The organism is Levilactobacillus suantsaiihabitans, from assembly GCF_004745505.1.
Taxonomy (GTDB): domain Bacteria; phylum Bacillota; class Bacilli; order Lactobacillales; family Lactobacillaceae; genus Levilactobacillus; species Levilactobacillus suantsaiihabitans.
Genome location: NZ_RKLX01000011.1, coordinates 57,672 through 111,039 on the forward strand (window position 1 = coordinate 57,672; position 53,368 = coordinate 111,039).

Genomic DNA, 53,368 nt, shown 5'->3' on the forward strand with positions numbered 1-53,368 from the left:
CGAGCAATGATCCGCCCGACTAAGTATTCTGGGCCGTTGACCAGAGAACGGGCGTACTCACAGATCTTGTAGAGCTCGTCCAACGGAATCACGTCTTCATGAGCTGCGATTTGTAAGACGGAGTCCCCAGAGGTGTAGACGATCAAGTCGCCCTTGGCCATCTGTTGTTCCCCTAATTCGGCAATGATCTTGGTCCCGGATTCTGGCCGGTTCCCAATCACTTTACGACCAGAGAACTTTTCCAGCTTGTCGATGATGTCGGCTGGGAAGCCATTCGGGAAGGTGCTCAAGGCCTTGCGTACTGGCAGGCCCATCATTTCCCAGTGACCGTCCATGGAATCTTTACCGGCGGAGATTTCACGCATCTTACCGTAGTAAGCGTGCGGGTCGTCAGCGACTGGCACACCTTCGATTGGCGTGTCGCGCAGGTTGGACAACCCAATTTTCGCCAAGTTCGGCAAAGCCAGTTTGCCAGCAAAGTGTTGGCCGACGTGGCCCAAGGTATCTGAGCCTTCATCGTCGTACTTCGCAGCATCGGGAGCGGCACCCGTTCCGACTGAATCCATGACTAATCCAAAAATACGTTTGAACTTCATACCTATATACCCGCTTTCACAAAAGATTTAATTCTAGTAACCGGCCTTGGCACCCGCATCGGCCCCGGTCAAGATGGCAACCGTGGCACTGACACCCAAGCGGCTGGCACCGGCATCGATCATTTCTAAGGCTTCGTCCCAGCTGTGAACCCCACCGGAAGCCTTGACGCCTAAGCGGTCGCCAACGGTCTCACGCATCAACTTCACGTCTTCGACCTTGGCACCGGCAGTGGAGAACCCAGTGGAAGTCTTGACGAAGTCGGCGCCGGCCTTTTCACTCAACTGGCAACCCAAGACGATTTCATCCTTGGTCAACAGGCAGGTTTCCAAGATAACCTTCAAGAGCTTGCCCTTGGCGTGAACGGCATCTGCCAAAGCCTTGATGTCGGCTTCAACGACATCGTTGTTACCAGACTTCAATTCACCGATGTTGATGACCATGTCGATTTCTTCGGCACCGTCGTCGATGGCCTTGTTGGCTTCGAAGACTTCGCTATCCGTGGCCATTGCCCCTAGTGGGAAGCCGACAACGGCGATTGGGTTGACGTCGCTATCCTTTAATTGTTCCGCAACGAAGGGAATCCAGTAAGAGTTTACGCAGACGGAAGCCGTGTCAAATTGCTTGGCTTCGTCGCAGGTTTGTTTAATGCTGGCCTCAGTGGCATCAGCTTTTAAGTTCGTGTGATCAATGTATTTTGCTACTTGTGCTTTGGTTAATGTCATAATATGAAACCCCTTTCATTTATCACCAATAGCATACCGGATAGCTGCACATTTGTAAACCCCTCGATTGAACCGCTGTTCAAAACCATGCACGTTCGTTCAATTGGTGGACGAAAAAATTTCACTTGTCGGGTTAATCGTTTTACTTAATCGAAGCCCGTCGTGATAGCGTTTTCAAAAATACTTGTGAAATTACCTAGTTCACGGGGACGACGTTAAAGGGCCTCATTTTCCTGGCAAAAAAAATTTTAAAAAAAATCGACCGGACGTGCTGATCCGGTCGATTGCGGTTTAAATTTCAGTTAATCGGGCATCTGGTCACGAATGGACTGGCCGTCTTCAGTATTGGTCGGGCAGAACAGCGCGTGCTTGTCACTGACATAATACGTATCCCACTTATCCGCAATGGCTTGATAAGTGGCCGAGGTAAACTCATCTTTCATCATCCGCACTTGTAACGGCGCAGCAAACATATTCTGAGTCACGTAGGGAAAACCGTCCTCGTCATAAGGCACGTTGTCCACGTGATAAAACGTCAGCCCCCGCACCTCACCTTTGAGGTCCGGCAAACTGAGCCATTCTTGCCATGAGATGTGCTTGTTGGTCTTGATGTAGAATTTCGTACTGGTTGACGTCGTCGATGAGGCTGTGTTCGATTGGTTAGACTGGTTCTTCTTGCCCGTTGTTGCGGGTGACGTGGTCTTGGTACTGATTGTCTTGGTACCAGTGGTCGTTGACTTTTGCGTCGATTGCGTCGACTTAGCCGTACCTGTGACCCGCGTTGGTGACTTCCGTGCTGTCCGAGTTGACTTGGCAGTACCAGTAGTGAGCTTGGGCCGACTAAAGGTGATATACTTCTCATTCACCCAGGCACCCTTCCCCTTATAAGTCACGTAAACGTACTCGTAATTGCCCAACGACATGGCCTTAATCTGGTGAACGACTTTATGTTTCTTGGTCCCCAAGCGATACGCCCGCTTCAAGCGATAACGGTGGTGCTTCACCTTATGCAGTGTATAGGCATAGTGCTTGTAGCCAGACTTACGAAACTTACAGGTCACCCGCGCCCAGGCGTGCATCCAGTTCAGTCGGTAACTCTTAGCGGCCTGTGCCGGCTGCGTCATCAAGCCCCCACTCATTAAGCCACCTAAAACTAACAACCCAACAATTCTTTTCTTCATCCAATCCATCCCCTAGCGGCTTCTAACGCAGCCAATTTGTGTGTCGGACGCATTCATCTTCAAGCAATGCCTCACCGACACAACTTCTTCAGTCTACTCACAGTAGAATTCGTTGTCAACAATCGCTCGCCTAAAAAGTTCAGGGGCCAATCCTATACCCAACTGTCGTGCGAACCGCCCATTGCATTTACCTTGACCCTGCCCAATGAAGCTGGTAAGCTACCAGGCAATAATAGATTTGCCATCAATCTACTAACGACTCATACCTTTTCAACTTATGACATTTTTACATCGACACCACTATTTTGCAAGGCGGTTAGTTAAGTTAGTAACCTTACTGCTGAACCATCACCCACCGAGAAAGTTCATGGGCGCAAAAAAATCGCCAGGGAAATTCCCTCGCGACGTTAGCAGCCCAATTCCACTAAGGAATTAGCTATGACTCCTCCCAATGGTTCAAGCGATCTACAGCTTACCCTTAGCCGCACGCTGCCGTAAAGCGTGGATAAAATCACTCTTTTTACCAAAAAAGAGACAGTTCTGTGGCACCTGATAGAGCGCCGATAAACGCTCAATCGTTTGAATTCCAAGGTTCGAACTGTCCCGTTCCCAAGCAGCCAGCGTTTGGTAATGGATACCTAAGCAAGCCGCGGCTTCCTTTTGCGAGTACCCGGCATTGTGCCGAGCGGCTTCCAGTGTCATTTGCACCTTATCCATCACGGACTCCTCCTTACAAACACTTTCACATCTTAAACGAGTTTATTCGTTTTGTCAATTGCTGATTAATAATTAGGGGTGTTTTTTAAGTTTTTTTCTCATAAGTTTGCTTGTATTCTTGCAATTCGTTATAATGACGATATCAAAGGTTATTTTACTAAAACTATCTAAAGGAGTGAACGTCGTGCCCCGCCATGAATTATCGCCTTTTGAAAAGAACATCCGTCGAGTCATCGCGCAGAACTTAAAGGCAGCCAGTCGCGACATCACACAAGCTGAGCTAGCGGGGAAAACCGGCATTCCCACGTCGACTTTATCCGGCTACTTCGCCCAACGTTCCACCCCCAGCCCCGCGAACGTCGAAAAACTCGCGACTGCCCTTGGCATACATAAATCCGCTATCGACCCCCGGTTTGACGAAGACCTGCTCGATAACAATATTCATTTCGAAGCCATCTATGCCCAGCTTTCGCCCGACCGTCAGCGTGCCGTTCTGACCTATGCGCAACAACAGTTACAGGCACAATTATCTGGTCTGAAATGATGCATCTGCAAAAAAAAACAGCCCTGCCACCGATTTTGGTTCGCAGAGCTGTTTTTTATTTTTTTATTTTGGAATTTCACCTAAAGCTTTACTTCTTTACCAACACCGTCACGGATTCTACATGCGGCGTCTGGGGGAACTGGTCAACGGGTTGGATTGGGCCATCGATGGCGTAGCCGAGTTCTTGGAACCGGGCCACATCACGCACCAGCGTTGCTGGGTTACAGCTGACGTAGACGACCTTCTTCGGCCCCATCTTGGCGGTGGAGTCAATCAGGCTTTCGGCCAGGCCCTTGCGTGGTGGGTCCACCACCACAACGTCGGGCTTGATGCCGGCTTCTTGCCACTTGGCCATTTGGTCTTCGGCCTTGTCCACGGCAAATTCAACGTTGGCTAAATGGTTCTTTTGCGCGTTGACCTTGGCGTCTTCGATGGCTTCGGGCACGATATCGACCCCGTAGACGCGCTTGGCGTGCTTGGCTAAGGCCAGCGAGATCGTCCCGATCCCACAGTAGGCATCGATCACGGTCTCTTGACCGGTCAGGCCGGCCTTGTCGATGGCCATTTGGTACAGCTTTTCGGTCTGTTGCGGGTTGACCTGGTAGAAGGACCGCGCCGAAATGGCAAAGGTCAGCCCCATCAGGGTGTCTTCAATCGTGGGCTTGCCGTACAACGTCCGGGTCACGTTACCCATGATGACGTTGGTCTTCTTCGCATTGACGTTTAAGACGATGCTCGTGACCTCTGGCAGGGCTTTGTGGATCTGGTCGACCAATTGGTCCTGACTTGGCAACTTCTGCTGACGGCTGATTAAAACGACCATCATTTCGTGGCTATAGTACCCGCGTCGAACCATGATGTTGCGGATAACACCCTTGTCACTAATTTCGTTGTAAGCCGGAATTTCAAATTGGCGCAGTAAGTCGCGAACCTTCACGATGGCGTCATCGATGGCGGGATCTTGAATGTAGAAGTCCGTCAAAGGAATCAATTCGTGACTGTGTTGGCGGTAAAAACCGGTCTCCAACTTGCCCTTGATCATCCGCACAGGCACCTGAGCCTTGTTACGGTATTGCGTCGGGTTGGCCATCCCCAGGGTTGGGGCGACGTCAACGTCTTGGTGCGCCTTACTGAACAGCTCTTCAATCTGGTGTTGCTTAAATTTCAATTGGGCCGGGTACGCCAGGTGTTGTAAGGGCGCAATTCCCGTTTGCCGATAGGTCTTGTCCACGTCCTTGACCCGGTCGGGCGATTCGCTTTGCCAAGCAATGGCGCGGGCAAAGCCGTAGTGGCTCTGAACCTTGGTCACTTGGATGGTGATGTCTTCACCTGGCAAGGCATTTTCGATGAACAACGGGAAGTCATCCACCTTGGCCACGCCCATCCCCTGATACGTCAGGTCGGTGATGGTCACGTCTAGCCGTTCGTTTTTACTGACTGGTGCTTTTGTTTTCATAATAACCTCAATTTCCTTAATCAGAAAGGGACTTTGCTGCTCATTCGTCGCGCAAAATCCCTTTCAGTAACTATCTATAAGCCGTTTAGTCTTCGGACGGTTCGTCCGCGTCCTCCGGTAAACTTTCCACTTGCTTCACGAAGTTTTGCTCCGCGGCCAGCAGTTCTGGCGATTCGCTGGTGACGGCCGCATCCGGAATATCATCCAGATTGGCGTACATCTCAATGTGTTGCCGCAGGTTGCGGAACTTCATTGGTGCATCCCCACCGTACTCGCCGTCCAGGTTGATCATCATGCGATCTTCCACCGGCCGGGCGACCACCTTGCTGGTCTTTTCGTAAATGATGTGGGGGTCGTTGATGTGCTTGCCCCCGTTCAAGACCAGGCCCATCAGCCGCAAGATTTCCGGCATGCTGGCGGTCTTGACGATGATCATGGTGAACTTGCCGTCGTCTAGCGCCGCATCGGGAACGATCTGTTCAAAGCCCCCGATGGAGTTGGTCAGCGCCAACAAGAACATCGACGCCTTCCCCCGGAAATGCCCACCGTCGTAGGTCAGGTCCATGTCGATTGGCTTGATGCGGGGCAACAGTTCAGCGCCCTTCATCAGGTAAGCCAAGTAACCAAAAATGGATTTCAAGTTAGACGGCACGTCATAAGTCAGTTCCGTCAACAGGCCTCCACCCGCGATATTGATAAAGTAGGTATCGCCAGCTTGGCCAATATCCATCTTAATCGTCTGGTCCTTTAACACGACCTTGGCCGCCGCCAACGGGTCTTCACGCGGAATGTGCAAGGCCCGGGCATAGTCATTCGTGGTACCGGCAGGAATAATGGCCATCTTGGGACGGTGAGGCAAGCCAGCGATTCCGTTGACGACTTGGTTAATGGTCCCGTCGCCTCCGGCCGCCACGACCAACTCAAAGCCGGCCTTGGCCGCCCGAGTCGCTTCGTCGCGCGCTGAATTTGGTGCCGCAGTGGTCGCAAAGGCACTGGTCTCGTACCCCGCTTGCTCGAACACTGCTAAAATATCGATTAGGTCTTTCTTCAACGCCTCGCGTCCTGAAGTCGGATTGTAAATGACCCGTGCCCGTTTACGCATGCTGTGCCTCCAATAGTGCCTGGAAATTACCAGACACCCTTTTCTCTTTAAATCGCCGTTAACACGTGTCCCTCAGCGGCCACGTCTCACGCCTTATTTCTGTAATGCCTTCATTAACAACTGGTTCACCACTTGTGGGTTGGCTTGACCGTGCGTTTGCTTCATGATCTGGCCCACTAAGAAGCCCACAGCCCGTTTCTTCCCGTTGTTAAAGTCTTCGATGGATTGCGGGTTAGCCGACAAGACATCGTCGATGATCGGTTGTAACTTCGCTGGATCTGACAGTTGAACCAGACCATGTGCTTCCACGTAGGCCTTTGGTTCTTCACCATTGGTGATGGCCTTGAAGACCTTCTTGGCCATCTTGCTAGAAATGGTGCCGTCAGAAATCAAGTTGATCATCCCGGCCAAGTTGGCTGGCGTCAGCTTGGTGGCCTGTAAGTCCACTTGCTTTTCGTTCAGGTAGGCGTTCACGTCCCCTTGCAGGTAGTTGGCCGCCATCTTCGGATCTGCCTTCAAGGCCACCGTGGCGTCAAAGAAGTCAGACATTTCCTTGGTCTGGGTGATGACCATGGCGTCGTAATCTGTTAAGCCCAGATCGTTGACGTAACGTTCACGCCGCTTCCCAGGCATTTCTGGCATGGCGTCGCCCAATTCCTTGATCCAGTCATCGCTGATGTTCAAGGCAGGTAAATCTGGTTCTGGGAAGTACCGGTAGTCGTCTGAGCCGGCCTTGACCCGCATCAGAATCGTTTCGCCAGTCTTTTCGTCAAAACGGCGGGTTTCTTGTTGTACGGAACCGCCAGACATCAAGACTTGTTGTTGACGCTTTTCTTCGTATTCCAACCCGCGTTGCACGTAGTTGAACGAGTTCAAGTTCTTCAACTCAGTCTTGGTCCCAAACTTCTTTTGCCCGACCGGCCGCACGGAAATGTTGACGTCGACCCGCATCGACCCTTCTTCCATCTTCACGTCAGAGATCCCGGTAAATTGGATCCGTTGACGCAAGGCTTCCAAATAGGCGTAGGCTTCGGCTGGTGAAGCGATATCTGGCTTCGACACGATTTCGATCAATGGCGTGCCTTGCCGGTTCAAATCGACGTAGGAATAGTCCCGTTCGTGGGTGTTCTTCCCGGCATCTTCTTCGATGTGCATTTCGGCGATCCCGATTTTCTTCTTCACGCCGTCAACGTCGACTTCGACCCAACCATCATGACCGATTGGCTTGTCAGATTGCGTGATCTGGTAGGCCTTCGGGTTATCTGGGTAGAAGTAGTTCTTCCGGTCAAAGTGGGTGTGTTGTTCCACCGTGGCGTGCAGTGCCAAAGCGGCGATGATCCCATCGGCAACTACGCCCTTGTTGGTGGTTGGCAGTACCCCAGGATACCCCCAGTCAATGACGTTGGTATTGGCGTTAGGGTCGGCACCATAGGCAACTGGTGACGGGCTAAAGATCTTTGAATTTGTCTTTAACTCAATGTGGACTTCTAGTCCAATCGTGGTTTCAAAGTTCATTAGTTTTGACCTCCTAACGTGGGTACTTGTAAATGAAAGTCGGTGTTTTGTTCAAAGGCGTAACCCGCTTTGTACAGCGTGCTTTCGTCAAATGGCCGACCGATTAATTGCATTCCGACTGGCAAGTTGTTGCTGAAGCCAGCTGGTAAGGACAGCCCTGGCAATCCCGCTAAGTTGACCGGAATTGTCAAGACATCGTTCATGTACATGGTGATAGGATCCTTGATCTCGTCGCCAATGCCAAATGCTGGCGTTGGTGCCACGGGACCCATGATGAAATCGTGGTCCTTCAAGACCGCTTTAAAGTCGTTGATAATGACCGTCCGGACCTTGGCTGCCTTCAAGAAGTAGGCATCGTAGAACCCAGCGGACAAGGAGAACGTCCCCAACATGATCCGGCGTTTTACTTCTTCGCCAAATCCTTCGGAACGCGACTTCACGTAGACGTCTTCCAGGTTCTTCACGTCTTTAGCCCGGTAACCATAACGGATCCCGTCAAAGCGTTGTAAGTTGGAAGAGGCTTCGGATGAGGCAATGATGTAGTAAGCGGCCACGCCATACTTGTTGTGTGGCAGGGAAACTTCGTCCACCGTGGCCCCTAACTTGCGGTACGTGTCGGCAGCGGCCAAAATGGCAGCCTTCACGTCTTCGTTGACCCCTTCGGCCAAGAATTCCTTAGGCAAACCAATGCGCATGCCCTTGACACTCGTGGCGTCGTTCAAGTCCGCCGCAAAGTCAGGAACAGCCTGCGTCGAGCTGGTCAAATCGTGATCATCATGACCGGCGATAGCACTCAAGACCGTCGCGTTATCCTTCACGCTGCGCGTCATTGGGCCAATTTGGTCCAAACTAGAGCCAAAGGCAATCAGACCCCACCGGGAGACCCGACCATACGTGGGCTTGATCCCCACGATGCCGTTAAAGGCTGCTGGTTGGCGAATCGAGCCACCAGTATCGGACCCTAAGGCAACGGGCACTTGACCAGAGGCTACGGCTGCGGCGGAACCACCTGAGGACCCACCGGGAACCTTGGTTTGGTCCCAAGCGTTCTTCGTGGTCTTAAAGGCTGAATTTTCGGTCGACCCACCCATGGCAAATTCATCCAGATTGGTCTTGCCGACCGTAATCATTTGCGCGTTGGCTAACTTTTCCGTCACCGTGGCATCGTAGACTGGCTTGAAGTTTTCCAAAATCTTGGAAGCGGCCGTGGTCGTTAAGCCCTTGGTCACAATGTTATCCTTCAACCCCACTGGAATCCCCGCCAATGGTTGATTGGCGTTGATCCCTTGTTGATCAATTTCGGCGGCTTGGTTTAAGGCCGCTTCTTCGTTTAAGTTTAAGAAAGCATCGATTTGAGGATCGGTTGCTTTAATGTTATCGAAAGTCGCCTGCGTTAATTCCTTGGCGCTAATTTTCTTAGCGACCAGGTCAGCATGAAGACCAGCGAGATCTTTGTCAAAATAGTTCATTTAGTCGTTATCCTCGCTTTCATCGATGATGGCAGGTACCTTAATAAAGCCACGAGCGGCATCTGGCGCGTTGTGCAACAGCGCTGAGCTCTGCCCCCAGTTATCGGCGACGTCCTCACGCATCACGTTGAGTTGGTCGGAAACGTTGCTGGTGACGTCAACACCATCGGTATCCACTTCACTCAGTGATTCAAACATACCGATAATGTCGTCCAATTGGGGCGTAAAGGCGTCCAATTCGGCATCCGTAAATTCAAGCTTTGCCAGGCCGGCAACGTGTTGAACTTGTTCTCGATTAATTCGATTAGCCATCAATTATCCCTCTTTCTAAGTTATCCGCAATTCACCGTTTATTCCAGACTTCGCCAAGAATAAACATACATTGCCATTCTACCATATATCTGCGGTCCGCCAAAGATTATGCGTTAATTTTCTTCTGAACTAAATTGCTCTTGCAGCAACTGCGCTCGGCCACACAGACTATACTGACCGCCTTACCGTTCGCTAGAAATGAGTTGGAACGCTGAGGGTGCTGCATCTAATCAGTCCGCCTGCCGTTGCGCGAAATCTAGGTTGGAACGCTGGGGGAGGACGCCCCGAGCCAAAACCCGGTCTCGGGCCTTGCTTTGAGCCAGAAGACCCCTGTCTCAAAGTCACCAATTTGCCAGCAAAACCCACTGGCAAATTCCCCGGCTGAACCTAGATTTCGCTCCACTCTCGGCTACGGTAGTGACTGGACACTTCCTCGACTCCCTCAGTCTCAACTACAATGACTCGTCACTTCATCCCCACGATCGGTCACGAACCAGTCAGCAGTCTCACCTTGATTGATCGCTGGTTTCTGAAGGCCACGAAATTTGCGGTCTCCCCACCTAACAGTCCAACTCGCAACCGCTGTTGACCCTATCATCAACGCAGCGATTACGCAAGCCGTTTATCAGCCACACCAATCATTCACATCCACAATTAGCCAAAAGCGGACGACCGCGCACTCGTCACTCACAAACCAGGTGATGAATCCGCTGTCGTCCGCTTTTCTTGGCACTTGATGCCTTTTAGTAACTGTTAAAGACGTGACTGGTAAACTTCTTGGCGCCACTGGCCCGGGACAGGAAGCTTTGCGTGCCGTCCGTTGAGGCCACCGTGATGTCGATCGGTACCCCGGATGGCAAGTACTTTTGCGCCGCCGTCTGGAGGTACTGGGTGAAGCTAATGATTTCTGTTTGACTGTAGAATTGCGTCTGAATGTTGACGTGCATCCCCGTCAATGACTTGCCGTTGTAGTGGGCCTGAGCCGTGACCCCACTCAAGTTCGGGAAGAAGTTCTCGACTTCGGTCTTGAAGTTGGTGAAGGCACTGGAGTCATTGCTGTTCGGGCTGCTAGAGCCACTAGAGATCGGGAAGACGTAATTCTTCTCGTCCATCGCCGTCCATTTAGCCACGCTAGTCGAACCCGCCTTGTTTTGCGAGTAAGCGATGAAGTCTCCACCGACCAGACTATCGTTAGAGGCTTGCCGGTAAATGGCAATCACGATCGGCACGTCCTTCAGTGCGGACTTTTGCCGCAACCGCTTGAGGACCGTGTTGGCCGCCTGCTTGGCGTAGGCTTCGCCGGCTGCCTTAGTGATCTTGGTTTCGTAAGTGGCACCATACTGGGTCTTCTTGTAGTAATCCACGGAATTGACCGCGATTCCCACGGTGACCCCACCCAGGTGCAGCTTGTTGTTCTTTTGGGTCATGTAGTCTTGTTCTTCCAAGGCCTGGATGTAAATGGGGTTCCGCTTAGTCGACGACGTTGAGCCGTTGCTCTTGGGGTTCAACCCTGTAGGATTGGACTTCGACTTACGGTCCAACCAGTTTTGCACCGTGGACGTGGTCAAGTGCTGACCTTCTTGGAAGACGTACTTTTTGGTCGAGAAGACCTTCTTGGACACGCTCAACATCCCGTTTTCAAAGCTCTTCAGGTTGTAAGTGTTACCGGAATCTTGGCTGTTCGTGACCCCACGTGACTTACTCGTTTGATAGTGGCCACTCTTAATGACCCCTTCGTAATCACCATCACTGCTTTGCCCAGTCAGTTGGGTGCTCCCAGAACTATTGCTCCCGGAAGTTCCGGACATGCTGGAACTGCCCAAATTACCACACGCGGCCAAAAATAGGGGCACGGCGGCTAATGCCAGAAAAGTTCGTAACCGTTTCACGACTTGTTTCCTCCTAAAATCATCATTTCGTTGCGTTCATCGCAGCCTGCAGTTGCGCCTCATCCCACACGGGAACGTTGAGCGACTGGGCCTTGGTGAGTTTGCTACCGGCGGCTTCACCAGCAATCAGTAGATCCGTCTTCTTGGACACGCTGCCCGTCACGGTGGCACCGTGTTGTTCCAACCAGGCCGTGGCTTCCGGCCGGGTCAGCGTCTGCAGCTTACCGGTCAAAACGACCCGTTGCCCTGCAAATTGGCCCTCAGTATCGACGGGCGTTGCGGCACCGCTGGTATAGGTCATGTTGACCCCCACGGCCCGCAGTTCGTCGATGAGTTCTTGGACCTGCGTGTTGGCAAAATAGGTCACAACACTGTCGGCGATAATGCCGCCCACTGTATCAATGGCCGAGATCTGCTCACTGTCGGCGGCCATCAGACTACCGATATCACCAAATTCCGCGGCAATCGACCGGGCAGCCTTGGCACCCACGTGACGAATCCCTAAGCCAAATAGCAAACGTTCTAATGAATTATTGCGACTATTATCAATCGCTGTCAAGAGGTTTTGGGCGGACTTCTCCCCAAATTTATCTAAAGTTAATAATTGATCGGTCGTTAGCCGATACAAACTGGCCACATCATCGACCAATTTACGGTCAAAGAGTTGGGCCACAATCTGTGGGCCTAACCCGGCAATGTTCATCGCATTTCGGGAGGCAAAATGATTCATGCCTTCCGCCAATTGTGCCGGGCACCGCGGATTGATGCAGCGCAAGGCCACTTCTTCATCCAGGTGGACTAACTCGGCACCACAGGACGGACAATGGGTCGGAATCGGATACGGTTGCGCATCCGCGGGCCGTTTAGCCGCCACGAATTGCGAGATCTCGGGGATGATGTCTCCGGCCTTGTGCAACAAGACCGTATCACCCAGCCGAATATCCTTGGCGGTCAGGTAGTCCGGATTGTGTAATGACGCCCGGGCCACCGTACTGCCGGCCAACGCGACCGGTTCCATGACGGCAGTCGGCGTCACGATGCCCGTGCGGCCCACGGTCCATTCAATGTCTAAGACCTTGGTTTGGACCTCTTCGGGCGGGAACTTATAGGCAATCGCCCACCGCGGCACCTTGACCGTGGCCCCCAGTGACCGCTGGAGGGGTAACGGGTTGGCCTTGATGACGATCCCGTCAATGCCATAAGGCAGGTCGGCGCGTTTGTCCTGATACTGAGCGATATAGGCTGCCACGTCCGTCATGTTGTGCGCCACCTGATACGTCGGGTTGGTCGTGAAGCCCAGTTCGGCCAGCTCATCTAACAGCCCACTTTGTGTCCGCGTGTTTAACGGCTCGTAATCGGCAATGTTGTACATGAAGGTCGCCAGCTGCCGGTCGGCCGTGACCTGTGTGTTGAGCTGGCGTAGGCTTCCCGCCGCCGCATTCCGTGGATTGGCAAACGGTGCTTGCCCAGCGGCTTCCCGGCGTTCATTGAGCGCCAAGAAGGCAGCCTTCGGCATGTAACACTCGCCCCGCACGTCGATCGTCAGCGGACGACTCAGCGTTTGGGGAATCGAGTCAATGGTCTTCAAATTGGCCGTAATGTCTTCACCAATCTGCCCGTTGCCTCGCGTGGAACCCTGAACGAATTCGCCGTTTTCATAGCGCAACGAGATTGCCAGGCCATCGATCTTTAATTCACAGTTATAATCAAAGTCCTCGTCAACGTTTCCGCGCAGGCGCTCGTCAAATTCCTTGAGCTCGTCGATGGAGAACACATCCCCCAGCGACAACATCGGAATCTCGTGGGTCACCTTGGGCAGGTCACCGCGCGTCGTGCCCCCGACCCGTTGCGTAGGCGAATCAGCCGTCACAATGGCAGGAAAGGCCGTTTCTAGTGCCACCAGCCGCGCATACACGCGGTCGTACGTGGCGTCTTCCACTTCTGGTGCATCCGCATCGTAGTACTGTTTGCCCCACTTCAACAGTTGGGGCCGCAAGGTTGCCGCCTCAGCTGCCGCCTGTTTCTCGGTTAAGGTTTTAATGGGTTTGTCAGTCATCAAATTCCTCCCACGTTAGCGTCTACTTTTCAACTCGTTTGATAGGGGCAAAGGCGGCCAATAACCGCTTAACCCCCTGTTCTGGAAAGGCAATATCCAGTTCGGCATCTTCACCGGTCCCGTTGACCTTGACCACGGTCCCAATGCCCCACTTCTTGTGGCTGGCCTTGTCGCCAACGCCCCAGCTGACCTGGCCCGCACCGGTGCCTGTCGGTTCGCTGACCCGGCCGGTCTTGCCATGATAAGGCTTAGCTACGGCACTGGCTGTTCGCCGCGCAAACGGCACGTCGCGGCGACTAGGGGTCAAGCCAGACTTGGTTTCACTGTAATCCAGATGCAGCAGTTCCGGATCGATTTCCGTCACAAACCGCGATTGCGGATTGGTTTGCCGCCGCCCGTACAGCATCCGGGAATAGGCGTTGGTCAGATACAGCTTGTCTTGCGCCCGGGTGATCCCCACGTAGGCCAAGCGCCGTTCTTCTTCCAGCTCGTCGTCTTCGAGCACCGCCCGCGATAGTGGGAAAATGCCCTCTTCTAGACCCATCAGAAAAATGACCGGAAATTCCAGTCCCTTGGCGGCGTGCAGCGTCATCAAGGTCACCTCGGCGGGTTCTTCCTCGACGTCGTCTTGCGCCGAGACTAAGGCCAAGTCAGCCAGAAATTCGACTAATCGTTCTTCTGTTTCGTCATGATCTGCCTGATCCCAATCGTCATCGAACTTTTGGGTCACGGATAAGAATTCTTGGATGTTTTCGATCCGCGTCTCGGCTTCCAAGTTCTTAGCGGCCACAGCCTTGAGTGCAGCCATGTAGCCAGTCTTATCCAGCAGCTCATTGGTAATCTCAGACACGGTCATGGTGGCCGCTTGGTCTTGGATGCCCTTCAGCGTCATGCCGAATTTCTCCATGGAATTGCGGATGCGGGCGCCCAGATTCGTGGCCAGCGCAATATTTTGCGTGGCTTCCAGTTCCGTCCAGTCGTTCATTTCCGCAAATTCCCGCAGCTTTTCCACACTGGTGGCCCCAATGCCACGCTTGGGTTCGTTGATGATCCGTTCTAAGCTCATGGAGTCCGCCGGGTTAGCGACCAACGTCAAATAAGCCAGCACGTCACGGATTTCCTTACGATCATAGAACTTGTGCCCCCCGACCATGGTATAGGGCACGTTGGCCTTGACCAGCGTTTCTTCGATCACCCGGGATTGCGCGTTGGTCCGGTACAGGATGGCAAAGTCGCCGTACCCACGGTGGTGTTGTTCGCGTTCTTCTTGGATCTTGGCCACTACGTAATGGGCTTCGTCATTTTCGTTTTGCCCGCGGTAATACGAAATCTTGTCCCCTTCCGGATTGTCCGTCCAGAGGTCCTTTTTCTTCCGGTTGACATTCTTTTGAATCACGTCGTTGGCGGCCTTCAAAATCGTCTTGGTCGACCGGTAGTTTTGTTCCAGCAGAGTCACGTGGGCGTTAGGGTAATCGTGTTCAAAGTTTAAGATGTTTTCCATGTTGGCACCCCGCCAGCCATAGATACTCTGATCGCCATCCCCGACGACACACAGGTTGCCGTGCTTTTTGGCCAGCAGATTGACCAACGTGTATTGAGCATCGTTGGTATCCTGGTATTCGTCGACGTGAATGTACTGGAATTTTTCTTGATAGTAGCCCAGCACGTCGGCATCTTGTTTGAATAACTTGATGGTCAACATGATCAAATCATCGAAGTCCATCGCCTGGTTGGCCTGTAGCTCGCGTTGGTAGCTTTCATAGACCGTCGCCACCGTCGTTTCAAACGGATTGCCCGCGGCCTCACGCATCATTGCCGGCGTCTGTAAGGCGTTCTTGGCATTGGAAATGGCGCCTAACACCGAGCGGGGGTCAAACTTCTTCACGTCCAAGTTCTGTTGGCGTAAGACCCGCTTGATCAGCGTGCGTTGTTCACCGGGATCGGCAATCGTAAAGGCCCGGTTGTAGCCCAATTTATCCGCGTCACGGCGTAAGATCCGGACACACAGCGCATGGAACGTGGAGACCCACACGTCGCTGCCGTCCGGTCCCAGTAATTTGATGACCCGCTCGCGCATTTCCTTGGCGGCCTTATTGGTAAAGGTAATCGCCAAGATGCGCCACGGCATCACGTTGTTGTGTTCAATCAGGTAGGCGACCCGGTGCGTTAACACCCGGGTCTTCCCACTACCGGCACCCGCCAACACCAACAGGGGCCCTTCCGTTTGAAGGACAGCCTCCGTTTGCTTATCGTTCATGCCAGTCAATAATTCTTCTCCTGCCACCTAGAACCCAGTCCTCTCTGTCAATTAGTCTAGAATAGTATACCAAAAAAACATACGTTCTGCTGGAACTCTCACCGATATTTTAAAAGAAATTTCCGGCACCGGTTCCATAAAAATCCCGGTATTGCGCCCTAACCGACAAACGCACTCAATCAACCAGTAGTGGTGATCAAGTGCGTTTTGAAATATTACCAAATTAATCTTGGTCGGTCAGCTCGTCTGGCGTGGATGTCGCCCAAATCGCCGTGTCATCCAGCTGGTCCAACAGCGTCTTCACCGTGGGCCCCTGAACCGTGACGTGACCCATCACGTCCTCATCGGCTTGCTTGCGCAGGTGATAGAACGTGAAGTCCCAGTTGGGTTTGATCTGCCACTGAGTCCGAATCGCCGTCAGCTGCTTGACCGTAAAGTTCACGGTCACGGCCGGCGTCAACAATTGCGGCGTCGCCAGTGGTAACCCGGCGATGGCACGCATGTGTTCGGCGAATTCATCAATCGTACCGGCCGCCGCAAAGACGTACCCCGTCTCACTAGGTGCGGGGACGATTTTCTTCACGTAGATGGCGCCGCTAGCCGTCAGGTAGAAGGACACCTCGAACACACCCACGTAGGACACGTTCTTAGCCACTTCACTGGCAATGCGGTGAATTTCACTGGCCACGGCGTCGTCGACCTCAGTCGGCACCCAGACGCGTTGTGGCCGGTCATCCACGGAATGGACCTCGGTAATTGGGAAGGACTGTTGATTACCTTCCGCATCTCTGGCGACTAGAATCGAGAATTCCCGGTCATAGGCAATTTGAGATTCCAAAATGTAGGTCCCCCAATCCAACAACCCGGCCGCCTTAGCAATGTCGGTTTGGGTCTTGATGACTAGCTCACGGCCGTGGGACCATTCCTTTTGAATTGGCTTTAAAACGCACGGATAGCCGATAGAATTGACGGATTGGTACACGTCATCCAGATTGATGATCGTGGCGTAAGGGGCAATATTGACGTTCAATTGTTCAAAGAAGGCCCGTTCCAACAGGCGATCTTGCATGATTTCTAGCATGTCGCTACCCTGCGGAATCCGCGTGAACTGCGCCAAAAATTTCACGACATCCGTGCTAACCCGGTCCGAGTCGTACACGATGGCCGCGCAGCTTTCCGCAAAGTGCTGGAGCTTGTCGCGGTCCTTCGCAGTGCCGACAGCCTTGAAGTCTGCTAATTGTAAAGCCTCACTCGTTTCGTCGGCACCATATGCCCCGACACGTAGTCCCATCTTTCGCGCCGTGGTAACCAACATCGCGGCGTTGGCACTACTACCAATCACCCCAACAGTATCTCCCGGATATAAGACCGTGTTCGCCAAATTCATTCCCTACTTTCTTGCTTGACTTATTTTTGATTAATCACAATTTAAACCCATTCAAGTTCATTCTAAAGTTTAATCACGGATTAAACAAGCTAGCGCCCAATTAATCTTGGGCGAAAACTACTTGTCCGTCTTCAAAGGACGCAATGCTGGCCAATGCGACCAGCGGCACACCCGCATCTTCGACCAGTTGATGGCCTTTTTGGAACCGTTTTTCAATCACGACCCCGACCCCGGCAACGGCGATACCAGCCGTCTCCGCGATGTCAAATAACCCTTGGACCGCCTGGCCATTGGCCAAGAAGTCGTCGATGATCAAGACGCGGTCACTCGCATCCAAGAAACGCCGGTCGATGGAAATGTCGTTGTTGACCTGCTTGGTGTAGGAATAGACCTTGGCCGTGTAGAGGTTATCGGTCAACGTCAGACTCTTGTGTTTCCGCGCAAAGATCACTGGCACGTGGAGGTGCAACCCAGCCATCACGGCGGGCGCAATCCCCGAAGACTCCACCGTTAAGACCTTGGTGATGCCCATGTTCGCAAATTTCCGGGCAAACTCTGCCCCCATCTGATCCATCAATTGGGGATCAATCTGATGATTTAAAAAGTTATCAACCTTTAATACGTTCCCCGGCAGGACCGTCCCGTCTTGGCGAATGCGATCTTCTAAAAGTTTCATCTCTGCTTGACCTCCAAAAAGTATTTCTTTCATTCTACCTGATTGCCCCGTAAAAAACAGCCACTTGGCGCGAGATTTAGGAATGTTTTAACCAACTGTTTGGTGCCAAGAACCCGCTGTAACGGCCTTCATTGTTGCTGTGGTGCATAAGCTGGCCACCTCCGTTTGCTACAGATGAGCTGGTACGCTGTGGGCGGCCCCCCCGACTGCTAGTGCCGCCTAGCCCAACCACAATCCCAACAGTTCCGCCACCACCGTGACCAACGCCAGCACGCCCAGGCTGCGGACGGCCAGGATGAACGTTTCTTTTTTCACCTGCACGCGAAACAATCCCTGCACGTTACGGACAATCACCGGGATGCTGAGCAAGGCCAGCAGCGACCATTTTGGCAAATCCCCTAAGGCCACACTGACCACCAGCGATAGGTAGCCCACCACGTAGAAGCTGGCAAACAGCCATAACGCCTGCTGCTTGCCTAGGTAATAGACGATGGTCTTCCGGTTCAAGGACAGGTCTTCATCGGCGTCACAGATGTTATTAGCCAGCAATAACGCGGCAATGGCCATCACGGCAATACCCGATGCCAACAACACTCGCACCAACAGTCCCCCGGTGAACGCGGTCGTTTGATAAAGATTTAAATAAACCGTGATCAACATAATCATGTAGCCCATGGTAAAGCCGGCAAAAAATTCCCCCGTGGGTGTGCCGGATAACGGTTTCGGCCCGCCGGCATACAGGTAGCCGACTAAAAAGCAAAAGACGCCCATGGCCAGCAACGGCCAGCCGGTCCGCCACACCAAGTACAGGCCAATCACACCGGCCACGGTGGCCAAACTCGCCATCAGAGCAAAGATGCGATTCACTGCCAAATGGTGAACACCGATGATATTGGTGTGTTTCTTCCATTCCGCAGCCTGATTGCCAGCCTTGGTATAATCCTGATAATTGTCATTGATGTCGACGGCCATGTTGAAGAGGACCATCGCCACAAAGAACAGCAATGACGCACCCCAGTTCAGGTGGTGGAAATTAGCCTGGACGAAGATCATCCCCAGCAGAAATGGCCACACCGAGGCAATCTTGGCCTTGATCTCAACGAGCTCTAAAAAAACACTGACAGTCATGGTGGTTCCTCCCGAAAATAAGTCTCTGTATCCTTTAATTTTGATGATAGCCCATGTCCCTTGGCAGTTCAACTGTTCGTGGATTCCCCGCCAGTTTTCCCGGCCACTTAATCAGCTGCCGATTTCCCCACCGCCCTGCGCTTATCGGTGCTAAAATGGGGAGTGTCACAAATGAGCGTCCGACAATCTAGCATTGCGGGAGTATCCTTTATTGACAACGTTTCCAGTTGTCGGTAAGATAAATTTTAATGTGACATACATAGCGAGGTGCGAAATGGATCGACAACTTTGGCGGCAATTCCCGCAAGTAGAACCGCAACTGGATGCGCTTCAGGATTATCTCTTCCAAGAAGTTCAGTTGGATAATCAACCCATCCACAGTAAAATATTAGCGTTATTAAAATCCGGCGGCAAGTTGTTGCGTCCCGGTTATTTTTACCTATTCACGAAATTCGGCGACCAAGGCACGCCGGCCGAGTTACAGGCAGGCGCCGCGGCCTTGGAAATCCTCCACGTGGGCACCTTGATCCACGATGACGTGATCGATGACTCCCCGACCCGCCGCGGCGTGCGAACGATTCAAATGAAATACGGCCAGCGTAACGCCATTTATGCCGGTGATTTCATGTTCACCGTCTACTTCAACCAGGTCCTAAAGGCCACGCGCGACCGGGCCTTGGTCCAGGAACACATCGACGCCATGCACCGCATCTTGCAGGGCGAACTGCATCAAATGGACCTGAACTACCGCGAAGACACCACGGTGGCGGCCTATCTCAATGAGGTCGCGGGCAAAACTGCCGAGCTCTTTGCTCTCAGTTGCGACACCGGCGCCCGCTTGGCTGGGGCCCCGGCCAACGTGACGGCTTTGACCCGCCAGATTGGCATCGCCATTGGCTGTGCCTACCAGATGTTAGACGACATCTTGGACTACGCCGGCGACCCGGCCAAAACGCAAAAGCCGGTGCTGGAGGACTTACGCTCGGGCGTGTATTCCTTGCCATTGATTTTGGCCATTCCCCACGCCAAGCGTGACTTCCACCACCTCTTGCGTAAAAAACACGACATGACCGTCGCCGATATCCAAGCCGTGCAAGCACTGGTCGCCCAATATGATGGCGTCGGGGCCGCGCGGCAATTGGCGACCACCTACACGGACAAGGCATTGGCGCTGATTGCCCAATTGCCCGCGGGTCCGGTCCAAGACGACCTGGCCAAGCTGACCACGATGCTGTTGCGGCGTGACCACTGACCCATCTGGCACCCAAAAGCAATTCCTTTCAAGTCATGGCGGGTACTGGCCGCCTACCGTCCGCCAAATATGGGTTGGAACGCTGGGGCGGACGGGCCGAGCCAAAGGGCTGTCTCGGCGCCTCGCTTTGAGCCGAAACCCGCGTCTCAAAGGCGCCAGTTCCCTAAGCGACATGAATCGCGTCGCTAAGGGAACTCCCACGGCTGAACCCATATTTGGCGGACTCCCGGCTACAAACGTGCTTACCAATAACAATCGGTTTAACCCTTAGTGGCAGCTAACTTTTCAACTAACTGTTTCCAGCGTATTGGTACGCGACGTCAATTCGTCGGAATAGCCAGAGATGGCCCCATCCGGATCGGCAGTGTTCTTCAGAGCAAGCCCTCCCTTAGACCGACACAGGCCCCTAGTTTCACCAATCCCAGTGAATAAAGCCCTGCTGTTTCAGGAATCAACGCGTAAATTTCAGATTCACATTTTAACAGACCATCTAAAAAGGTCCAGTTACTTGGCATTTTGCCGGTAACTGGACCTTTTCGATTAATCTTAGTTAGGTGACGGCAATTCACGCTGATAGGTTTCAAGCAGGTGAATGTCGGCTGCGACGTCGTCAATTGTTCGGTGTTGTGGTTCCTGATTCACAAACTCTGTGTACCAAACGTTGACAGTTTGGGCATGCTTGCGGACCAGGTGGCGAGCGTCTGTTGCCAAGTAGTGAAATTGGGTGATGAGTTGACGCACAACCTCATCGATTGTTGTGGCATCAGCTGGTCTAATCTATTGTGCCACGACACTCACCTCACTTACTTTCCCCGGTCCAAATCATACAACGACCGGAACCGTGCATTGTCTTGATACAACTGAGCTGGCGTCCCCTGCATGTCGAAGTGGCCGTCCTCGATGAAGCGGACCTGATCGACGTGATTGATGCCCGCCAAGTGGTGTGTGACCCAAATGATCGTCTTGTCGTGAAGCACGCTGAAGACCGTGTCCAATAAATGTTGTTCGGTGATAGGATCCAGACTCACGGTCGGCTCATCCAAGATGATGATGGGCGCGTCTTGCAAGAGGATCCGGGCCAGCGATAGCCGTTGCCGTTCCCCACCGGAGAAGCGACTCCCGGCCTCTTGGACCTCCGTATCGTAGCCCTGCGGCAGGCGGCCAACCAAGTCGTCCAGCTCGACGGCCTTGACCGCGGCGTGCACATCTTCATCGGTGGCGTTCAAATTGCCCAGCCGCACGTTGTTCATGACGGTGGTGTCAAACAAATAGGGTTGCTGGTCCAACACGCCAAAGAGTTGCGCCCGTTGCGTTTGCAGCTGACTAACCGGTACGCCATTTAACGTGACCTGGCCGCGAGACGGCTGCTCGTCGCCCAAGATCAATTTGAGTAACGTGCTCTTCCCCGTCCCACTAGGGCCCAGCAACGCCAGCTTTTCGCCGGGGTGTAGGTCCAAGGACAGGTCGTCGATCACCTCGCGTTTTGCCCCCGGATACGTGAAGGACACGTGGTCTAATTTCAGTTCTTCCAGCGCGCCAATCGTGGTCTGCGCCGGCAGTTCGGGTTCGTGTTCATCCAAGCGATTCACCCGTTTGATGGAATCCTGGTAGACTGGCCATTCACTGACCCCCTGGCTCATCCCCGAGAAGGGTTCCACGGTCGGAAATAGCGCCAGGCCAAAGGCGGCCACCCAGTTGGCTTCCGCCTGATTGTGGGTAAAGGTCAGCCCGGCCCACCACACGATCAAGACGACCGCCGCGCCGAAGATGAATTGAATCGCAAAGTTACGCCACCACTGAAAATGATGGTCAGCGCGCCGTAACGTGGCAATCTCGTCGATGGGTTGGTCTTGTTGCTGCAAGAAGGCTTGCCGCCGACCGGAAATCAACCAGTCGCCTAGCCCCAAGACGGCATCGGTCAATTGCGTGTAGAACCGCCGTTGGACCTGCCGCGCCTGAAATTCCCGCCGCCCATTGACGGCCACGGATAGCAGCGGCATAAAAATCACAATAACACCCAGTAAGATCAACATCAATAGCCCAAAGGCCCAGTTGAAATACCCAATGCCAATCACCACGAATAGATACAGCAGCCAGCCAATGACCAGCGGAAAGACCGTTCGCAGATACAGGTTTTCAATGTGGTCGATGTCTTCGGCCAAGATGCTCAAGACATCCCCGGTCTGGTGGGTCTGCCGGATGGCCACGGCCTGCTTTTCCACGGCTTGATACAAGCGCTTGCGAAAGTCCGACACGATGCGCAGGACCCAGTTGTGACTGGTCAGGCGTTCGGCGTAACGAAAGGCCGGCCGCCCAATCCCAAAGGCCCGTGCCAAGACGATGGGCACGTAGATCATCAGGATGTTGTAGGGATGCGTGGCCGCCCGACTGATCAGGTAGCCGGAGTTAAACATCAGCGCGCCCCCACAAAAGAACGTCATGAAGCCCAAGAACAGGACCAACGCCAACAGCTTGCGGTACCGCCGCAAGTATGGCATGACCCAGTGATCATGTTTAAATGTCGCAAAGAATCCTTTCATCGGGTCGTCGCTCCTTCCATTTCAGATCGTAACCGCACGTAGGCGCCGTTTTGTTGCTGGAGATCCGCCGGCGTCCCCTGTTCCACGATCTGGCCGTGATCCATGACCAGGATATAGTCCATTTCATTCATCCAGTGCAGCCGGTGGGTCGCAAAGAAGACCAGGTGGTCCTTGAAGACCGGCATCATGGTCTGTTTCAATTCGACTTCGGTCTCGATATCCAAATGCGCGGTCGGTTCGTCAAATAACAAGACGCGCCGCGAATCATCCAGAAAGGCCCGAGCTAACGCGATTCGTTGCGCCTGACCCCCACTGACCCCGCGAGCCCCTTCGCCAATCTGTGTGGCCAGACCGTCCGGCAAGGTCGCAATCCAGTCGGTCAACCCAGCCTTGGCCGCTGCGGCAGTCACCGCCGAATCGCTGGCATCAGGCGCATAGAAGGCCAGGTTGTCGCGCAGACTGGCGTGAAACAGGTAAGGCGCCTGCGGAATGTAGACAAAACTGCGTTGCCAGGCCTGTTGGTCCAGGTGCGGCACCTGGGTCCCCCGCACGTTAATTTGCCCATCAGCGGGGCTGAGAAAGCCACCCAACGTGTTGATCAGCGTCGACTTGCCGGAACCCGAGGCACCGATAATGCCGACCTTCTGGAAGCCGTGGACGTTAAACGTGATATCGCGCAACGTCGGCGCAGCGTCGCCATAACTGACGTTGACGTGCGCCAGCGCCAGGGAATCATCGGCTTGCCAAACAGGCTCGCGCGTCGGCAATAACTGCCGGTCCGTCGGCGTCTCCCGCTGTAAGACATCCAGCACCGCTGTCAGGGCATTTTTCCCGTTCAAGGTGGCGTGATAGTCGTTGGCAAAGTTACGAATCGGCGCAAAGTAATCGGGCGCCAGCGTCAAGATCACCAACGCGGGCAACAGCTGAATCGTGTTGTCCATTAGGCCAAAGCCCAGAAACACGGCGATGATGGCGATGGACAGGGTCGTGAAAAAGTCCAACGCAAAGGTCGAGGTCATGGCAATCGTCAACGTCGCCATGGTCTTCTTGCGGTAGTCCTCACTGACCTGATACACGTTGTCGGCATAGGTCTCGTTTAACCCCAGCTGCTTTAAAGTCGGTAGCCCCCGCAAGGTATCGACAAAGTGGTTGGACAGCCGCTGGTAGCCGGCGTATTGCCGGTCGGCCTTGGCCTGCGCTGCTAACCCTAAAATAATCATGAACAGAATGATTAACGGATAAATGGCCAGCAGGAACAGCGCCTCTTTCCACTGGATAAAGGCAATGTAGATCAGCACCAGCCAGGGCGTAATCGACAGGTCCAGGACCTTACCGATGATCATCATCAGGTAAGTCTGAATCTTGTCGATGCCCTCCAGGCCCATGGTGACGACGTTCCCGGTCCCCTTTTCGGCCACCACGCTGGGCCCCAGGTCAAAGAGCTTGGCCATAAATTGCTTCCGCAACGTCTTGGTCGTCTTCTCCACGAACGGATACAGTAGCCAATCCTTTAAGACCGTCAACAAGTGGCGGGCTAAAAAGGCCACGGCAAAGATCGCCAACGGGGTGACAATCGTGCCAATGGGTTGTTGTTTCCAGAGCTGAACGATGGCGACCGATAAGTACTGCGCCTGAATAATAATCATAATGGCTTGAATCAGCGTCAGTACCGCTTCGATGGCCGCGGCCGGTTTCACTCCGGGAAATTTAAAAACACGTTGATCAATCAAAGTGATGCCCCCTTACAACAAGTGATAACTCATACTGCTATGATAGCATTTTTCTGGAATCTAAGCGCTACCAATCAGGGTGATTCCAGCTTATTTTTGCCAATTTAATTGGTCACAAGCCACCTGCTTTGATATGGTGGTGACTGACCGCCAAATATGGAGCGGACGGGCCGGGTCTCGACACCTGGCTTTGAGCCAAAACGTACGCCAACAGGCCACTGGTGAGCATTAACACTGCTAGCCCACTCTTTTTCAGCGGACGACCCCATATTTGGCGAACTCTCGGCTACGGTAGTGTGGGTTAATAACTATCGTCTTAGGCTCAGCCTTCAGTTCGGCCAAAAATGAAAGTCCCCACGGCCGAACAGCCGTGGAGACTTGGCGAAACAAATTTGTCAGTTTAGGCGTTTTGCTTTGGTGAAGCCAAGCGCTTGTAGAAAACCCAGTAGCTCCAGATGAAGTAGACCAACACGATCGGCAGGATGCTAAACGTCAGGATCGTCATCAGGTGCAGCGTGTATGGGGAACTGGATGAGTTCTTGATCAGTAACGAGTAAGCTGGGTTGTTGGCAATCATGACCCGCGGGAATAACCCGTTGAAGATCAAGACGACCACGCTAATCAGCGATAACCCACTGCCGATGAAGGACAGCCATTCGTGGTTGCCCAAGACGCCCCAGTAAGCCAAGCAAGTGAAGATGACCAGTGCCACCACGATGGCCGTGGTCGTCAATGGCTTCTTGGCAAAGAAGTCGGTTGAGAAGTACAGCAGAATGGCAAACAGGACTTCCCCCGCAAAGAGCACGGGGTACAAGACCTTGTTCCAGGCCAATGCCCGTTCGCGCAAGGCCCCCGAGGTCTTCAGCCGGATGAAGTTCAAGCCGTGGACCAGAGATAAGACAGTCACAGCGACCCCACCGACTAAGGAAAACAGGTTAACGTAATCGAAGAAGTGCGCGGTCATGTCGCCGTTCTTGTCGATTGGCATCCCGGCAATCATCGCCGTGAACAGCATCCCAAATAAGAATGCCGCACAGAAACTACCGATCGTTGACGCCCACTCCCAGAAGGTCCGCCATTTTTCCGTGCGCATATTCGCTCTGAATTCAAACGACACGCCCCGGAAAATCAAGGCAGCTAAGATCAAGAACAGCACCAGGTAGAACCCGGAAAACAGCGTCGCGTACCACATCGGGAAGGAGGCAAACATGGCCCCACCAGCGGTGATCAGCCACACTTCGTTGCCGTCCCAGTGAGGTCCAATCGACCGGATCACCACATCACGTTCGGCTTCATTTTTGGCGAAACTCTTCACGAGCATCCCCACACCGAAGTCGAAGCCTTCCAGGAAGAAGAAGCCACTAAACAGCACACCGATCAGAATAAACCAGAGCAGTTGTAAGTTAGTCATGGTTGAACGCCCCCTTTGAGTACGGATCAAGGTCAGTATCGCCCGCCGCATACCCATCGGTATTTTCAATATCCGGTCCGGCCTTCAACGTCCGGTGGCACAAGACGATCATGACGACGCCCATGCCGGCAAACATCAGGAAGTAGATGATGTTTGACGTGAGTAACGACGCAACGGAAACATTTGGCGAGACCGCATCGGCAATCGTGAGTAAGCCGTAGACGACCCATGGGTACCGCCCAAATTCAGTGATGAACCAACCAGCCGTGTTCACGATAAATGGTAGCCACAGGCACAGTCCCATGATGTACAGGAACCAGCGTTGGCTCATGATCAGCTGCGACTTCTTACGGTTGAAGAACAAGCCCACAATCGCTAACAAGGCAAACAGTGCACCCGCGCCAGACATGATCCGGAAGCTCCAGAACAAGGTCTTGGTTGGAACGTAATAATTAATATCATTGCCATATTTCTTGTCGTATTTCGCATGCAATTCCTTGTTAATGGTGTTCATCCCTTTGATGGTCCCCGTCGTCTTGTGGTAGCTCAACAGGTTCAAGACGTAAGGCACATCAACGGACCAGGTGGTCTTGTGTTGCTTGTTGTCAAAGCCGGCAATCGCCGCCCATTCACCCTTGTTGGTCGAGTCCTTGTAGAGCCCTTCCATCGCGGCAAACTTCATCGGTTGGTTGTTGATCAGGTAACGACTTTGAATGTCCCCACTGGCAATAGAGCCCAGCGAGAAGATCAGGCCGATGACCAACGCAACGTTCAAGGACTTCCGGTAGAACGTGACGTGATCTTTCTTCAGTAACCGCCAAGCCGCACAGCCGGCAATGACGAAGGAAGCGGTCACAAACGCACCGAAAATCACGTGCGGAAATTCACTCCACAGTTGGGGGTTGCCCAAAACGGCGCCGAAGCTGACCATTTGAACGTGACCCGTTTGTTGATTAATGATGTAACCTAATGGGTTCTGCATGAAACTGTTGGCCGCCAAAATCCACAGTGCCGATAGTGAAGACCCGAACATAACTAACCAAATAAACAGCGTGTGGACCCACTTATTGAAGCGGCCCCAGGTGAACATCCACATCCCGATGAACGTGGATTCCATGAAGAACGCGGCCAGAGCTTCGATCGCCAGTGGCGCACCGAAGATATCCCCCATGAACCGCGAGTATTCAGACCAGTTCATCCCGAATTGGAATTCTTGAATAATCCCGGTGACCACACCTACGGCGAAGCTATACAGGAACATTTTGCCCCAGAACTGCGCCATCTTTTTGTAATCCTCATCACCTTTAATCGCATACATGGTTTCCATGACGGCGACAACGAAGGCTAACCCGATGGAAAATGGAACGAAGAAGAAGTGAAAGACAGTGGTCATTCCAAATTGGAATCGCGCTAGGCCTAGGATATCCAGACCAAGATTTAACATTTTTCTAACCTCCCCAAACGTTATTAGTGTAAATAAATAATTGCTGTCTTGCCTCTATTATATCGAGTGATAAGTCAATACGCAATGGTTCAGTGTCAATCTACCGAAAGTTAATGGATTACATTCGAAATTTGTGTGCAATTAAGTTGTCAATCGTCGTGACACTTTGGAAAATGTGTGTCGTTAATGTAAGCGATTTCGCCGATTTAACGGGATTCCTAGGTGGAAACGGGTCACTCGTGCTAAAATATAGGAGACGACATCCGTCGAAGGAGGTTTTTCACATGACAGAAAGATTATTCACCTTTCCAACTCTCAATCAAGCCCAAATTGCACAGCTGACAGCCCTGGGCGTTGAGGTCGTTCCCGCCAGTGACTGGGAAACGGCGACTGATATTGACATCATCTTTGGTTGGGGCGAACACGGCGCCGCGGTGCTGCAAAATCCGCAAAACCACGTCCGCTGGATTCAAACCTTTAGCGCCGGGGTCGATTACCTGCCGCTAGACTGGATCCAAGCCCACCACGTTCAGGTGACCAACGCCAGTGGCGCCTATTCCGCCGCGATTGCGGAGTCCACGATTGGCTACCTGCTGTACTTCCTGCGCGACTTCAATGACGCGGTGAAGAACCAGGCCGGGCATTTCTGGCAGGTCCCAGCTCGCACAGAATTAGCGACTCTAGCCAACCAAAAGGTGGTCATCTACGGGACCGGCAGCATCGGCCAACACATCGCCGAACTGCTCAATGGCTTTGGCAACTACCCGTTTGGCGTCAACCGCTCCGGTCACGGCGTTGCGGGCTTCCAAGGCACGGTCAGTCTCAAGGATGACGCCGAGTTGGTCAAAGACGCCGACGTCATCATCAATGCCATGCCTGCCACGGCGGAGACCACGCACTACTTTAATACGGCATACTTCGATCAACTTAACGGCGTACGCATCTTCGTCAACGTCGGTCGCGGCAAGTCCGTCGACGAAAACGCCTTGATGCACGCGTTGCTCTACCAAAACGTGTTGAACGCCGCCTTGGATGTCTTCGAGCACGAACCACTCCCGAAGGATTCCAAGCTGTGGGATTACCCGAACGTCTTGATCACGCCACACCAAACCGGCTTCGACGTCGATAACGTCCGCCCCATCTTCGGTTACCTGACGGATAACCTGAAGAGCTGGGAAGCAGATGGCACATTGTCTGTGAACTTAGTTGACGTCAGTCGTGGTTACTAAATTTTGTTAAGAAAAACGCTCTTGCCGATGTGATTTGGCAAGAGCGTTTTTTGCTAGTGGTGCGGGAAGATGACGCGTGTATGGATCATTTGTTGGCGGATACGTTCTAGGTTCATTGCATCCACTTCATCTGGTGAATACCGTTGTAGATTTCGCTTTAGTTCTTGATCGCCACCGGGCTCATTGATAAATTCGAGAATGGCGTCGCGCTCTTTAGGGTCAATGTCGTATTCTAGATGGTCAATCTTTCGAGTCATTTTTCTGCCTTCTTTTCTGTACGTATAGTTGGATGTCGTTTAACAAGTTGACATAGTTATTCATCACTTGTTCTTTTAGAAAATGATCTTGGACAAAAGCAAATCCATCTAGCTGAATCAACTCATAGATGGAATCGCCAATGCTACTGTAAAGTTGATATTTGTCGATTTCATCGTAATAAACATAACTTTCCAAAATGTTTAGACGTTGAAAACAAGTGCCAAAATCAGCGACGACCATCGCCTGAATCATAATTGATTGGCGAACATGCTCATCTTTCTTCTTTTGAAAATCATTCACTTGTAGGGCCGCCTCGTACTGCGCGATTGTTCCATCCAAAATCTCCGCCACATTATTTTGGTAAAATTCATAAGCCTGAATCGTGTGATCAAATCTAGTGGCAGCCAAATCAATCCGGCGATTTCGTAAGACGACCTGTAGCTGGATCAAAGCAATCACGATACCGCCAATCGTAGCTACCGAAACAACCGGCGCCAATAAAGGCGCGAGTGTCAACCAAAACGCCACTGCCATCCCTCCTAAAGAAATTGGAGCGGTCAGAAGCGTTCACCCAGTATACCATAAACGCCACCTAACGTCCTGTCATCAGCTTACCGAACCCGCCGGCGAGCCGCTAGCGAACGCGCGTTTTTCGATGATTAAAAAAATAATTTACTGCCCGTTCTGACGATACGCCGCCTCAACCGTAGCCTTGGCCCCCTGCCACCACTCCGGGTGGTCCTGGTACCAGGCAATGGTCTGTCGCAATCCGGCCGCAAAGTCCGTGACCTCGGGACGCCACCCCAATTCATCACGCAACCGACTGGCATCAATGGCGTACCGGACGTCGTGCCCCGGCCGGTCCTTGACCCAATCAAAGGCGTCGGCGGGCTGACCCATCAGCTGTAAAATGAGTGCCAAAACATCCCGATTGCTGTGCTCGCCGTTGGCCCCCACCAAGTAGGTCGCGCCAATCTGGCCGCGCGTCAAAATCTCCCAGACCGCCCGCGCGTGGTCGGTCACGTGGATCCAGTCGCGGACGTTAGCCCCGTTGCCATAGAGTTTCGGGCGACGGCCACTCAAAATGTTGGTGATTTGCCGCGGGATAAATTTCTCAATATACTGATACGGCCCATAATTGTTCGAACAGTTAGAAATGGTTGCCCGCAGACCAAACGACCGCACCCAGGCCTGGACCAGCAGATCTGCGCTGGCCTTAGAGGCCGAGTACGGGCTGCTGGGTTGGTAACGGGAGGTCGGCGTGAATTTGGCCCCGACCCCGTTTTGCCGCAGCGGTAGGTCGCCGTACACCTCATCCGTTGAAATTTGGTGGTAGCGCACGTCAAATCGGCGGCAAGCTTGCAGCAACGTGTAGGTGCCGACGATATTGGTCTGAATGAACGGGTCTGCGTCTCGTAGTGAGCGGTCGTTGTGACTCTCGGCGGCATAGTTGACCACGGCATCGGTGTGCGCAACCAACTGATTGACCAGCGGCGCATCCGCAATGTCGCCGACCACCAACCGAACCCGGTCGGCCGGTAAGCCCGTTAAATTGGCCCGGTTGCCGGCATAGGTCAGCTTGTCCAACACGGTCACCTGCACTTCCGGGTGCTGGGCCACCACATAACGGACAAAGTTGGCGCCGATGAAGCCGGCACCCCCGGTTACTAGTAAATGGGTCATCTGATCCCCTCCTAACCCTCATTATGCAAAAAGGACCGCCGCCAATCAAGTGCGTCGGTCCTTTATTTACAGGTTAATAGCCGCCACCGGGGCCGCCGTTATTACCGGTGTCCGTGCCACCATTGGTATTGTCCGTTGTTGTCGTCGTAGTCGATGACGTCGCATCCAACTGGGCAATCGTCCCGGTCGACTTGTGCGTCAGACCCAGAGCGTTACGGATGTAGTTCGTGATTCGCTGGAGTTCGGACTTTGAGGCCACCTCCATGCTTTGGCCGTTGATGGTCTCACTGGTCCCCTGCAAGTGCGTGGTCTTGATGTGGTGCGTAGCCTTGCGATAGTTAGTGGCCAGCGCCGTCAGGTCATCGAAGGTCAAGTCGGTTTGCGTTTGCTTGGAAAGAGACGAAATGAAGGATTCATTTAGCAACGACGTGACCGAGTTGGACTTGTTCAGTAAGGCCATGATGACCTTGCGTTGCCGCGTCTGGCGGCCGTAGTCGCCCAGCGGGTCATCGTCGCGCATCCGGGCGTAGGCCAAGGCCTTCTTCCCGTTCATGTGGGTTGAGACGCCCTTCTTGAAGGTGTAGCCACCGTAGCTAAAGGACAGTGACGGCTTCAAGTCGACCCCGCCGACCTCGTCGATGATTTTCTCCATGCCCCCCATGTTGATGATAGCGTAGAAATCAATCGGCACATTCAACATGTCCTGGACCGTCGTGATGGCCGTCTTGGACTTGCCATAGGCGTAGGCCGCATTGATCTTAGAAAGGCCGTAGCTTTCATAGCCTGGAATGGTCACGGCCGTATCCCGTGGAATACTGGTAATCGTGGTCTTGTTCGTGGTGGGATTTAAGGTGACCACCATCATACTATCGGTCCGGCCGGCAAAGGTCCGCCCCAGCGCCCCAGTATCGGTCCCCATCAGTAGGATTGAGACGGGCTGCTTATCCTTTAAGACCTGGTTTACGTTCCGCAATTTTTTCACGCCGGACGCCTTATAGGTCTTATCGACGGATTTTTTAATGCTTTGATATTTATGCATGCCATACGCCGTACCACCTGCCAGTAAGGCAATCACCAACACGATGAGGAGGTTACGGATGGGATGTCTTCTTCGACGCGGCCGTTGCCGCTTTTCCATTTCCATGCTTTGATAGCCACCCTTTCAATCCAGCCGATTCTATGCCGACTGGCGGATTTTTCTGTTTTTAATCGACTTGACCATTATAGGGGTTGTGCCTTAAGCCAACTTAAGTTCCGCCTAACCTTAAGAAAAAAACAAAGCGTCACCGACTATCCAGTGACGCTTCCATCGCTGTCAAATTAAGCCTGTGGTTGCTTGCTCAACAGGTCGACCAAGTCTGCGGCCGGAATCTTGCCGAAGTAGCTGGGCACGTCCAACTGGTCAAAGACGGCTTGAATGGCCGCCGGTGAATAGGTCACGCCCGTTAATTTAGCCGTAACGTCTTCAATCGGCAGTTGGCCAAAGAAGTCGCCGTGAATCTGAATGGCCTTGATCTTCCCGCCATCGACGTCCAGGTCAAATTCCACCGTTCCAGCCGGAAAATGGCGGCGCCGTGTCAACGAGTAGGCCGGGTCATTGCCGTAGATCCAATCCCAATTGTTAAAGTATTGGTCGGCCAGCGCCTTGACTCCGGCCTGATCGTCAGCGGTCAAGGTGTACTGATGCGCCTGCGACAAGTCTGTGACCCCGAGGATTTCCTTGGCTAAGGTATCGCGGAATTCTTCGATGGTCAACTGCTGAAATTCCGGCGCACAGTACGGCTTCAGATTGGTGACCCGACTGCGCACGGACTTGATGCCCTTGGTGGCGAGCTTGTCCGCCGGCACCTGCAGGGCGTGGGCAATTTGTGATTGGTCCACGTCGTACATCAACGTCCCGTGCGAGAACATCCGACCATTTTCCACGTGCATGGCGTTGCCGGAGAACTTCTTGCCATCGATGGTCAGGTCGTTGCGCCCGGTCATGGCCGCGCCAGTGGCCCCCATTTGGTGAAGGGCCTTGATTACCGGATCGGTAAATCGTTTAAAATTACCCACGGCATCCCCGTCATCCTTGGTAATGAAGCTAAAGCTGACGTTGCCTAGGTCATCGTAGACCGCACCACCCCCGGACGTCCGCCGGGTCAAGATGATGTTATGGTCCTTGACGTACTGCTGGTTGATTTCCGCCAGCACGTTTTGATACCGCCCGACAATGATGCACGGTGAGTTCACGTAGAAGTATAAGATGGGCTCCGTCAAATCGGCGTGCTCCATCAGATAAGTTTCAATCGCTAAATTTTGCCGAATATCTAAACTTGGACTTGCTAAATAACGCATCCAGTCATCCCTCTCACATAGTCTGAGAATAGTTTACCACAAATGAAAGCGTTATCGCACTATGCAGTCAACCGCACCCGGCTGTGATGATAGCCGTAGCTGACGTAGACAATCAACCCGAGGACGACCCAGACGCCAAAGGCTTGCCAAGTGAAGGCTTGTAGCTGCGTCATCAGGTAGACACAGGCCAGAAATGACGCAATCGGCAGATACGGGTACCACGGCACCTTAAACGAGGTATCTAGGTTCTTGAAGCGTTCGTCGTGACGCAAGAAGACGATGCCCAACGACACCATGGCAAAGGCCGACAACGTCCCAATGTTGACCAGTTCCGCGATCTTATCAATCGGAATCACAGCCGCAAAAAGACTGGCGACCACGCCAAAGATCCAGGTATTGGCAACCGGCACGTGGGTCTTGGGGTTCAAACGCTTCAGCGAGGCTGGCAACAAGCCGTCGCGACTGATGGCAAATAACAGCCGCGTGCCGCCATAGGACATGACGATCAGCACGGTCGTCATCCCCACGATGGCCCCCAGGGAGATCACACCGGACGCCCAGTTTTGATGAACCAGCGTCAAGGCCAAGGCCACTGGATCGGCGACCCCCAGCTTGGTGTAGTGGACGACGCCGACCAAGACGGCCGACAGGCTAATGTAGAGCACGGCTGCCACCAACAGGGAGCTGATGATGCCGATTGGCATGTTACGTTTGGGATTCTTGACCTCTTCACTGGCCGTAGACACGGCGTCAAACCCGATGTAGGCGTAGAAGGCCACCGCGGCGCCCTTGAAGATGCCGCTGGTCCCAAACGGCAGAAACGGGTTGTAGTTCGCCGGCTTCACGTAGAAGATGGCAATGCCGATAAACAAGAGGATGACTAAGATCTTGACGATGACCATGATGTTATTAATGCGCGCGGATTCGCGAATGCCTTTGGATAACAGCCAGGCCACCAACATGGTGATGACCAGCGCCACGATATCGACGCCGCCCCCGTGGACGCCCGCGGTTCCCGAGGCGGCTCGCAAGAAGTTGGGTAACTTGATGCCAAAGCCCGCCAGTAGATTTTGAAAATACGACGACCAACTTACCGCGACCGATGAGACCGCAAAGAGGTATTCAGAAATCAACGCCCAGCCCAAAATCCAGGCGGCAAATTCGCCGAAGACGGCGTACACGTAGGTGTAGGCACTCCCTGCCAGTGGGATCGTTGAGGAGAATTCCGAGTAACACAGCGCCGCCATGGCACAGACGACCACGGCAATCAGGTAGGATAACATGACGCCTGGTCCGGTGTAATTGGCCGCAATCAAGCCGGGCGTGATAAAGATCCCCGACCCAACGATGGCGCCAATCCCCATGGTGGTTAAACTAAAGGCGGTCAAGGTCTTCTCCAACCCCGTCTTGCGGTACAAGTCCGTTTGCACCTGCTTTTTAATAAAGAGTTGCCGTGGTCGTCCCACTGACATCCCCTCCTTTCGACCGATTAATTAAAATACGATTAAAACTAATTAGTATATTCTAATTTCATTTAGTCGAAATGTCAATAGAAAATCCGCTGAAAACGTTCTCTGTCAAGGTTACCCGATCCTTTGCTTAGCCAAACTAGCCGGTCGCCTGTTCAGCGGTGGCCGTTAAATCCGCGGCCGTTCCCGCCGGCCGCCACTGACGGGGGAGCGGTCGAGAAAGGCACTGAGCTTATTCTCAAAGGCCGCCTGCTTACTGGGCAACTGAGGGCGTTTTTGCGCCAGCCGCACCAAGCTGCGGTAACTGGCACTGCCGCCCAGCTGGGCCACCTTGCGATCCCGGTCGGCCACCACTTGAGCCACTACGGTCAGGGCATTGTTGATGCCATACTGAAAGCAGCGGTTCTCGGCCGCAAAGCGTCGATGACGGTCGCGGGTGATCAGAATATCATAGCCCACCCGGTGCCGCGATTTTTTCCCCATGGGATGGTCACTCAGGCGAATCTCCTTTAACACGTCGTGATCTAAATGCAGGTAAAGGCTGGGTGTGCGGTGATGGGTCACCGTCACATGAATGCCCGCATTACGCAGCTGAATCAGCAGTGTGTGGATCAGCCGTCGGAGCTGGTCATCTTCTGGGTTCATCGGCAGCCTCCTCAACGTGAATGCGGTCGGTGACGGTCTCCCCCATCTCAAGGGTGCGGGCCGCGCCATTCAGCTGGCCGTTCAAGGTAAACAAGTCTTCAAAATGCATGCTGGTCATCCCCTACTCTTAAAGTTAGTCCCAGCATACCGTGTTTATTCAGACCGGTCTAGACCCACCAATTCACCTACAGAGAAACTTAAACTCTCATAATTTAATTTATGCCAGCCGCCATTGGCAAATTTATTTTTGACGGGCGACGCAGACTTTTTTTACTATAGAGGGCCCCTCCCCACGCCCCAAAAAATCTCGTCAAATTTTAATTTACGTATTTACAATTTGAAAATTGGTGCTAGTATTAATGCCACAAGATAAAAAACGCAGGAAAGACCAGTACGTTTGATCACCCCGTCAGTGAGTTGGGACTTAGTGCAAACCCAATCGGGTGTGAGCTTACCGAATAACACTTTCTTAGTTGCTGCCTGAAATGACGCCGTCACGTTAGGGTAAGCCGTTAACCGGTACGTTACCATCGGTAGAGTATGTTTGTACTCTAATTGAGCTGGCCGATCAACTGGATCGACAACTTGGGTGGTACCGCGAAAAGGTTTTTCGTCCCTTGATTTCACAAGGGATGGAAAACCTTTTTGTTTTATCTTAAAAAATTTGGCCCACAAAAGGAGAACGTGCTTATGCATTTAATTATTCCAAAATCATACGATCCAAAATTATCCGTGCGGGAGACCCAGACCGCGATTCGCTACATCCGGGAAACCTTCCAAGAAGAATTTGGTAAGCAATTAAATCTGTCGCGGCTGTCCGCACCGATGTTTGTTGAAAAGTCGACCGGACTGAACGACAACTTGAACGGGGTCGAAAAGCCGGTCTCCTTCACCATGGCCGACATGGGCGACGAAACCATTGAAATCGTCCACTCCCTGGCCAAGTGGAAGCGCGTGGCCTTAAAGCGGTACGGCTTCAAGATGCATGAAGGTCTCTACACCAACATGAACGCCATCCGTAAGGACGAGGACCTCGACAACTTCCACTCCGCTTACGTGGACCAATGGGACTGGGAAAAGGTCATCGCCAAGGACGAACGGACCGAAGAGACGCTGAAGGCCACCGTGCGGACCATTTTCAAGGTCATCAAGCACATGGAACACGAGGTTTGGTACAAGTTCCCTGAAGCCGTCCACCACCTGCCAGACGAGATCCACTTCATCACGACCCAGGAATTGGAAGATATGTACCCAACGATGACGCCGCGCGAACGGGAAAACGCCATTGCTAAGAAGTTGGGCTGTGTCTTCTTAATGAAGATTGGCGACGCCTTGAAGAGCGGCAAGCGCCATGACGGCCGGGCCCCCGACTACGACGACTGGACGTTGAACGGAGACATCTTGTTCTGGTACGAACCATTAGACCAATCCATCGAAATCTCCAGTATGGGCATCCGGGTCGACGCCGCAGCCATGAAGCGTCAGCTCAAGTTGGCCCACGCCGAAGACCGGGCTAGCCTCCCCTACCACCAAATGGTCTTAAACGAAGAGGTCCCTTACACCATCGGCGGCGGCATCGGCCAATCTCGGCTGTGCATGCTGTTGCTGGGCAAGGCCCACGTCGGTGAGGTTCAAGCCGCACTGTGGCCGCAAGAAATGATCGACCAATGTGAAGCTCACGGGATTCACTTGCTGTAAAAACGCAGACGATAAAGAAGCACACCTAGTGACCGTTAACCAACGGTACATTAGATGTGCTTTTTTCATTGGTCTTTTCCCCATCGACTGCCTAAGTCCAAAAATGCCATCCGCTTTTCAGACTGGAGGTGTTCCCCATAGCAGGCGGAACCCTGGCTGACGCAGGCACTTGGTTGCAGCAATCAGCGCTTCAATTTCACTTTCAACCTTCAGCTATCAACCGACTAACGCATGAAACAGCTTACTTCTTCAACGTCGCATCCAGCTTCTCCACGTTGGCGATTGGCCCGACCACCGTCAACACGTCATGGAGCTGCACGATGTCCGTGGGTTGCGGCGAGATGTTGATGGCGTGGTCGTGTTGAATGGCAATGACGGTCAGGTCAAAGCGCCGGCGCAAGTCGAGTTTGACCAGGTCCTGGTTGACGAAGTTGGGATCGGTGATGACCACCTCGGCCAGCGTATACTCGTCGCTCAAGTCGATAAAGTTCAGAATATGGTTCGACAACAATTTGCGCACGATACTGTGACCCATGTCCCGTTCAGGGAAGATGACCTGGTCAGCCCCCACGCGTTTCAACACGCGGCCGTGGTCACTGGTTTCGGCCTTGGCAATCACCTTTTTGGCGCCCAATTCCTTGGTCAACATGGTCGTCAGGATGCTGGCCTCCATGTTGTTGCCGATTCCCACGATCACGTAATCGAAAGTGTCGATGTTGAGCCCGCGCAAGACGTCTTCGTCGCGAGTATCCGCAATCAACGTCTGCGTGGCGATGTCCATCATTTCGTTGACGGGCTCTTCCTTGACGTCGACCGCCAAGACGTCTTGATGAGAGGCCACTAGTGTTTGCACGACGCTTTGGCCAAACCGGCCGAGTCCCAGCACCGCAAAACTCTTTTTCGTCATTTTAAAAAACTCCTTAACCAATTAGAATATTTTCTTCTGGGTAACGAATCTGGTTGAACTTGGTTTGCCGCTTGGACAGCGAGTACAGCGACGTGAAAATGCCGACCCGGCCGATGAACATCAGCAGCATGATGACCAGCTTGCCGATGACCGTTAGATGCGGCGTCAAGCCCAGGCTCAAGCCCACCGTGCCAAACGCGGATAGCACCTCAAAGACGATGTATTCCAGGCCAAAGCCCTTGGGGATGTGTTCCGTTTGGGTCAAAATCAGCGTGGCGATGACAATCACGACGCTGGCCAAGAAAATCAATAGCAGCGCCCGACTAATATTATTTTGACTGAAGCGCCGCCGACTGAATTCGACGTCCTTCTTGCCACGAATCTGGGCAATGCTTTGGAGCATCAGCACACCAAACGTGGTGGTCTTGATCCCCCCGGCCGTGGATCCGGGCGTCCCGCCAACAAACATTAAGATCATCAGCAAAAAAATACTCCCCGCCTGCAGGTCGTTGGTCGGCAAGGTCACTAACCCGGCCGTTCGCGGCGTCACGCTCAAGAACAGCGTGTTGACGGTCCGATTGAACCACGACGTCCCCTTGGGCAAAAGCGTCAGGTCCTTTTCCGTGACCAACAACAAGACGAAGCCGACCACAAACAAGGTGCCAGTCGTGACCAGCGTCAATTTGGAGTTCAGACTGAGCCGTTTACGCTCGTGATACAATAACAGGTCGCGCCAGACCAAAAAGCCCAGGCCCCCGCCGATGATCAGGATGATGGTGACAATCAATAGGTAGGAATCATCCTGAAAGCCCATCAGGCTATTGCCGAAGACATCGAAGCCGGCGTTACAAAATGACATGACGGCATGGTAGACCGACGTGTACAGCCCCCATTTCCAGCCGTAGCGCGGAATAAAGTCGACCGCAATCAAACACGCCCCACCGACCTGGAAGAGCGCAGAGAGGCCGACAACGTACTTCATGACGCTCTTGGTATCGCTCAGGTTCTCCAGGTTCAAGGATTCCTTGACCATCAGCTGCGTTGACAGGTCCAAGTTACGCCGAATGATGTTAAATAACAGTACGGCAAAGGTCATGTACCCCAGCGCGCCGATTTCAGAAAGCACCAGAATCACGATCTGCCCAAACAACGACCAGTGTTCGGCCGTGTTGACCACCGTCAGCCCGGTGATACAGGTCGCCGACGTGGCGGTAAAGACGGTATTGATGAAGCTGGTGCCCTGCGGTTCGTTGGTCGCGGCGGGCAGACTCAACAGAATCGTCCCCACCGTGATCAGGATGATGAAGCCCCAGACCATCTTTTTCGACAGTGTATCAAACAATTTAAAACGCGAAATTTTTTCCATAAGTCTTCCAGTCCTAATTAAGCTATTCTCTTCAGCTTAAGGCAATTGTGACGGGAAAACAATACCCATTTCTACCCGATTTTTCGCTAGTACGGTGGGCAAATGGCTGGGTGGTTGGGCGGTATCGGTTCCATAGAAAATAAAAGTAAAGATCCCCACCACAGTCTGTCGTGCGGGCCGGATGGCGTTAACCTTAGCCACCTGTTGGCCCACGGTAAACACCTAATAATAGACCGTAGTAAGCACCAAATAACTGACAGTATTGACAAAATCGCGTCAACGATATAACCATTGGCCTTATTGTAGATAATAACTGACTTATTTTGCCAACTTTGAGCTGAACTGCCCGGCTGGGAACAACTGGCGCTGTTCCAACAGCCTGACGTGGCATTTTGACTTGCACGATATCTGGTTTGTCCATAATAAAAACCTCACCAATTTATTTGGTGAGGTAATCATATCGTGTTGTGACCATCAATCATAGACGGTCAGCTATTAGGTGCTTACAATCGAGGGGCCTCCCTCGATTCTCGCCTTTTATTATCGACTAAAAATTACTTAACAGCCGCTTTGTTCAATTGCTTTGTCGTGAAGACGGCAGCCTTACCAGTCGTCTTGTGGGACAAGCTCAAACCTTTACGTTCTTTGTTCGTAACACGTTGTAATTCAGACTTCTTGATGACCTTCATGTTAGCGCCATTCAACTTCTTCATCGTACCATGAAGAGCAGTCTTAGAAACTGTCTTAGTTGCACGACGGTAGTTCTTAACTAAGTTGGACATCTCGTTGAAGTTCATGTCCGTCTTAACGGCGCCAGCCAAGGAGTTGATAAATTGTTGGTTGAATAACGTCTTGAACGTTGCATTCTTCTTCAACACTGCAGAAAGCACAGCTTGTTGACGAGCTTGCTTCCCGGCGTTAGTCCCCTTAGGATCGGCCTTGTAAGAAGAAACATAGGCCAGAACCTTGTTACCGGTCAAATGGGTCTTAACACCCTTCTTGAACTTGTAACCGTAATTAGAGAACGTAGCGCTAGACTTAATCGTAACGCCGCCACCCTTGGTAACAACTTTCTTCAAGCCGCTAGGCTTAGCCACAACATAAAAATCAATAGGCACATTTAACATGTTTTGAGTCGTGTTAATTGCACTCTTTGTACCACCCCAAGCATAGGCCGACTTAATCTTTGAAGGGGCCTTCTTACTGTAACCAGCGACCCGAACTGCAGTTGTATGAGGAATACTCGTTACCGTAGTCTTCTTCTGTGACGGATTCAACGTGACTAACATACCACTGTCAGCACTGGTCTTACTGTCAGCACCAATAACCAATAAGGAAATAGGCTTCTTCTTATTGACTTGCTTAACGACATTACGTTGCTTAGCAGCCGCCGTTGGAACGAACGAACTGTTAACAGCATTCTTGATACTTCTGTAACGGGTCATCCCATAGGCTGAACCTCCAAGTAACAAGACAAGTGTTCCTAAGAGCACTGAATTTCTCAACGTGTGCTTCTTCTTTTGCATATAAAACTACCTTTCCTTATGTAAAAATTAACCCCTAATCAGACAACCTAGTTCATCGGAATTCATCCTAGCATCAGTACAAAGTCTCGTTAAGCAAGACAATTTACAAACCATCTCAGTGTAACCTCTAGTCCACCTAATGATGTGTCAACGAGCTCCGCTTGCTAAGTCATTTACTAACTGATCAATTCTACAATTTTTATTCAAACTAAGTGGCAAATCGCAATCTTAGACATAGAATTGTGTTGAAGAATAAGATTCAGCAACAAGAACTATAACATCTACAATTATACTTCTTATTGATTATTACCACAACACTTTCTGGGTCAATCATTCATGCCACTGTTTGAATTCTCGACACCATTCGATGGCTCCAACCTACCATCGACCAATACCTCCACCGCTATAAAATTAATTCTTCTACTCAATATTCACTAACTCTCAATATTTATCTACTTCCCACAAATGAAGTGACGATAACTAGCATAAAATCAAACTCAAGCTTTACAAATCACTTTTAAATTCTCGCAGGGCCTCCTGCCAAGAAATTATGGAAAAACCCATCAACTTTGCCTTTTCTAAACTCATGACAGAGTGTTTTGGCCGGTAAGCCTTCTGTGGGAACTTTGAAGAATCCACAGGATGGATCGTTACTTGCTTGTCCTTCAAGATTTCGCTGGCAAACTCAAACCAGGAACAGGAATTATCATTCGACAACTGATAAATTCCATACTCTATCCGATTTTCAACAGCATAGGTCATGAAATCTGCTAATGTCTTCGTCCAAGTGGGACGCCCTACTTGATCATCAACTACGGAGAGTTCGTCATGCGTCTCAGCCAACTTCAGCATGGTGTACACAAAGTTCTTACCATACTTTCCAAACACCCAAGAAGTTCGAATGATATAATACTTGCTCATAATTTTTTGAACAAGCTGCTCACCCTGATACTTGGCTAAACCATATTGATTTTTAGGATTCGCACTATCCTCTTCTGAATACATTTCTGAGTTCGTACCATCGAAAACGTAATCCGTGCTAATGTAGACCAGTGTCGCTTTTACTCGCTCAGAAGCAATTGCCAAATTACGAGTTCCTTCAACGTTAACTAATCCATTGGTCGTTTTCCCCGGTTCCTCTTCAGCCGCATCAACTGCCGTATAAGCTGCACAGTCATAAACGACATTGGGACGTTCATTCTCAAAAAAATTATCCACGGCTTTGGCGTCAGTGATATCCAATTGTGTCGAATCCATGGCCAAATACTCTATCCCTCGAGAATCTAATAGATGTCGCAATTCAGTCCCTAATTGACCACTAGCCCCCGTTATCAAAATCTTCATTTACTCAACCTCAATTATCTTTTATTGACCATTTTTGGCATACTTGGCTTCAACCTCAGCCTTTTCAGCCTTCCACCAATCTTCGTGTTGCTGATACCAATCGATTGTATGCTGAAGGCCTTTCTCAAAATCGGTAAATTCTGGTTGCCAACCCAACTCCGTACGAAGCTTAGTAGAGTCAATCGCGTATCTTAAATCATGACCCGGACGATCCTTAACGTGATCATAAGCATCTTCTGACTGACCCATCAATTTCAAGATAATTTCAAGAACCGTCTTATTATCCTTTTCACCATCTGCACCAATCAAGTAGGTTTCACCAATCTTACCCTTTGTTAGAATAGTCCAGACAGCTCGCGAATGATCATTCGTATGAATCCAATCACGAACATTCTTTCCTGAGCCATACAGCTTAGGACGAATACCACTCAGAATGTTAGTGATTTGCCGCGGAATAAACTTTTCAATATGTTGGTACGGACCATAATTATTTGAACAATTAGAGATCGTCGCTTTCAAGCCAAAGGAACGAACCCAAGCCCGAACTAAGAGGTCTGAACTGGCCTTAGAAGACGAGTAAGGACTGCTAGGACGATAAGGACTGTCTGGTGTGAACTTCTCACCAGCACCCTCTCCATGTCCAGGGAGATCCTCACGAAGCGGTAAATCTCCATAGACCTCATCAGTTGAGACATGATGGAATCGTACATCATACTTACGGCAAGCCTGAATTAACGTATAAGTTCCCACGATATTCGTCTGAATAAATGGCGAAGGGTCAATTAGAGAATTATCGTTGTGACTCTCAGCAGCATAGTGAACAACCGCATCAGCCTTCCGAACTAACTTGTCGACCAACGGTGCATCACAAATATCACCAACAACCAACTCAACTCTGTCTTCAGGCAAACCTGCCAAATTAGCCCGGTTCCCAGCATAGGTTAGCTTATCCAAAACCGTAACATGCACTTCCGGATGGTTCTCAACGATGTAATGAACGAAGTTAGAACCGATAAAGCCAGCACCACCGGTAACAATTAAGTTCTTCATGCTAATCCTCCCTAGATTTCACCGTAAACAAATGGATTATTCTTTTCAAATTCAGTAAATGTTGGTTGGTTCGCATCTTTTTCGGATGTAATCGCTTGGTCAAAATCAATTGGCCACTGAATCCCTAATTCCGGTGTCTTGAACGAAAAGCCCCCATCAGCTTCAGCATCATAGTAGTTGTCACACTTGTACAAGAAGTTAACATTATCCGTCAGCGTCACAAATCCATGCGCGAACCCCTTAGGAACTAGCAATTGACGATGATTGCTTTCAGAAATAATGTAGCCTTCCCATTGCTTATATGTAGGTGAACCTGCACGAACATCGACAATCAAATCTAACACCGCACCGGTGACAACCCGAATCAGCTTAGTTTGAGCTGCTTTTCCCCGTTGAAAATGAAGTCCACGTAAAACACCAGCTTCTGCAGACAGCGATTGATTGTCTTGAATAAAGTTAAAGTTGATCCCGGCCTCTTTAAAATCACGATCAGAGTATGTTTCCGTAAAGAACCCTCGTTTATCACCAAAAACTGCTGGTTCAATAATCTTTACGTCCTGTAATCTTGTTGTCGTTACTTTTAATTTTCCCATACTAAAATTCCTCCAATTATATTTTAAATTTATTACTAATTATCTTTCTCCCGGTATTTACAATATTCGCACGAAGAATAATAAGCAGTCCAAAATAGAAAACAATCCCTAAAATGATACAAGCAATAATTGAAATCCAACCTACCGTTACAAGTTGCAACCACCTAATAAAAAGATACATACCACAAGTTGCAATAGTGTACTTTAATACATCTCGGCCAATCCCATAAAAGTGTAATTCATTACGTACTTGAAACACCTGCAAAGTTGTAACTAAGGTTTCGGAGCAAGCAATCGCAACAGACGCACCGAACGCACCCCAAGTTTCGATAAGCGGTACGCTAATTAAGATATTAAAAATACTTCCTCCAAAAATTGAAACATTTAACTTTTTGGTCTGTCTCGATGGAACCAAATACTGATTGCCAATCACATTTGCAATTGCCATAGGAATTATAATAAAGCCTTGAACTTGCAAAAGCAGTATAACCTTGTCATACTGATTTCCAAGAAAAAGTGGAACTAAACGTTCAGCGATTCCCACCAGCCCTCCAAATAGCGGAAAAGCAATACATAAACTAAACTGTAACGATTGACTAAGCAACTTCTCCACCTTTTGCCTATTCTTTTTGGCAATCTCATTTGCCACAACGGGCATCAGTACTGTGGATAATGATACTAACATTGTAAAACTTAATCTAATTATCTTGTCCGCGCTATCGAAGTAACTTCCCTCACGTATTTTTCCCATAGCTCCCAAAAGAACCTTGTTCAACACTGTATACAAGGTTATAGAAATCTGTGGTATAAAAAGCGCAAGTGTCCCCCTTAAGTGTCTGAACGGTCGTAATTTTGGAATCATCTGTTTCTTTAAGAACAGAAGTGAGTCTTTTTTTATATACGGCCACAAGGTTAAATTTGAAACCAGAATTGAGAGCACATTGATCAATATATATATATATAAGTCACTACTATCCTTCACTAGACTAAAGATAAGGAGTACAGAAATTATTTTTACGATAAAATTTCTAATCGCAAGAATGGCAAATCTACCAGTCCCCATAAATAGCCACGAAACATCAAAAATATTAGCAATTATTGTAATCGAATATATCAAAAATGAAATTTGATATTTAGATAAAAATAAAATCACAATCAATAAACCTATGTAGGAAATTACACTTGTACCTATATTCAGTAACTCAACTTCTACAAAAAAACGAGTTAATCCTAACTTATCGTCTTTCAAATATGCTACTTCTCTTTGAGCGTAAGTGGTTGTTCCTAATATTGCAAACATTGTAAAATAACTTGTTACTGAATAAGTATATGAGTTCACTCCCAAAGCACTTGGACCTAATGTCCTAGCAACGTATGGCAACGTGATAATTGGCAAAATTATCAAAAACAACTGATAAGAACTATTATACAAATAATTTTTAATAATTTTCACCTTAACCATTCCTCCATTGCGTTTAATTCACCAATGATTATTCTCTACCAATTAATCTAAGCAAATATTGTCCATAGTCATTTTTCTTTAATGGTTGGGCTAACTCGTAAACCCTACCCGCATCAATATACCCCATTCGATACGCAACTTCTTCTAAACAAGCCACCTTAAGATTTTGGCGTCTTTGAACTGTAGCAATAAAGCTACTTGCTTCTTGTAAAGAATCATGGGTACCTGTATCTAGCCAGGCAAATCCGCGTCCCATTAATTCAACATCTAATTCGCCACTCTCGAGATATACTTTATTAATATCCGTAATCTCCAGCTCGCCACGATCTGACGGCTGAATACTTTGAGCAATATCCACTACCCGATTATCGTAAAAATACATACCAGTGACCGCATAATGGCTTGCGGGATGCTTTGGCTTCTCCACAATAGATTTCGCATGCATATTCTCATCGAAATTAATGACCCCAAATCGTTCTGGATCATTGACATGATAACCAAAAACAGTAGCTCCTCTGTCCTTTTGACTAGCTTGTTGCAGCATCCTTGACAAGCCACCGCCATAATAAATATTGTCTCCTAAAATTAAGCAAACGGAATCATCGCCGATAAAATCTTTACCAAGTATAAACGCTTCAGCAAGCCCATTGGGTTTTTCCTGAACTTCATACGATATGTTTAGTCCTAAAGATTCTCCATTACCGAACAAGTTTTCAAATCGTGGGGTGTCAATCGGAGTTGAAATAATTAAGATATCCTGAATTCCAGCTAACATCAATGTAGACATTGGATAATAAATCATTGGTTTGTCATAAATTGGAATCAGCTGTTTCGAAATTGCTCGCGTAATTGGATACAATCGCGTGCCCGAACCACCAGCAAGAATAATTCCTTTCATAAATGGCCTCTTCCCTTCTAGCAAATAATGTTACGTGACCGTAATTTTTACATATACTTATTTTGCAATCATTTTGCTCAGTACAGTGGTGCTCAATCAAAAAAGTACTGTAACAACTTACAAACGTGTAACCTTTCTGTACTTTAAGAAAGATCGGAACTCGCTTCACTTCCTTACTAATCAGAGAAGTCAGAATCATTCCCTCTATTTTTAATCTACAGATTAGAATTTGTAGCGGAAATTACCGAAAACTCCTCTCATAGCCTTTTGTAATGCTACATTCAATGACAATTTAGACAGATTCTCTTGACATTAGTTACTTCTACACAGCTTGTGCCTTCATACTCGCAATTAGTATAAACTTAATGCTTGACTGTTCTAATTACGAGTATGAATACATTAACTGAACTGTAATCACTTCCAATCATTCTTATCGACTAGACTCCATAGTCACGATCAACTTTGTATAATACATCAAATATGTTGAAATAGTTAATATGATCTCAAAGTTATTAAGCGGTGAACCAATCAATACCTAATATTTCATATTGACAGTCAATCGCCATATTTATTGCCAATCATAAGTATCATTAGAATCTGACTTAGTTAAAGATTCAGTATAAGAGATCGGATTGTGGTTCGACTTCAGTTCCAGAACATTTCTTAAATCACTAAAACTCTCTGGCGATACGAAAGCAATTCTTTAGTAAAACTCGTTTCTATTCTCATTTAGCTTCAAACAGATTGTTCATTGACTTCAGTCAGGTTTCAGACTAGCTTTATAATTTAATCATCATATCTAAGAACTTTACTATTGCGCCGTTTATCTTACTCACCTATGCAAAAGCCGTGTAAAGAAGTCATTTACCCACTAGAGTACTCACTGCAATATAGGTCATTTTTTCACTTTTGTATAAACATTAAATCATCTCTTCAATACAGTTAACAGTATATTATCAATATAATTTATCAGTTTCGAAAAGGATTCATACAACATTCCAACTTGGTAATATTCTTTAAGAACATATAATCTACTCTGATCATTTATCTTCTTAAATGCCACTTTTCCCAAAGATGTTGAACCTCCACCCACGTGTTTATAGCTAGAAGTGCGAAGTAAATAGCTCTGCATCTTTTTTTTTGCTAGTTTTGCGTAAATTATTTCCTCTTCATAATACAAGAATGTATTCTCGTCAAAATACTGTATCCTTTTGAACGTTTGCTGCTTGATTCCGAAAAAAGCTCCTAAAATAACATCAACTGGTTGAGAAGTAGGTTCCTTTTCAGCATAGCTTCCACCTTCTTTAATTCCTAACTTCATGAGAGTCCATCTAAGTACCCATGAATTAAAGATCAACCCCTTGATTGGTGTTATATGATGCCATGCACTCCTCGATCCATCATCCAATTTAACTGTTACTGCACCCACATTGGGTGTGCTCAAAATGAATCCTGAAACATCATCGATATTCTTAAAGGTGACTATACTATCTGGATTAACAATAAAAATAACATTTTTTTCGGATATACCCCACTTTTTCTCAGCGAAATATAACCCTACATTATTCCCTCTAGCATATCCTTTGTTCCCCCCAGAACTTAATATATACACTTGCGTTTTATCAAGAAAAGCTTTCTTAAGTTTGGAATAGGAACTATTGGTCGAACCATTATCTACAATAATAACTTTATCAACATGAGCAGCTAGCAATGTATTTCCACATTTTATACTTTGACCATAATTCATATAATTAAGAATAATTGCAATGTTCATTACCTAAATTCCTCCACAATGTATTCCTGTACTGTCATTTTTCCTTTAACACTTCTTCTCCATTGCTTTTTATAAGTAAGCATAAAAAACAAGTTTTGAGGATCATGAATAATACCCTTAAGCCTCTCATTAATTTGTGAATTCCATGTTTGCCGTGTAATCAATCCATATGGATTGATTACACCCATTTGTTCCCATTGATCTCGAAGTGTCGTTATGTGCTTAAAGCCAGAAAAGTAACCCTTGAAGTTTGCAAAGTAGTCTATTTCTATGATTGGATCAAGCAAAATTTTTTCGGTAATATCAACAGCAAATTGATAAAAGAGGCCATCTTTCTTCCCAACTAAAAAACTATTATTGAATTTTTCAACAAATGGTATCGAACTATATAGATTCTTTCCCGTCACATCTCGAACGGAATTCCACAATAATAGGTCTTCATCCCAAATAGTATCCGAAAATGGACGTATTAGGTATTGTGTAGCATCCAACCAAATCCCACCATACTCTTTTAATAAACAAACCCTTATGTAATCCGTAAAATGGGCGGCAGATAATTTCCCTAATCGAAATTTCTCGATTATTGACTCTTCTACATTCAAATAATTCCCAACATTCTCCAAAGTTATTACAACGACTTGATACGATCCAGAATTTCTGATCATAGAATTGAAACTTTCCTGAACAGCCCTCGGTAAATCGCCTTCTCCTTGAAGCCATGCCGTCCAAATTATTTTCTTTACAGGTATTTCACCATTGTCAACGCAAGAATCATACATATCGTAAATACCTTTATACTTATTATAAATATAATCTTCAACCATCGTATCTGTAACAGCAGCAATTCTTTTTAATTTTCTGGCTAACCAGTCTCTCCGCCCACTAACCTTAAAAAACAAGCGCATTACAAGCCCCAAAGTTTTTACCAGTATATACTTAATTCCTTTAATAACTCCAAAACATTCAAAGATAACCACGATTTTTCTCAATTACTTTCTCCTTTTATAAGCAACAGTACCTAAATCATTAATTGCATTTGTACTTCGATCCGAAGCTAAAAAGTCTAATAAGACCATTAGAATTGGAAAATAGAATATTCTCTGAGGGTCGAATAACGATAAACTAATACTCATTCCAATAATTGCAAGCAACGGGAACAAACTCAAGAACTTAAACCTTGATTTCACATATACAATTATTATAGAAATAAGACCAATTAGTAAATCTAGCACCCCAACAATTCCAAATCGTCCTAAAAAGCCTACAACTCCAGAATCATCAAAATTATAAGAAAGAATTTGTCCCGCACCATTTATATGCGTATCATGAATTAGACCTCCAAAAATATCGTCCCGAGCGAATCCCATTGAAAACCAACCGTTTAATCCTAAATTCGACAAATAATAATTGATGGCACTCTGCCTTATATCTAGAGATATACTTCTACTTGAATCCGAATAGAATAATTTAGCAAGAGTTGCATAAAAACCAATTATTATCGGAACGGATAGCAACACAACAACGAAATAAATAATAGCAACGTTATTTGTTCTTTTCAGGTTAAATAACACTACAATGCAAGACAACACAAATAGCAATACAATATATCCCCGCGTTTGACTAACGAAAATTAGATATCCAGCATTAATAAAAAAAACAAAAATACTATATTTTGTTTTTACATGTGGCACCTTCTTCACCAACGAAACGGCTAACAAGACCTCGCCAATAAAAATAAAATCAGCTGATGATGGTATTCGCGCAAAACCTAATGCCGTATGTCCTAGTAATAGAGCTTTTTGATCTGAAGTACTATTAAGATATAATAATTGAACACCCGTCTTCGCTAAAACGAACGATGCTACTATTTTTGAAAGAGATAAAACAATAGAAAATATACTATATAGCTTTATAAAGTCCCCCCAACGAGACCAATCATTCAAAATCTCTGACAACGGGAAATATAGTAATAAGATCCAGAAATAATAACCAATAAAAAAAGTTGAAAGTAGAGACTGATCAAATTGAAAGATTGTCCCAATAAAAACAAATAACCAAGACACAAGGGTTACCGTGACGAAAACTTTAAAATAGCAATTACTCGATACAATTTCTTCTCGTTTCACCACAAATTGCCTAAATAATATATATACGAGTACAACAAAAAGTGTCAATTTCTTTTGTGAATACGATGAAATTGAAGCAAGTACAGTCCCATTTATATTAACAAGATCAAAAAAATTAACTTGTAACAAAAGTAATATAGTTAGAAAAAATTTATCAATTCTTTTCAAAAGAAACCTCATTTTTCGAAGGATGATTTGTCAAAATATCTTTCCTTAAGCTTTTCTCTCAATATCTCTGAAATTTCCAAAAACATTGTATCGTCTATTTTCGAATTATCGTTAATTACAATCATCTTATGCTTTCCATACTCTATATCCTTTTCAGCCTCCCTAGACTTAGTATATAAATCATATATTTTCCCAACCCTTGGAGTTCTCACAGAAAACTTTCCCTGCACTAAAGCATAATACCTTACTAGCCAGATAGTGACGTCATTTTTTGAACGGAAACGGTCATTCATCGTTCGTAAATAGGCATCCTTATTTTTTTTGATAACTTGACTCATTTGAGATTTCAGAATTGAGTACGGATAGTGTAAATCGAAAAATCTTGTAAACTTTGGCCAAAAAAATAATAAGATTGTATAAATATTTAATTCTAAGTTTACTGGATTAATAAACTTAAAAAATTGCTTTCTCATAACATCCTTTTTATTGAAATTCTGGTTGATAATCCGAATATTGTTTTCATGTATATAATCAAAATCATACATAGGTTGTATCGCATTAAGCCCAGCCGTATCCTTAGGAAGCCCCTGCTTACTAAAAAAATCTGCTGGTTGTGTCTTTCGATTCAAAAACATATCATCATTAAAGTACACGAAATGTTCAGCCAGTCCTGGAATTTTATGCAAATTCAATTCAATTGCACTCGAATTAAATATTGGTAAAAACTTACTATCAATTATTTCTCGATGATCAACCACAGTAATCATAGGATTAGCCACATCCAGCCAAGATGGAATCTGTTCATCCGTCACCAGATAGACATGGTGTACCCATGGAGCAAACTTTTCCACTGCACGAAACCAATATCTGAAAATATAGAAATCTCTGAACCGGGCATCTTTTTCATCTAGCGTATCTTGCGAACTGTAATGATTGTATTTTTTTAACCAATTTTTATCTCGACCATTAACCCAAGTGACTACAAAATCAATATCAAATTTTTCCGCCAAAATTTTCATCTCCATATATTAAAGTAATTTACCATACTCAATGACATTCATAATATCCCCTGGACACTTTTTATTTATTCTTTATCATTCATGATACACATATCCATCTGGCGAATTCACAAATCTACGTTTTCTCTTAGTGTACCCGGGAACTTTGATAAACCGAAAAAAGATATCAAATACAGTAGATTACTTCTTTAGCAAACGTTGAACTTCACCACAATAAAACTACCTTTTCTTCATCTTATTACTGGAAGTAGTATTAACAACTACTTGATGGATACATTTGATAAGTGGCTGACGATTCGTACCTACTAACCCGATCGCTTCAACAAATAACTCAAGGCCAACAAGACAAGCGACAGTTAGCAATACAGCCCCTAAAATATTGGACAATGGGTATAACAAAGCAATGAAAGAAAAAACCAACGCAATACCATAAATTACTAAAACGGTTTGACGATGTGTAAGGCCCATCTGCATAAGTCGATGATGTAGGTGATGCTTATCGGCATGTGAAATTGGCTGACGATTTAACTTTCTTCTTATCATAGCATACACAGTATCTGTTATTGGTACACCTAAAATAATAACGGGAATAATCACCGTAATAAACGTAACATTTTTCAAACCATACAAAGAAAAACACGCCAACATGAAACCAATAAATTGTGCGCCAGTGTCACCCAAGTAAATTCTTGCAGGATAAAAATTATATGGTAAAAAACCAATCATTGAAGCAACTAATGTAAAAATCATAATAGCAACCCAAACATTCGCCATGTTTAAGAAAAATAGCCCTGTGATTCCAATCGTCGTTAAGGCAATAATTGAGACCCCAGTTGCTAATCCATCTAGCCCATCAATTAGGTTTACGGCATTAACTATTGCAACTATCCATAGAAGTGTAATTGGTAGCGACAACCAACCAAATTGCCAAATCCCAATAAATGGAAGTGTCAGATACTTCATTCGTACACCCGCTACAAAATAAACCTCTAACCCAGCTAACAATTGACCAAAAATTTTTTGTCTAGGACGTAGCTCGAAGATATCATCAATCATTCCTTCTGCAATAATGATACATTCTCCGCCAAAAAGTCCCCACAATTTCTGAGTTGGTATTTGGTTTCGCAACAAAAACATTGTCGCAAAGGAAAACGCAATAAAGATTGCCAAGCCACCTATCGTTGGCATAGAAATCTTATTTACTCGCCGTTTATTGGGTGTATCAACTGCCCCAATCCCAAAAGCAAACTTCCTAATAAAAGGGGTCAAAATAGCTGAAGTAATTGCGGTTGCAAACAAGCTAACAAATATTTCAAATTTCATTTATAGTCCCCTTCACTTCATCTAATTTCTCCTATATAAGTCAAAAACTATTACTATATTCCTGAATATTTCTGAATAAAATGCCCTAAGTCTCCTGCTAAGAAATATTATTAAATCCAAGTAGATTCTACCCTGCGAGGGTACGTAATTGAACATTTCAAACGTAATGCTAGCCGAAAAAAATTCGTTGAATCAACAGCCAACATTTTTATCTTTTAATATCTCGATTGCAAATTCGTGTCCAGTGTATGCTATGTACCTTCATTTAAAAAGTTAGACGCCCATCTAATCATTCACCAACAAAACACCGTTGTGAGTTATCACAAGGCTATGGCATCGTATAAGCAAAGCTTCTACCATATTCCTGACAATTTTTCTAAACCGTTCTGATTAAGTAGATGTGTATTATCATCCTCTATATCTCATTCGTACTCATTCCATGAAAAACACGATCCGCCTATGTAACTATTGGTGGATTTGACACGGTCCAAAGCTAATAATCTCTGTATACCATTTCAGCACACTCTGTACATTTATGGTTATCAACAGGACATATCGACAGAACGATCTTTAGCCGTATCATATGCATCTGCCGACTGTCCCATCAACTTTAGAATCATCCTAGTACATCTTTGTTGTTCTTTTCGCTGCGTACTCAAACCAAACAGTTCTCACTAATGCTACTTTTATATACGATCAACTTCATAGAAAAAGATTTCAGATTACTTTCTCAACACAGTTACCATAGCTTCCAGCCCCACTTGTTAAAGTAAGTAAACATACTCGATATCATTCTCATAAACCCCGTGAACGTTTTTTTATTTTCTCTTTGCCATTCATGATAAATAAACGCTTGTGGATAAAAAATCGTTTTCGATATTTGATTTACTCTCATAGTAATATCGGTATCTTCCATATATAAAAAGTAAGCTTCATCAAAGCCATGAATTCTTTTGAACACACTCGTTCTAAAAACCATAAAAGATCGGCTCTTTGTCAACCGGTGTTGATGGGGAGAATTTGAGAGGTTCAATTCACTTACGAATTGGGCCTCTTTTTTGGACCCGAATATTGAATTCAATCTGTATTCTGTAGTGGAAGTTAG

The 53,368-nt window shown here is 48.7% G+C and carries 46 protein-coding genes (1 of these 46 running past the window's edge); 4 read left to right on the top strand and 42 right to left on the bottom strand.

What is annotated here, in order from left to right; genetic code table 11:
- The 4 genes from EGT51_RS07795 to EGT51_RS07810 all read right to left on the bottom strand — a co-directional run.
- Positions 1-596: the 5' portion of a phosphopentomutase gene (locus tag EGT51_RS07795; protein WP_135368154.1), read on the bottom strand. It extends 592 nt beyond the left edge of the window; 596 of the gene's 1,188 nt are visible here — the first part of the coding sequence; the start codon lies at positions 594-596; its stop codon lies beyond the left edge, outside the window.
- A 33-nt stretch (positions 597-629) separates the two neighbouring features.
- On the bottom strand, positions 630-1,319 hold the full coding sequence (deoC, locus tag EGT51_RS07800; RefSeq protein ID WP_135368155.1) for a deoxyribose-phosphate aldolase: 690 nt from the start codon (positions 1,317-1,319) through the stop codon (positions 630-632).
- Between the two features lie 302 nt (positions 1,320-1,621).
- Positions 1,622-2,500: a hypothetical protein gene (locus EGT51_RS07805; RefSeq protein WP_135368156.1), complete on the bottom strand. Its 879-nt coding sequence runs from the start codon at positions 2,498-2,500 to the stop codon at positions 1,622-1,624.
- A gap of 465 nt (positions 2,501-2,965) precedes the next feature.
- Positions 2,966-3,217: a helix-turn-helix domain-containing protein gene (locus EGT51_RS07810; RefSeq protein ID WP_135368157.1), complete on the bottom strand. Its 252-nt coding sequence runs from the start codon at positions 3,215-3,217 to the stop codon at positions 2,966-2,968.
- A gap of 184 nt (positions 3,218-3,401) precedes the next feature.
- Here EGT51_RS07810 and EGT51_RS07815 point away from each other — a divergent pair, with 184 nt between their 5' ends.
- Positions 3,402-3,761 carry a helix-turn-helix domain-containing protein gene (locus EGT51_RS07815; RefSeq protein ID WP_135368158.1) on the top strand — a complete coding sequence of 120 codons (360 nt, stop codon included), beginning with the start codon at positions 3,402-3,404 and terminating at the stop codon, positions 3,759-3,761.
- Positions 3,762-3,849: 88 nt separating this feature from the next.
- On the opposite strand, the gene rlmD is transcribed toward EGT51_RS07815, so the two are convergent.
- From rlmD to EGT51_RS07870, 11 genes are all read right to left on the bottom strand, one after another.
- Positions 3,850-5,217, bottom strand: coding sequence for a 23S rRNA (uracil(1939)-C(5))-methyltransferase RlmD (rlmD, locus tag EGT51_RS07820; RefSeq protein WP_135368159.1), 1,368 nt, complete (start codon positions 5,215-5,217; stop codon positions 3,850-3,852).
- Positions 5,218-5,302: 85 nt separating this feature from the next.
- Positions 5,303-6,319 (bottom strand): diacylglycerol kinase, encoded by a 1,017-nt coding sequence (locus tag EGT51_RS07825; protein ID WP_135368160.1) that lies wholly within the window; start codon positions 6,317-6,319, stop codon positions 5,303-5,305.
- 93 nt (positions 6,320-6,412) lie between these two features.
- Complete coding sequence (gatB, locus tag EGT51_RS07830; protein WP_135368161.1) at positions 6,413-7,834, bottom strand: Asp-tRNA(Asn)/Glu-tRNA(Gln) amidotransferase subunit GatB; 1,422 nt, start codon at positions 7,832-7,834, stop codon at positions 6,413-6,415.
- Positions 7,834-9,303, bottom strand: coding sequence for an Asp-tRNA(Asn)/Glu-tRNA(Gln) amidotransferase subunit GatA (gene gatA / locus EGT51_RS07835; RefSeq protein WP_135368162.1), 1,470 nt, complete (start codon positions 9,301-9,303; stop codon positions 7,834-7,836). Before gatA ends, gatB begins: the two co-directional genes overlap by 1 nt.
- Positions 9,304-9,615 (bottom strand): Asp-tRNA(Asn)/Glu-tRNA(Gln) amidotransferase subunit GatC, encoded by a 312-nt coding sequence (gene gatC / locus EGT51_RS07840; protein ID WP_125574838.1) that lies wholly within the window; start codon positions 9,613-9,615, stop codon positions 9,304-9,306.
- A gap of 743 nt (positions 9,616-10,358) precedes the next feature.
- Positions 10,359-11,504, bottom strand: coding sequence for a CamS family sex pheromone protein (locus EGT51_RS07845; RefSeq protein ID WP_135368163.1), 1,146 nt, complete (start codon positions 11,502-11,504; stop codon positions 10,359-10,361).
- A gap of 22 nt (positions 11,505-11,526) precedes the next feature.
- The gene (gene ligA, locus EGT51_RS07850) at positions 11,527-13,560 is read right to left on the bottom strand and encodes an NAD-dependent DNA ligase LigA (RefSeq protein ID WP_135368164.1); all 2,034 of its coding nucleotides are present in this window, start codon (positions 13,558-13,560) and stop codon (positions 11,527-11,529) included.
- 22 nt (positions 13,561-13,582) lie between these two features.
- Positions 13,583-15,844 carry a DNA helicase PcrA gene (gene pcrA / locus EGT51_RS07855; RefSeq protein ID WP_135368165.1) on the bottom strand — a complete coding sequence of 754 codons (2,262 nt, stop codon included), beginning with the start codon at positions 15,842-15,844 and terminating at the stop codon, positions 13,583-13,585.
- A gap of 196 nt (positions 15,845-16,040) precedes the next feature.
- Positions 16,041-17,204: an ATP-grasp domain-containing protein gene (locus tag EGT51_RS07860; protein WP_135368166.1), complete on the bottom strand. Its 1,164-nt coding sequence runs from the start codon at positions 17,202-17,204 to the stop codon at positions 16,041-16,043.
- Positions 17,205-17,304: 100 nt separating this feature from the next.
- On the bottom strand, positions 17,305-17,880 hold the full coding sequence (locus EGT51_RS07865) for a xanthine phosphoribosyltransferase (protein WP_135368167.1): 576 nt from the start codon (positions 17,878-17,880) through the stop codon (positions 17,305-17,307).
- Between the two features lie 219 nt (positions 17,881-18,099).
- Positions 18,100-19,008 (bottom strand): 1,4-dihydroxy-2-naphthoate polyprenyltransferase, encoded by a 909-nt coding sequence (locus EGT51_RS07870; RefSeq protein ID WP_135368168.1) that lies wholly within the window; start codon positions 19,006-19,008, stop codon positions 18,100-18,102.
- Between the two features lie 274 nt (positions 19,009-19,282).
- On the opposite strand from EGT51_RS07870, the gene EGT51_RS07875 reads away from it, so the two are divergent.
- Positions 19,283-20,260 (top strand): polyprenyl synthetase family protein, encoded by a 978-nt coding sequence (locus tag EGT51_RS07875; RefSeq protein WP_135368169.1) that lies wholly within the window; start codon positions 19,283-19,285, stop codon positions 20,258-20,260.
- A 546-nt stretch (positions 20,261-20,806) separates the two neighbouring features.
- Here EGT51_RS07875 and EGT51_RS07880 read toward each other — a convergent pair.
- The 5 genes from EGT51_RS07880 to EGT51_RS07900 all read right to left on the bottom strand — a co-directional run bounded on the left by EGT51_RS07880 (position 20,807) and on the right by EGT51_RS07900 (position 27,385).
- Complete coding sequence (locus EGT51_RS07880; protein ID WP_135368170.1) at positions 20,807-21,001, bottom strand: hypothetical protein; 195 nt, start codon at positions 20,999-21,001, stop codon at positions 20,807-20,809.
- Positions 21,002-21,063: 62 nt separating this feature from the next.
- Positions 21,064-22,800, bottom strand: coding sequence for a thiol reductant ABC exporter subunit CydC (gene cydC, locus EGT51_RS07885; protein WP_135368171.1), 1,737 nt, complete (start codon positions 22,798-22,800; stop codon positions 21,064-21,066).
- Positions 22,797-24,530, bottom strand: a complete 1,734-nt coding sequence (gene cydD / locus EGT51_RS07890; protein WP_135368172.1) for a thiol reductant ABC exporter subunit CydD — start codon at positions 24,528-24,530, stop codon at positions 22,797-22,799. Before cydD ends, cydC begins: the two co-directional genes overlap by 4 nt.
- Positions 24,531-24,930: 400 nt before the next feature.
- Positions 24,931-25,941, bottom strand: coding sequence for a cytochrome d ubiquinol oxidase subunit II (cydB, locus tag EGT51_RS07895; protein WP_135368173.1), 1,011 nt, complete (start codon positions 25,939-25,941; stop codon positions 24,931-24,933).
- Entirely contained in the window at positions 25,934-27,385 is a 1,452-nt protein-coding gene (locus EGT51_RS07900; RefSeq protein ID WP_135368174.1) for a cytochrome ubiquinol oxidase subunit I, read from the bottom strand. The genes cydB and EGT51_RS07900 overlap by 8 nt, the downstream gene beginning before the upstream one ends.
- A 284-nt stretch (positions 27,386-27,669) precedes the next feature.
- Between EGT51_RS07900 and EGT51_RS07905 the strand changes: the two genes are divergently transcribed.
- Entirely contained in the window at positions 27,670-28,614 is a 945-nt protein-coding gene (locus EGT51_RS07905; RefSeq protein WP_135368175.1) for an NAD(P)-dependent oxidoreductase, read from the top strand.
- Between the two features lie 53 nt (positions 28,615-28,667).
- On the opposite strand, the gene EGT51_RS07910 is transcribed toward EGT51_RS07905, so the two are convergent.
- The 8 genes from EGT51_RS07910 to EGT51_RS13135 form a co-directional block, all read right to left on the bottom strand.
- Positions 28,668-28,871 carry a hypothetical protein gene (locus tag EGT51_RS07910; protein ID WP_135368176.1) on the bottom strand — a complete coding sequence of 68 codons (204 nt, stop codon included), beginning with the start codon at positions 28,869-28,871 and terminating at the stop codon, positions 28,668-28,670.
- Positions 28,855-29,400: a hypothetical protein gene (locus EGT51_RS07915; protein WP_135368177.1), complete on the bottom strand. Its 546-nt coding sequence runs from the start codon at positions 29,398-29,400 to the stop codon at positions 28,855-28,857. The genes EGT51_RS07910 and EGT51_RS07915 overlap by 17 nt, the downstream gene beginning before the upstream one ends.
- A gap of 144 nt (positions 29,401-29,544) precedes the next feature.
- Positions 29,545-30,555 carry a dTDP-glucose 4,6-dehydratase gene (gene rfbB, locus EGT51_RS07920; RefSeq protein WP_135368178.1) on the bottom strand — a complete coding sequence of 337 codons (1,011 nt, stop codon included), beginning with the start codon at positions 30,553-30,555 and terminating at the stop codon, positions 29,545-29,547.
- Positions 30,556-30,628: 73 nt separating this feature from the next.
- Positions 30,629-31,699, bottom strand: a complete 1,071-nt coding sequence (locus EGT51_RS07925; RefSeq protein WP_135368179.1) for an LCP family protein — start codon at positions 31,697-31,699, stop codon at positions 30,629-30,631.
- 176 nt (positions 31,700-31,875) lie between these two features.
- Complete coding sequence (locus tag EGT51_RS07930; RefSeq protein WP_135368180.1) at positions 31,876-32,895, bottom strand: lipoate--protein ligase; 1,020 nt, start codon at positions 32,893-32,895, stop codon at positions 31,876-31,878.
- A 59-nt stretch (positions 32,896-32,954) separates the two neighbouring features.
- Positions 32,955-34,361: an APC family permease gene (locus EGT51_RS07935; RefSeq protein ID WP_167850170.1), complete on the bottom strand. Its 1,407-nt coding sequence runs from the start codon at positions 34,359-34,361 to the stop codon at positions 32,955-32,957.
- A gap of 171 nt (positions 34,362-34,532) precedes the next feature.
- On the bottom strand, positions 34,533-35,009 hold the full coding sequence (locus EGT51_RS07940) for a hypothetical protein (protein ID WP_135368182.1): 477 nt from the start codon (positions 35,007-35,009) through the stop codon (positions 34,533-34,535).
- Positions 34,993-35,118 (bottom strand): hypothetical protein, encoded by a 126-nt coding sequence (locus EGT51_RS13135; protein WP_263854499.1) that lies wholly within the window; start codon positions 35,116-35,118, stop codon positions 34,993-34,995. Before EGT51_RS13135 ends, EGT51_RS07940 begins: the two co-directional genes overlap by 17 nt.
- Positions 35,119-35,699: 581 nt before the next feature.
- Here EGT51_RS13135 and asnA point away from each other — a divergent pair.
- Positions 35,700-36,707 (top strand): aspartate--ammonia ligase, encoded by a 1,008-nt coding sequence (gene asnA, locus EGT51_RS07950; RefSeq protein WP_135368184.1) that lies wholly within the window; start codon positions 35,700-35,702, stop codon positions 36,705-36,707.
- Positions 36,708-36,948: 241 nt separating this feature from the next.
- Here the strand turns inward: asnA and EGT51_RS07955 are convergent, their stop codons facing one another.
- The 14 genes from EGT51_RS07955 to EGT51_RS08020 form a co-directional block, all read right to left on the bottom strand.
- Entirely contained in the window at positions 36,949-37,614 is a 666-nt protein-coding gene (locus EGT51_RS07955; RefSeq protein WP_135368185.1) for a potassium channel family protein, read from the bottom strand.
- A gap of 13 nt (positions 37,615-37,627) precedes the next feature.
- Positions 37,628-38,980, bottom strand: coding sequence for a TrkH family potassium uptake protein (locus EGT51_RS07960; RefSeq protein WP_135368186.1), 1,353 nt, complete (start codon positions 38,978-38,980; stop codon positions 37,628-37,630).
- A 193-nt stretch (positions 38,981-39,173) separates the two neighbouring features.
- Entirely contained in the window at positions 39,174-39,401 is a 228-nt protein-coding gene (locus EGT51_RS07965; RefSeq protein ID WP_135368187.1) for a hypothetical protein, read from the bottom strand.
- 133 nt (positions 39,402-39,534) lie between these two features.
- Positions 39,535-40,425, bottom strand: a complete 891-nt coding sequence (locus tag EGT51_RS07970) for an LCP family glycopolymer transferase (protein ID WP_167850171.1) — start codon at positions 40,423-40,425, stop codon at positions 39,535-39,537.
- Between the two features lie 585 nt (positions 40,426-41,010).
- Complete coding sequence (gene rfbD, locus EGT51_RS07975; RefSeq protein ID WP_135368189.1) at positions 41,011-41,850, bottom strand: dTDP-4-dehydrorhamnose reductase; 840 nt, start codon at positions 41,848-41,850, stop codon at positions 41,011-41,013.
- 21 nt (positions 41,851-41,871) lie between these two features.
- Positions 41,872-42,900 (bottom strand): dTDP-glucose 4,6-dehydratase, encoded by a 1,029-nt coding sequence (gene rfbB, locus EGT51_RS07980; protein WP_135368190.1) that lies wholly within the window; start codon positions 42,898-42,900, stop codon positions 41,872-41,874.
- 11 nt (positions 42,901-42,911) lie between these two features.
- On the bottom strand, positions 42,912-43,493 hold the full coding sequence (gene rfbC, locus EGT51_RS07985) for a dTDP-4-dehydrorhamnose 3,5-epimerase (RefSeq protein ID WP_135368191.1): 582 nt from the start codon (positions 43,491-43,493) through the stop codon (positions 42,912-42,914).
- Positions 43,494-43,509: 16 nt separating this feature from the next.
- Complete coding sequence (locus tag EGT51_RS07990) at positions 43,510-44,946, bottom strand: oligosaccharide flippase family protein (RefSeq protein ID WP_167850172.1); 1,437 nt, start codon at positions 44,944-44,946, stop codon at positions 43,510-43,512.
- 37 nt (positions 44,947-44,983) lie between these two features.
- Positions 44,984-45,853, bottom strand: coding sequence for a glucose-1-phosphate thymidylyltransferase RfbA (gene rfbA / locus EGT51_RS07995; RefSeq protein WP_135368193.1), 870 nt, complete (start codon positions 45,851-45,853; stop codon positions 44,984-44,986).
- A gap of 925 nt (positions 45,854-46,778) precedes the next feature.
- Positions 46,779-47,627: a glycosyltransferase gene (locus EGT51_RS08000; RefSeq protein WP_135368194.1), complete on the bottom strand. Its 849-nt coding sequence runs from the start codon at positions 47,625-47,627 to the stop codon at positions 46,779-46,781.
- A complete protein-coding gene (locus tag EGT51_RS08005; protein WP_135368195.1) occupies positions 47,627-48,616 on the bottom strand; it encodes a capsular polysaccharide synthesis protein in 990 nt (329 codons plus the stop codon). Before EGT51_RS08005 ends, EGT51_RS08000 begins: the two co-directional genes overlap by 1 nt.
- On the bottom strand, positions 48,617-49,921 hold the full coding sequence (locus EGT51_RS08010) for a hypothetical protein (RefSeq protein ID WP_135368196.1): 1,305 nt from the start codon (positions 49,919-49,921) through the stop codon (positions 48,617-48,619).
- An 8-nt stretch (positions 49,922-49,929) separates the two neighbouring features.
- Positions 49,930-50,940: a stealth family protein gene (locus EGT51_RS08015; protein WP_225428702.1), complete on the bottom strand. Its 1,011-nt coding sequence runs from the start codon at positions 50,938-50,940 to the stop codon at positions 49,930-49,932.
- A gap of 219 nt (positions 50,941-51,159) precedes the next feature.
- Positions 51,160-52,263: a glycosyltransferase family 4 protein gene (locus tag EGT51_RS08020; RefSeq protein ID WP_135368198.1), complete on the bottom strand. Its 1,104-nt coding sequence runs from the start codon at positions 52,261-52,263 to the stop codon at positions 51,160-51,162.
- Between the last annotated feature and the right edge of the window lie 1,105 nt (positions 52,264-53,368).

Excerpts from the sequence above, each read along its gene's own strand:
- deoC (WP_135368155.1), bottom strand. The coding sequence starts at position 1,319 with ATGACATTAACCAAAGCACAAGTAGCAAAATACATTGATCACACGAAC.
- EGT51_RS07805 (WP_135368156.1), bottom strand. The coding sequence starts at position 2,500 with ATGAAGAAAAGAATTGTTGGGTTGTTAGTTTTAGGTGGCTTAATGAGT.
- EGT51_RS07810 (WP_135368157.1), bottom strand. The coding sequence starts at position 3,217 with ATGGATAAGGTGCAAATGACACTGGAAGCCGCTCGGCACAATGCCGGG.
- rlmD (WP_135368159.1), bottom strand. The coding sequence starts at position 5,217 with ATGAAAACAAAAGCACCAGTCAGTAAAAACGAACGGCTAGACGTGACC.
- EGT51_RS07825 (WP_135368160.1), bottom strand. The coding sequence starts at position 6,319 with ATGCGTAAACGGGCACGGGTCATTTACAATCCGACTTCAGGACGCGAG.
- gatB (WP_135368161.1), bottom strand. The coding sequence starts at position 7,834 with ATGAACTTTGAAACCACGATTGGACTAGAAGTCCACATTGAGTTAAAG.
- gatA (WP_135368162.1), bottom strand. The coding sequence starts at position 9,303 with ATGAACTATTTTGACAAAGATCTCGCTGGTCTTCATGCTGACCTGGTC.
- gatC (WP_125574838.1), bottom strand. The coding sequence starts at position 9,615 with ATGGCTAATCGAATTAATCGAGAACAAGTTCAACACGTTGCCGGCCTG.
- ligA (WP_135368164.1), bottom strand. The coding sequence starts at position 13,560 with ATGACTGACAAACCCATTAAAACCTTAACCGAGAAACAGGCGGCAGCT.
- EGT51_RS07860 (WP_135368166.1), bottom strand. The coding sequence starts at position 17,204 with ATGAATTTGGCGAACACGGTCTTATATCCGGGAGATACTGTTGGGGTG.
- EGT51_RS07865 (WP_135368167.1), bottom strand. The coding sequence starts at position 17,880 with ATGAAACTTTTAGAAGATCGCATTCGCCAAGACGGGACGGTCCTGCCG.
- EGT51_RS07870 (WP_135368168.1), bottom strand. The coding sequence starts at position 19,008 with ATGACTGTCAGTGTTTTTTTAGAGCTCGTTGAGATCAAGGCCAAGATT.
- EGT51_RS07875 (WP_135368169.1), top strand. The coding sequence starts at position 19,283 with ATGGATCGACAACTTTGGCGGCAATTCCCGCAAGTAGAACCGCAACTG.
- cydC (WP_135368171.1), bottom strand. The coding sequence starts at position 22,800 with ATGAAAGGATTCTTTGCGACATTTAAACATGATCACTGGGTCATGCCA.
- cydB (WP_135368173.1), bottom strand. The coding sequence starts at position 25,941 with ATGACTAACTTACAACTGCTCTGGTTTATTCTGATCGGTGTGCTGTTT.
- EGT51_RS07900 (WP_135368174.1), bottom strand. The coding sequence starts at position 27,385 with ATGTTAAATCTTGGTCTGGATATCCTAGGCCTAGCGCGATTCCAATTT.
- EGT51_RS07905 (WP_135368175.1), top strand. The coding sequence starts at position 27,670 with ATGACAGAAAGATTATTCACCTTTCCAACTCTCAATCAAGCCCAAATT.
- EGT51_RS07910 (WP_135368176.1), bottom strand. The coding sequence starts at position 28,871 with ATGACTCGAAAGATTGACCATCTAGAATACGACATTGACCCTAAAGAG.
- rfbB (WP_135368178.1), bottom strand. The coding sequence starts at position 30,555 with ATGACCCATTTACTAGTAACCGGGGGTGCCGGCTTCATCGGCGCCAAC.
- EGT51_RS07925 (WP_135368179.1), bottom strand. The coding sequence starts at position 31,699 with ATGGAAATGGAAAAGCGGCAACGGCCGCGTCGAAGAAGACATCCCATC.
- EGT51_RS07930 (WP_135368180.1), bottom strand. The coding sequence starts at position 32,895 with ATGCGTTATTTAGCAAGTCCAAGTTTAGATATTCGGCAAAATTTAGCG.
- EGT51_RS07940 (WP_135368182.1), bottom strand. The coding sequence starts at position 35,009 with ATGAACCCAGAAGATGACCAGCTCCGACGGCTGATCCACACACTGCTG.
- EGT51_RS13135 (WP_263854499.1), bottom strand. The coding sequence starts at position 35,118 with ATGCATTTTGAAGACTTGTTTACCTTGAACGGCCAGCTGAATGGCGCG.
- asnA (WP_135368184.1), top strand. The coding sequence starts at position 35,700 with ATGCATTTAATTATTCCAAAATCATACGATCCAAAATTATCCGTGCGG.
- EGT51_RS07955 (WP_135368185.1), bottom strand. The coding sequence starts at position 37,614 with ATGACGAAAAAGAGTTTTGCGGTGCTGGGACTCGGCCGGTTTGGCCAA.
- EGT51_RS07960 (WP_135368186.1), bottom strand. The coding sequence starts at position 38,980 with ATGGAAAAAATTTCGCGTTTTAAATTGTTTGATACACTGTCGAAAAAG.
- EGT51_RS07965 (WP_135368187.1), bottom strand. The coding sequence starts at position 39,401 with ATGGACAAACCAGATATCGTGCAAGTCAAAATGCCACGTCAGGCTGTT.
- EGT51_RS07970 (WP_167850171.1), bottom strand. The coding sequence starts at position 40,425 with ATGACCCGTTACAGAAGTATCAAGAATGCTGTTAACAGTTCGTTCGTT.
- rfbD (WP_135368189.1), bottom strand. The coding sequence starts at position 41,850 with ATGAAGATTTTGATAACGGGGGCTAGTGGTCAATTAGGGACTGAATTG.
- rfbB (WP_135368190.1), bottom strand. The coding sequence starts at position 42,900 with ATGAAGAACTTAATTGTTACCGGTGGTGCTGGCTTTATCGGTTCTAAC.
- rfbC (WP_135368191.1), bottom strand. The coding sequence starts at position 43,493 with ATGGGAAAATTAAAAGTAACGACAACAAGATTACAGGACGTAAAGATT.
- rfbA (WP_135368193.1), bottom strand. The coding sequence starts at position 45,853 with ATGAAAGGAATTATTCTTGCTGGTGGTTCGGGCACGCGATTGTATCCA.
- EGT51_RS08000 (WP_135368194.1), bottom strand. The coding sequence starts at position 47,627 with ATGAACATTGCAATTATTCTTAATTATATGAATTATGGTCAAAGTATA.
- EGT51_RS08015 (WP_225428702.1), bottom strand. The coding sequence starts at position 50,940 with ATGAAAATTTTGGCGGAAAAATTTGATATTGATTTTGTAGTCACTTGG.
- EGT51_RS08020 (WP_135368198.1), bottom strand. The coding sequence starts at position 52,263 with ATGAAATTTGAAATATTTGTTAGCTTGTTTGCAACCGCAATTACTTCA.